60 protein-coding genes and 1 riboswitch (2 of these 61 cut by a window edge) are annotated in these 54,481 nt (G+C 64.2%); of the genes, 36 read left to right on the top strand and 24 right to left on the bottom strand.

Translation table 11 applies throughout. The features are described 5' to 3' along the window. Positions 1–1,005, bottom strand: the 5' portion of a protein-coding gene (gene zapE, locus ASD45_RS18810) for a cell division protein ZapE (protein WP_056913207.1). The gene continues 168 nt to the left of window position 1, outside the view; 1,005 of the gene's 1,173 nt are visible here — the first part of the coding sequence; its start codon is at positions 1,003–1,005; its stop codon lies beyond the left edge, outside the window. A 326-nt stretch (positions 1,006–1,331) separates the two neighbouring features. Between zapE and ASD45_RS18805 the strand changes: the two genes are divergently transcribed. Then, positions 1,332–1,907, top strand: a complete 576-nt coding sequence (locus ASD45_RS18805) for a GNAT family N-acetyltransferase (RefSeq protein WP_162249466.1) — start codon at positions 1,332–1,334, stop codon at positions 1,905–1,907. Positions 1,908–1,914: 7 nt separating this feature from the next. Here the strand turns inward: ASD45_RS18805 and thpR are convergent, their stop codons facing one another. Together thpR and ASD45_RS18795 are read right to left on the bottom strand one after the other, a co-directional pair. Beyond that, positions 1,915–2,454, bottom strand: a complete 540-nt coding sequence (gene thpR, locus ASD45_RS18800; protein WP_056913205.1) for an RNA 2',3'-cyclic phosphodiesterase — start codon at positions 2,452–2,454, stop codon at positions 1,915–1,917. 116 nt (positions 2,455–2,570) lie between these two features. Continuing rightward, positions 2,571–3,164, bottom strand: a complete 594-nt coding sequence (locus ASD45_RS18795) for an arylesterase (protein ID WP_348271243.1) — start codon at positions 3,162–3,164, stop codon at positions 2,571–2,573. A 103-nt stretch (positions 3,165–3,267) separates the two neighbouring features. Here ASD45_RS18795 and ASD45_RS18790 point away from each other — a divergent pair, with 103 nt between their 5' ends. The 3 genes from ASD45_RS18790 to ASD45_RS18780 all read left to right on the top strand — a co-directional run bounded on the left by ASD45_RS18790 (position 3,268) and on the right by ASD45_RS18780 (position 7,536). Further along, complete coding sequence (locus tag ASD45_RS18790) at positions 3,268–3,960, top strand: ABC transporter ATP-binding protein (RefSeq protein ID WP_056913204.1); 693 nt, start codon at positions 3,268–3,270, stop codon at positions 3,958–3,960. After that, positions 3,957–6,503 carry an ABC transporter permease gene (locus tag ASD45_RS18785; protein ID WP_056913203.1) on the top strand — a complete coding sequence of 849 codons (2,547 nt, stop codon included), beginning with the start codon at positions 3,957–3,959 and terminating at the stop codon, positions 6,501–6,503. Before ASD45_RS18790 ends, ASD45_RS18785 begins: the two co-directional genes overlap by 4 nt. Before the next feature lie 262 nt (positions 6,504–6,765). After that, the gene (locus ASD45_RS18780) at positions 6,766–7,536 is read left to right on the top strand and encodes a Bax inhibitor-1/YccA family protein (RefSeq protein WP_056913202.1); all 771 of its coding nucleotides are present in this window, start codon (positions 6,766–6,768) and stop codon (positions 7,534–7,536) included. Between the two features lie 55 nt (positions 7,537–7,591). Here ASD45_RS18780 and ASD45_RS18775 read toward each other — a convergent pair whose 3' ends face one another. Next, positions 7,592–8,215: a glutathione S-transferase N-terminal domain-containing protein gene (locus ASD45_RS18775; RefSeq protein ID WP_056913201.1), complete on the bottom strand. Its 624-nt coding sequence runs from the start codon at positions 8,213–8,215 to the stop codon at positions 7,592–7,594. Between the two features lie 122 nt (positions 8,216–8,337). Between ASD45_RS18775 and ASD45_RS18770 the strand changes: the two genes are divergently transcribed. Then, a complete protein-coding gene (locus tag ASD45_RS18770; protein ID WP_056913200.1) occupies positions 8,338–8,859 on the top strand; it encodes a GNAT family N-acetyltransferase in 522 nt (173 codons plus the stop codon). A 14-nt stretch (positions 8,860–8,873) separates the two neighbouring features. On the opposite strand, the gene ASD45_RS18765 is transcribed toward ASD45_RS18770, so the two are convergent. The 3 genes from ASD45_RS18765 to acnA form a co-directional block, all read right to left on the bottom strand. Further along, positions 8,874–9,257 (bottom strand): DUF2794 domain-containing protein, encoded by a 384-nt coding sequence (locus tag ASD45_RS18765; protein WP_056913199.1) that lies wholly within the window; start codon positions 9,255–9,257, stop codon positions 8,874–8,876. 421 nt (positions 9,258–9,678) lie between these two features. Beyond that, positions 9,679–10,452: a DUF1223 domain-containing protein gene (locus ASD45_RS18760; protein ID WP_056913198.1), complete on the bottom strand. Its 774-nt coding sequence runs from the start codon at positions 10,450–10,452 to the stop codon at positions 9,679–9,681. 209 nt (positions 10,453–10,661) lie between these two features. Continuing rightward, complete coding sequence (acnA, locus tag ASD45_RS18755) at positions 10,662–13,367, bottom strand: aconitate hydratase AcnA (RefSeq protein WP_056913197.1); 2,706 nt, start codon at positions 13,365–13,367, stop codon at positions 10,662–10,664. A 268-nt stretch (positions 13,368–13,635) separates the two neighbouring features. Here acnA and ccmA point away from each other — a divergent pair, with 268 nt between their 5' ends. From ccmA to ASD45_RS18725, 6 genes are all read left to right on the top strand, one after another. Then, positions 13,636–14,259 carry a heme ABC exporter ATP-binding protein CcmA gene (ccmA, locus tag ASD45_RS18750; RefSeq protein ID WP_056913196.1) on the top strand — a complete coding sequence of 208 codons (624 nt, stop codon included), beginning with the start codon at positions 13,636–13,638 and terminating at the stop codon, positions 14,257–14,259. Continuing rightward, entirely contained in the window at positions 14,256–14,924 is a 669-nt protein-coding gene (gene ccmB, locus ASD45_RS18745) for a heme exporter protein CcmB (protein WP_056913195.1), read from the top strand. Before ccmA ends, ccmB begins: the two co-directional genes overlap by 4 nt. A 57-nt stretch (positions 14,925–14,981) precedes the next feature. Next, the gene (locus ASD45_RS18740; RefSeq protein WP_056913194.1) at positions 14,982–15,707 is read left to right on the top strand and encodes a heme ABC transporter permease; all 726 of its coding nucleotides are present in this window, start codon (positions 14,982–14,984) and stop codon (positions 15,705–15,707) included. Continuing rightward, entirely contained in the window at positions 15,704–15,883 is a 180-nt protein-coding gene (ccmD, locus tag ASD45_RS18735; RefSeq protein WP_056913193.1) for a heme exporter protein CcmD, read from the top strand. Before ASD45_RS18740 ends, ccmD begins: the two co-directional genes overlap by 4 nt. Next, on the top strand, positions 15,880–16,470 hold the full coding sequence (locus ASD45_RS18730) for a DsbE family thiol:disulfide interchange protein (protein ID WP_056913192.1): 591 nt from the start codon (positions 15,880–15,882) through the stop codon (positions 16,468–16,470). The genes ccmD and ASD45_RS18730 overlap by 4 nt, the downstream gene beginning before the upstream one ends. A gap of 150 nt (positions 16,471–16,620) precedes the next feature. Next, on the top strand, positions 16,621–17,613 hold the full coding sequence (locus tag ASD45_RS18725; RefSeq protein ID WP_056913191.1) for a phosphatase PAP2 family protein: 993 nt from the start codon (positions 16,621–16,623) through the stop codon (positions 17,611–17,613). Here the strand turns inward: ASD45_RS18725 and ASD45_RS18720 are convergent. Continuing rightward, on the bottom strand, positions 17,610–18,176 hold the full coding sequence (locus ASD45_RS18720; protein ID WP_056913190.1) for a septation protein A: 567 nt from the start codon (positions 18,174–18,176) through the stop codon (positions 17,610–17,612). The two genes, ASD45_RS18725 and ASD45_RS18720, sit on opposite strands and share 4 nt — an antisense overlap. Continuing rightward, entirely contained in the window at positions 18,177–19,109 is a 933-nt protein-coding gene (ftsY, locus tag ASD45_RS18715) for a signal recognition particle-docking protein FtsY (RefSeq protein WP_056913189.1), read from the bottom strand. It lies immediately after the preceding gene. Between the two features lie 64 nt (positions 19,110–19,173). Here ftsY and ASD45_RS18710 point away from each other — a divergent pair, with 64 nt between their 5' ends. Continuing rightward, positions 19,174–19,905 carry an RNA pseudouridine synthase gene (locus ASD45_RS18710; RefSeq protein ID WP_056913188.1) on the top strand — a complete coding sequence of 244 codons (732 nt, stop codon included), beginning with the start codon at positions 19,174–19,176 and terminating at the stop codon, positions 19,903–19,905. Here ASD45_RS18710 and ASD45_RS18705 read toward each other — a convergent pair. From ASD45_RS18705 to dapF, 3 genes are read right to left on the bottom strand one after another with little or no spacing between them, the layout of a single operon-like run. Next, entirely contained in the window at positions 19,887–20,273 is a 387-nt protein-coding gene (locus ASD45_RS18705; protein WP_056913187.1) for a hypothetical protein, read from the bottom strand. The genes ASD45_RS18710 and ASD45_RS18705 overlap by 19 nt on opposite strands. Positions 20,274–20,275: 2 nt before the next feature. Beyond that, positions 20,276–21,496 (bottom strand): tRNA (N(6)-L-threonylcarbamoyladenosine(37)-C(2))-methylthiotransferase MtaB, encoded by a 1,221-nt coding sequence (gene mtaB / locus ASD45_RS18700; protein WP_082541025.1) that lies wholly within the window; start codon positions 21,494–21,496, stop codon positions 20,276–20,278. Further along, positions 21,493–22,374, bottom strand: a complete 882-nt coding sequence (dapF, locus tag ASD45_RS18695) for a diaminopimelate epimerase (RefSeq protein WP_056913186.1) — start codon at positions 22,372–22,374, stop codon at positions 21,493–21,495. The genes mtaB and dapF overlap by 4 nt, the downstream gene beginning before the upstream one ends. A gap of 147 nt (positions 22,375–22,521) precedes the next feature. Between dapF and ASD45_RS18690 the strand changes: the two genes are divergently transcribed. The 8 genes from ASD45_RS18690 (at position 22,522) to leuC (ending at position 29,672) form a co-directional block, all read left to right on the top strand. Beyond that, positions 22,522–23,148 carry a GyrI-like domain-containing protein gene (locus ASD45_RS18690; protein ID WP_244485530.1) on the top strand — a complete coding sequence of 209 codons (627 nt, stop codon included), beginning with the start codon at positions 22,522–22,524 and terminating at the stop codon, positions 23,146–23,148. 2 nt (positions 23,149–23,150) lie between these two features. Beyond that, complete coding sequence (locus ASD45_RS18685; protein ID WP_162249464.1) at positions 23,151–23,852, top strand: SIMPL domain-containing protein; 702 nt, start codon at positions 23,151–23,153, stop codon at positions 23,850–23,852. A 252-nt stretch (positions 23,853–24,104) separates the two neighbouring features. Then, positions 24,105–25,652, top strand: a complete 1,548-nt coding sequence (gene ffh / locus ASD45_RS18680) for a signal recognition particle protein (protein WP_056913184.1) — start codon at positions 24,105–24,107, stop codon at positions 25,650–25,652. A 51-nt stretch (positions 25,653–25,703) separates the two neighbouring features. Then, positions 25,704–26,042, top strand: a complete 339-nt coding sequence (gene rpsP / locus ASD45_RS18675) for a 30S ribosomal protein S16 (RefSeq protein WP_056913183.1) — start codon at positions 25,704–25,706, stop codon at positions 26,040–26,042. A 12-nt stretch (positions 26,043–26,054) separates the two neighbouring features. After that, complete coding sequence (gene rimM / locus ASD45_RS18670; RefSeq protein ID WP_056913182.1) at positions 26,055–26,597, top strand: ribosome maturation factor RimM; 543 nt, start codon at positions 26,055–26,057, stop codon at positions 26,595–26,597. Beyond that, a complete protein-coding gene (trmD, locus tag ASD45_RS18665) occupies positions 26,597–27,298 on the top strand; it encodes a tRNA (guanosine(37)-N1)-methyltransferase TrmD (protein WP_056913181.1) in 702 nt (233 codons plus the stop codon). Before rimM ends, trmD begins: the two co-directional genes overlap by 1 nt. Positions 27,299–27,532: 234 nt before the next feature. Continuing rightward, positions 27,533–27,919: a 50S ribosomal protein L19 gene (rplS, locus tag ASD45_RS18660; protein ID WP_056913180.1), complete on the top strand. Its 387-nt coding sequence runs from the start codon at positions 27,533–27,535 to the stop codon at positions 27,917–27,919. 349 nt (positions 27,920–28,268) lie between these two features. Next, positions 28,269–29,672, top strand: a complete 1,404-nt coding sequence (gene leuC / locus ASD45_RS18655) for a 3-isopropylmalate dehydratase large subunit (RefSeq protein ID WP_056913179.1) — start codon at positions 28,269–28,271, stop codon at positions 29,670–29,672. 114 nt (positions 29,673–29,786) lie between these two features. On the opposite strand, the gene ASD45_RS18650 is transcribed toward leuC, so the two are convergent. From ASD45_RS18650 to ASD45_RS18640, 3 genes are all read right to left on the bottom strand, one after another. Beyond that, positions 29,787–30,071: a hypothetical protein gene (locus ASD45_RS18650; protein ID WP_056913178.1), complete on the bottom strand. Its 285-nt coding sequence runs from the start codon at positions 30,069–30,071 to the stop codon at positions 29,787–29,789. 61 nt (positions 30,072–30,132) lie between these two features. Further along, positions 30,133–30,384, bottom strand: coding sequence for a hypothetical protein (locus tag ASD45_RS18645; RefSeq protein WP_056913177.1), 252 nt, complete (start codon positions 30,382–30,384; stop codon positions 30,133–30,135). Further along, the gene (locus tag ASD45_RS18640; RefSeq protein WP_056913176.1) at positions 30,385–30,720 is read right to left on the bottom strand and encodes a hypothetical protein; all 336 of its coding nucleotides are present in this window, start codon (positions 30,718–30,720) and stop codon (positions 30,385–30,387) included. A gap of 121 nt (positions 30,721–30,841) precedes the next feature. Here ASD45_RS18640 and ASD45_RS18635 point away from each other — a divergent pair, with 121 nt between their 5' ends. Both ASD45_RS18635 and leuD read left to right on the top strand, forming a co-directional pair. Beyond that, positions 30,842–31,213, top strand: coding sequence for a metallopeptidase family protein (locus ASD45_RS18635; RefSeq protein WP_244485528.1), 372 nt, complete (start codon positions 30,842–30,844; stop codon positions 31,211–31,213). A 68-nt stretch (positions 31,214–31,281) separates the two neighbouring features. Beyond that, complete coding sequence (gene leuD / locus ASD45_RS18630; RefSeq protein WP_056913174.1) at positions 31,282–31,887, top strand: 3-isopropylmalate dehydratase small subunit; 606 nt, start codon at positions 31,282–31,284, stop codon at positions 31,885–31,887. An 80-nt stretch (positions 31,888–31,967) separates the two neighbouring features. Here the strand turns inward: leuD and ASD45_RS24100 are convergent, their stop codons facing one another. Continuing rightward, complete coding sequence (locus tag ASD45_RS24100) at positions 31,968–33,704, bottom strand: methyl-accepting chemotaxis protein (protein WP_056913173.1); 1,737 nt, start codon at positions 33,702–33,704, stop codon at positions 31,968–31,970. A 175-nt stretch (positions 33,705–33,879) separates the two neighbouring features. Further along, on the bottom strand, positions 33,880–34,083 hold the full coding sequence (locus tag ASD45_RS18620) for a DUF6494 family protein (protein WP_056913172.1): 204 nt from the start codon (positions 34,081–34,083) through the stop codon (positions 33,880–33,882). Between the two features lie 269 nt (positions 34,084–34,352). Here ASD45_RS18620 and ASD45_RS18615 point away from each other — a divergent pair, with 269 nt between their 5' ends. Continuing rightward, positions 34,353–34,904: a polymer-forming cytoskeletal protein gene (locus tag ASD45_RS18615; protein ID WP_162249463.1), complete on the top strand. Its 552-nt coding sequence runs from the start codon at positions 34,353–34,355 to the stop codon at positions 34,902–34,904. 74 nt (positions 34,905–34,978) lie between these two features. Here the strand turns inward: ASD45_RS18615 and ASD45_RS18610 are convergent, their stop codons facing one another. Next, the gene (locus tag ASD45_RS18610; RefSeq protein ID WP_056913170.1) at positions 34,979–35,869 is read right to left on the bottom strand and encodes a CoA ester lyase; all 891 of its coding nucleotides are present in this window, start codon (positions 35,867–35,869) and stop codon (positions 34,979–34,981) included. 97 nt (positions 35,870–35,966) lie between these two features. Here ASD45_RS18610 and ASD45_RS18605 point away from each other — a divergent pair, with 97 nt between their 5' ends. Continuing rightward, positions 35,967–36,749 carry a DUF429 domain-containing protein gene (locus ASD45_RS18605; RefSeq protein WP_082541084.1) on the top strand — a complete coding sequence of 261 codons (783 nt, stop codon included), beginning with the start codon at positions 35,967–35,969 and terminating at the stop codon, positions 36,747–36,749. Here ASD45_RS18605 and ASD45_RS18600 read toward each other — a convergent pair. After that, complete coding sequence (locus ASD45_RS18600; protein WP_056913168.1) at positions 36,746–38,380, bottom strand: hypothetical protein; 1,635 nt, start codon at positions 38,378–38,380, stop codon at positions 36,746–36,748. The genes ASD45_RS18605 and ASD45_RS18600 overlap by 4 nt on opposite strands. A gap of 199 nt (positions 38,381–38,579) precedes the next feature. On the opposite strand from ASD45_RS18600, the gene ASD45_RS18595 reads away from it, so the two are divergent. Next, positions 38,580–39,242 (top strand): carbonic anhydrase, encoded by a 663-nt coding sequence (locus ASD45_RS18595; protein ID WP_056913167.1) that lies wholly within the window; start codon positions 38,580–38,582, stop codon positions 39,240–39,242. A 62-nt stretch (positions 39,243–39,304) separates the two neighbouring features. Here ASD45_RS18595 and ASD45_RS18590 read toward each other — a convergent pair whose 3' ends face one another. Next, on the bottom strand, positions 39,305–40,339 hold the full coding sequence (locus tag ASD45_RS18590) for an aspartate-semialdehyde dehydrogenase (RefSeq protein ID WP_056913166.1): 1,035 nt from the start codon (positions 40,337–40,339) through the stop codon (positions 39,305–39,307). Between the two features lie 137 nt (positions 40,340–40,476). On the opposite strand from ASD45_RS18590, the gene ASD45_RS18585 reads away from it, so the two are divergent. The 6 genes from ASD45_RS18585 to ASD45_RS18560 all read left to right on the top strand — a co-directional run bounded on the left by ASD45_RS18585 (position 40,477) and on the right by ASD45_RS18560 (position 44,732). Beyond that, complete coding sequence (locus tag ASD45_RS18585; protein WP_056913165.1) at positions 40,477–41,256, top strand: hypothetical protein; 780 nt, start codon at positions 40,477–40,479, stop codon at positions 41,254–41,256. 80 nt (positions 41,257–41,336) lie between these two features. Beyond that, positions 41,337–41,840: an RNA polymerase sigma factor gene (locus ASD45_RS18580; RefSeq protein ID WP_056913164.1), complete on the top strand. Its 504-nt coding sequence runs from the start codon at positions 41,337–41,339 to the stop codon at positions 41,838–41,840. 15 nt (positions 41,841–41,855) lie between these two features. Beyond that, positions 41,856–42,572, top strand: coding sequence for a hypothetical protein (locus ASD45_RS18575; RefSeq protein ID WP_056913163.1), 717 nt, complete (start codon positions 41,856–41,858; stop codon positions 42,570–42,572). 117 nt (positions 42,573–42,689) lie between these two features. Continuing rightward, positions 42,690–43,919 carry a molybdopterin-dependent oxidoreductase gene (locus ASD45_RS18570; protein ID WP_056913162.1) on the top strand — a complete coding sequence of 410 codons (1,230 nt, stop codon included), beginning with the start codon at positions 42,690–42,692 and terminating at the stop codon, positions 43,917–43,919. Between the two features lie 14 nt (positions 43,920–43,933). Next, a complete protein-coding gene (locus ASD45_RS18565) occupies positions 43,934–44,215 on the top strand; it encodes a hypothetical protein (protein WP_056913161.1) in 282 nt (93 codons plus the stop codon). A gap of 163 nt (positions 44,216–44,378) precedes the next feature. After that, positions 44,379–44,732, top strand: coding sequence for a hypothetical protein (locus ASD45_RS18560; protein WP_056913160.1), 354 nt, complete (start codon positions 44,379–44,381; stop codon positions 44,730–44,732). 72 nt (positions 44,733–44,804) lie between these two features. Here the strand turns inward: ASD45_RS18560 and ASD45_RS18555 are convergent, their stop codons facing one another. The 3 genes from ASD45_RS18555 to leuB all read right to left on the bottom strand — a co-directional run bounded on the left by ASD45_RS18555 (position 44,805) and on the right by leuB (position 49,348). Further along, complete coding sequence (locus tag ASD45_RS18555) at positions 44,805–45,887, bottom strand: ribonucleotide-diphosphate reductase subunit beta (RefSeq protein ID WP_056913159.1); 1,083 nt, start codon at positions 45,885–45,887, stop codon at positions 44,805–44,807. Further along, the gene (locus ASD45_RS18550) at positions 45,878–47,830 is read right to left on the bottom strand and encodes a ribonucleoside-diphosphate reductase subunit alpha (protein WP_056913158.1); all 1,953 of its coding nucleotides are present in this window, start codon (positions 47,828–47,830) and stop codon (positions 45,878–45,880) included. Before ASD45_RS18550 ends, ASD45_RS18555 begins: the two co-directional genes overlap by 10 nt. Before the next feature lie 100 nt (positions 47,831–47,930). Continuing rightward, positions 47,931–48,165: riboswitch (cobalamin riboswitch) on the bottom strand. 70 nt (positions 48,166–48,235) lie between these two features. After that, positions 48,236–49,348 carry a 3-isopropylmalate dehydrogenase gene (leuB, locus tag ASD45_RS18545; RefSeq protein WP_056913157.1) on the bottom strand — a complete coding sequence of 371 codons (1,113 nt, stop codon included), beginning with the start codon at positions 49,346–49,348 and terminating at the stop codon, positions 48,236–48,238. A 150-nt stretch (positions 49,349–49,498) separates the two neighbouring features. Here leuB and ASD45_RS18540 point away from each other — a divergent pair, with 150 nt between their 5' ends. Beyond that, positions 49,499–50,761 carry an NAD(P)/FAD-dependent oxidoreductase gene (locus tag ASD45_RS18540; protein WP_056913156.1) on the top strand — a complete coding sequence of 421 codons (1,263 nt, stop codon included), beginning with the start codon at positions 49,499–49,501 and terminating at the stop codon, positions 50,759–50,761. 95 nt (positions 50,762–50,856) lie between these two features. Further along, positions 50,857–51,909, top strand: coding sequence for a MaoC family dehydratase (locus ASD45_RS18535; protein WP_056913155.1), 1,053 nt, complete (start codon positions 50,857–50,859; stop codon positions 51,907–51,909). A 112-nt stretch (positions 51,910–52,021) separates the two neighbouring features. On the opposite strand, the gene ASD45_RS18530 is transcribed toward ASD45_RS18535, so the two are convergent. Continuing rightward, positions 52,022–52,921 carry a LysR family transcriptional regulator gene (locus ASD45_RS18530; protein ID WP_056913154.1) on the bottom strand — a complete coding sequence of 300 codons (900 nt, stop codon included), beginning with the start codon at positions 52,919–52,921 and terminating at the stop codon, positions 52,022–52,024. A gap of 228 nt (positions 52,922–53,149) precedes the next feature. On the opposite strand from ASD45_RS18530, the gene sdhC reads away from it, so the two are divergent. The 3 genes in view from sdhC to sdhA are tightly spaced (at most 2 nt apart) and all read left to right on the top strand, a layout consistent with a single transcriptional unit that may run on beyond the window. Continuing rightward, entirely contained in the window at positions 53,150–53,575 is a 426-nt protein-coding gene (gene sdhC / locus ASD45_RS18525; protein ID WP_056913153.1) for a succinate dehydrogenase, cytochrome b556 subunit, read from the top strand. After that, on the top strand, positions 53,572–53,964 hold the full coding sequence (gene sdhD / locus ASD45_RS18520; RefSeq protein ID WP_056913152.1) for a succinate dehydrogenase, hydrophobic membrane anchor protein: 393 nt from the start codon (positions 53,572–53,574) through the stop codon (positions 53,962–53,964). The genes sdhC and sdhD overlap by 4 nt, the downstream gene beginning before the upstream one ends. 2 nt (positions 53,965–53,966) lie before the next feature. Continuing rightward, a protein-coding gene (gene sdhA, locus ASD45_RS18515) for a succinate dehydrogenase flavoprotein subunit (RefSeq protein ID WP_056913151.1) crosses the window boundary here: on the top strand, positions 53,967–54,481 show its start. 1,327 nt of this gene lie beyond the right edge of the window; only the first 515 of its 1,842 coding nucleotides appear in the window; its start codon is at positions 53,967–53,969; the stop codon falls past the right edge of the window.

Here is a 54,481-nt window from a genome sequence, read left to right as displayed (position 1 = left end):
TGCGGAGGCCAGCAGCTTGACGGCATGGTCGTACATCGTGTCGACCAGGATGATGAAGCGTTTGGCTTCGTTGCGGCGCGACTGGTCCATCACCGGAATGCGGTCGATGATCAGGGTGTGGAATTCGAGCGCGATCTTGATGAAGTCCGATGCCCCGAGCGGCTGCTCGCACAAATCGGCGAAATCGAAGCGCGCGACGCCCATGGCCGCCTTCGGCACCTTGACGATACGGCCCTTGACGATGAGCTCGTGCGGCGCGCCTTCGGCATGGCCGACCAGATTGTGCCATGCCTTGTCGAGCGCTGCTTCGGCCTTGGCGTCCGGCGGCACATACCAGGCGGTGACGCCGGTGAGCTTCTCCAGCCGGAAATCGGTGCGCGCCTCGAGCCGCACCACTTCGCATTGCTGCTCGAGCAGCTTCAGGAACGGCACGAACAGAGCGCGGTTCAGTCCGTCTTTGTAGAGGTCGCGCGGCGCCAGATTCGAGGTCGCCACCATGACGATGCCGCGCTCGAACAATTTGGTGAACAAGCGGCCGAGGATCATCGCGTCGGCGATATCGGTGACATGGAATTCGTCGAAACACAGAAGCTGCGTCTCGTCGGCGATCTCGTCGGCGGCGTGCAGAATCGGATCCTGATCCGGCACCTTGCCGTCCTTGATCGCTTGGCGAAAATGATGAACGCGCTCGTGCACCTCGGCCATGAATTCATGAAAGTGGGCGCGCTTCTTCTTTTCGACCGCGCTCGATTCGCAGAACAGGTCCATCAGCATGGTCTTGCCGCGGCCGACCTCGCCATGAACGTAGAGGCCCTTCACGGTGCCGACATTGGCCTTCTTGCCGAAAAGCCAGCCGAGCGAAGACGACTTGCGCGCGAGCCGCCGTTCTTCCAGCCGCCCCTCGAGCGCGGCGAAATGCCGGGCGAGTTCCGCCTGCGCCGGGTCGGCCTCGATTTTTCCGGAGGCAACCAGCGCCGCGTAACGGCGGGAAAAGGTCTCAGGCATTCTTGGGCATGTTGGATGGGCGCCAGATGCGGGCCGAAGGGCTGTCAGGCGCACTGCTAAGGCCAACGGCCGTCACTGTAAATGGCCGTTCGGCGCGCCATGATACCGGCCCTGCCGGTATCATGGGAGGGCTCTCGGCCGGTTTTGATGTTGCAGTGCGAGTTCCGCGCAATTCATTGTTAGTTATTCGTTTTTTGCAATCGTGCTCTCCGCAGCCGACGGTGGGTAGTGGTTGTTTTGTTGCAGTGCACCAATATATGTATGCCAACAAATGCGTCGGCAGGCGAGGTGGGGCCAACCGGCGATTTGACTAAAGGATGATGACGATGAACGACCCCCTCCCCGGCGGCGGCCTGCTGCGCAAATTATGGCCGACCGAGACCGAGGCGTACCGTGACCACCTGCTGCGGCTCGATGCCGAGAGCCGCAACACCCGGTTTTCCGGCGCGGTCGCCGACGAATTCATCGCCAAGCATGCCGAAAGCATCCGCGACTTCGGCGTCATCGTGCACGGCTTCTTCGTCGATGGCGTGCTGCGCGGGGCCTGCGAATTGCGTCCGCTCGGGCCGCTGTTCGGCCATGAAGCCGAGGCTGCTTTCTCGATCGAAAAGGACTGGCAGAGCCACGGTGTGGGCACCGCGCTGCTTGAGCGCACCCTGCTGTCGGCGCGCAACCGCGGCATCCGCCTGCTGCGCATGGACTGCCTCGCGGCCAACCGCCGCATGCAGCAATTGGCGCGCAAGTTTGAAGCGGACTTCACTTTCGATTTCGGCTGCGTCGTCGGCGAAGTGAAGGCGCCGCGTTCGACGCCGCTGTCCATCGCCCGTGAGGTGATGGCCGACGCCCAGGACATGACCTCTGCCATGTTCGACGCGCAACTCCGCTTATTCCACGCGGCCTGATCGGCGATCACGCGCCGATCAACGGATACTCTTCTTCCACCACATAAGGCCCGCCGCCGGTCGAGGCGCGCGACGAGAACAGCACGAAGCGCGTGACCGGGAACGGCGCGGTGCGGAAGAAGCCGCGCGCGGCAAGATAGTCCGCGACATCGAGGCTCGACGTGGCGCGCAGGCGCGCCAGCGTCACATGCGGCGTGAATTTGCGTGTCTCCGGCGCGAGACCGATGCGGCGCATCAGCCGTTCGTGCTCCAACTGCAATTCCGCCAAGGCCGGCTCCGCCGCGACCGCGGCAAACACCGCGCGCGGCCTTCGGCCGCCGAAAGCATCCAACCCTTCGAAATGCAGGTCGAACGCGGGCTTGCGCACCTCCGCCAGAATCGAGGCGGCGTCATTGGCCGTGCGATCATCGATATCGCCGAGGAAACGCAAAGTGACGTGATAGTTCTCGGCATCGATCCAGCGTGCGCCGTGCAGGCCGCCGCGCAGCGTCGACAGCGCTTGCGCGATGCCTGCGGGGATTTCGATGCCGGTGAAGAGCCGGGGCATGATTGTCTTTTTAGCACTCTCGCATTTCTCGTCATGGCCGGGCTTGTCCGGCCATCCTCACCTAGACCCGATTAAAGGAAGACGTGGATGCCCGCACAAGGCCAGGCACGACAGACTTATTTCGTCTTCGCCTTGGCAATCAACTCTTCCACCTTCGGCAAGATGTTCTTCACGATCACATCGACGCCCTGCGGGTTAGGGTGCATGCCGTCGCGCTGATTGAGCTTGTCGTCGGCGGCGACGCCATCGAGGAAGAACGGATAGAAGATGCTGCCATGCGCCTTGGCCAAATCCGGAAAGATGGCGTCGAATTTTGCGACATAGTCCGGTCCCATGTTCGGCGGTGACTTCATGCCGGCAAGCAGAACCGGGATCTTGCGGGTGTCGACTTTGGTCAGGATCTGATCCAGCGCCGACCGGGTGACATCGGGACTGACGCCGCGCAACGCGTCATTGGCGCCAAGTTCGAGAATCACCGCATCGGCATCGGGCGGCACTGACCAGTCGAACCGTTCGAGGCCGCCGGTCGCGGTGTCGCCGGAGACGCCGGCATTGATCATCGTGGTCGCGTAACCCTTGGCTTTCAGTGCCGCCTGCAGCTTGCTCGGAAAGGCATCCTGCACCTCGAGGCCGTAGCCGGCGCTGAGCGAATCGCCGAGCACCACGATTTTCACGGCGTTGTCGACCGCAGCGGCCGGGACGGGTGCCAAAACACTCCAGATTGTCAATAAAATCGCCGGCAAGATTGCCGCAGCCCGCTGGACGGGGCCGAATATTTCCCCATATGAGGATGATCGAATTCGGTGGAAAATCATGAAAGCACCTTCTGAGCCGACGCCGGCCATCGCGCTGTCCGGCGTCAATCTCTCGCTTGGGCAAGGAGCTGCCCGCGTTCATATCCTCAAGGACATCGCCCTCAATATAGGCAGAGGCGAGGCAATTGGCCTCGTCGGTCCGTCCGGCTCCGGCAAATCGACGCTGCTGATGGTGATGGCCGGGCTCGAACGCGCCGACACCGGCACTGTCACGGTTGCCGGCGAGTCCCTTGGCGCGCTCAGCGAGGATGAACTGGCGCGCTTCCGCGGCCGCAATGTCGGCATCGTATTCCAGTCCTTTCACCTCATTCCAACCATGACGGCGCTCGAGAATGTCGCCGTGCCGCTGGAGCTTGCCGGCGTCGATGACGCGCTGGACCGCGCCAGGGCCGAACTCGACCTGGTCGGTCTCGGCCATCGTCTGCAGCATTATCCGGCGCAATTGTCGGGTGGCGAGCAGCAGCGCGTCGCGGTCGCCCGTGCGCTGGCGCCCGATCCGTCGATTCTGGTCGCCGACGAACCGACCGGCAATCTCGATGAGGACACCGGCAAACAGATCGTCGAGCTTCTCTTCACCGGCTACGAGAAACACGGCGCGACGCTTGTGCTCGTCACACACGATCCGGCGCTGGCGCAGAAATGCGGCCGCGTCGTGCGCCTGCGCTCGGGGCACGTCGAGACCTCGGCATGACAGCCTCACGCTGGCTCCCGCTCCGCTACGCACTGCGCGAAATGCGTGGCGGCCTCAGCGGTTTTTACATCTTCATCGCCTGCATCGCGCTCGGCGCCATGTCGATCGCCGGTGTCGGCTCGCTGGCGGCCAGCCTGTCGGACGGCCTTGCCCGCGAAGGCCGCGTCATTCTCGGCGGCGACCTGTCATTCAATCTGATTCAGCGCGAAGCCAAGCCGGAGGAGACGGCATTTCTCAAAAGCCACGGCGAAGTCTCGACCACGGCCAGTCTGCGCGCCATGTCACGCACCGAAAGCGGCGATGCGACCCTGGTCGAGCTCAAAGCCGTCGACAAAGCCTACCCGTTGTTCGGCGCGGTGACGCTCGATCCCGCCGGCTCGCTTGATGACGCCTTGGCCAAGCGCGACGGCGTTTACGGCGCAGTCGCCGACCCGACGCTGCTGGCACGGCTGGCCATCGCGCCCGGCGCACGTATCACTGTCGGCAATACCGAGTTCATCATTCGCGCCGCGCTCGCCAACGAGCCGGACAAACTCGCCGTCGGCATCGGCTTCGGCCCGCGGCTACTGGTCAGCGATGAAGCGCTGCGGGCCACCGGGCTGTTGCAACCAGGCAGTCTGGTTCGCTGGCGCTATCAATTGAAGCTGCCGGGCGACGGAAACGACCAGACTGTCAAAGCCGTCACCGCCGAGGCTCGCGCCAAACTTCCTGAAGCCGGCTGGGAAATCCGCAACCGGACCAATGCCTCGCCGCAGTTCGAACGCAATGTCGAGCGCTTCACCCAATTCCTCACGATCGTCGGCCTCACCGCGCTGCTGGTCGGCGGCGTCGGCGTCGGCAATGCCGTGAAAAGCCACCTCGATCGCAAGCGAGCGACCATCGCCACGCTCAAGGCATTGGGCGCCAGCGGCCGCCGCGTCTTCGCCATCTACCTGACACAGGTCGTCATTCTGGCGCTGATCGGCGGCGTCATCGGCGCCGTGCTCGGCGCCATCCTGCCTTTCGCGGTGGTCTGGACATTCGGCGCCATCATTCCGTTGCCGATCGTGCCGGCGGTGCATGCGCCCGAACTCGTGCTGTCGCTGGTCTATGGCCTGCTCACCGCATTGGCTTTCGCGCTGTGGCCGCTTGGCCGGGCCCATGACGTGCCGGTCGGCGCGCTGTTCCGCGATGTCGTCGCCGCACAACCGGCCTGGCCGCGCCGCGTCTACGTTGCGTTGACCGCGCTCGCGGTGCTTGCGCTCGGCACGCTCGCCGTGCTGCTCGCCTATGATCGGCGTGTCGCGCTCATCTATGTCGGCGTCGCGGCGGTCGTGTTCCTGCTGCTACGCCTCGTCGGCTCCCTGGTAATGACGATCGCGCGCCACGCGCCGCGCGCCCGCTCGACCGGCCTGCGCATGGCGATCGCCAACATTCATCGTCCGGGCGCGCTGACGCCCACCATCGTGCTGTCGCTCGGCCTCGGCATCGCGCTGCTCGTTACCGTGATCGAAATCGACGGCAATCTGCGCAACCAGTTCGCCAACGAATTGCCAGCCAAGGCGCCGGCGTTCTACTTCCTCGATATTCCGTCGGACAAGGCGCCGGCTTTCGACGCCTTCGTCGCCAAACAGGCGCCCGACGCCAAGCTCGAAGAAGTGCCGATGCTGCGTGGCCGCATAGTCTCGGCAAAAAAAGTCGAAGCGCAGAACCTCAAACCTACCGAGGAGGCTGCCTGGGTGCTGCAGAGCGACCGCGGCATCACCTACTCAACCGTGGTGCCGAACGGCTCCCGGCTGGTCGAAGGCCAATGGTGGGCGCCGGATTATAACGGACCGCCACTGGTCTCGTTCGAGAAGAAGATCGCCGACGGCCTCGGCCTCAAGATCGGCGACAGCATCACCGTCAACGTGCTCGGCCGCAACATTACCGCGACCATCGCCAATCTGCGCACCGTGGACTGGCAGAGCCTGAGCATCAACTTCGTCCTGGTGTACTCACCGCATGTATTCGACGGCGCGCCGCACACACGGCTCGCAACGCTGACCTTCCCGGACGGCAAAGCATCCACGGCCCAGGAGAACGGCATCATCCGCGCGCTCGCGCAGGATTTCCCGATGGTGACCACCGTGCGCGTCAAGGACGCACTCGACGCCATCGGCGAGCTGGTCGGCAATCTTGTGCTGGCGATCCGCGGCGCGTCGGCCTTGACGCTGCTGGTCGCGGCGCTCGTGCTCGGCGGCGCGCTCGCCGCCGGCCATCATCATCGCGTCTATGACGCCGTCATTCTCAAAACGCTCGGCGCTACACGGCTGCGCCTCGTCGGTGCCTACACCATCGAGTATCTCCTGATCGCGGCGGCGACGGCCCTGTTCGGCGTGTTGAGCGGCACCGTAGCGGGCTGGCTGATCGTCACCGAGCTGATGCACCTGCCCTTCGTCTGGCAACCGGCGTCCGCGCTTGGCGCCACGCTGGTCGCGGTGCTGGTCACGGTGGCGCTCGGGCTGGCCGGCACATTCTCGGCGCTTGGCCAGAAACCGGCTCCAGTGCTTCGCAATCTGTAAGGCTAACACCTTGGTCCGGCAGCGACATTCAGCCGCGCCGGGGGCGCCGCGGGCATTCAAGCCTTGTTTTTGCGCGAGAATCCGGCCGCCAGTGATAGGTTAATATTCGGCAATGTGAGGCGGTCATTGTCGGGCCATATCTGGCGCGGATCGTCGCCAGCGATTACATTCACGACACGAGCGCAGCGGTCAAAGCCGATGCGCCAGACGTGAGCCGGCACCGTCACCTGACAATCGCCGGCGCATAGAGAGGGAAACTTCGATGTCGGATTTCGACCGTAACGTAGCCGCCCGCGGCTTCGGCGCCGCCGGACAAGCGGCCGCGATCGATGCAGGCCTGCGGGCCTACATGCTTCGCGTCTACAACTACATGGCCGCCGGCGTCGCTCTAACCGGCGTCGTCGCCTACTTCGCCTATCAGATGGCCGGTGGTGACGCGATCCGCCTGACCGCGGGTGGCGTCGTTGGCGCAACAGCGTTCGGCCAGGCGCTGCTCGGCGGCTTCACGCCGATCATCCTGATGCTCGTGACGCTGGGCATCGTGTTCTTTCTGAGCTTCCGCGTGCACACGCTGCAGCCTTCGACGGCGTTCGGCCTGTTCATGCTGTACGCCGGCCTGCTCGGCCTCGCGCTGATGTCGATCCTCGTGATCTACACCGGCTCGTCGGTGGCCCGTACGTTCTTCATCTCGGCCGCCTCGTTCGGCGCGCTGAGCCTGTACGGCTACACCACGCAGCGTGACCTGTCGCCGATCGGCTCGTTCCTGATCATGGGCCTGTTCGGCATCATCCTGGCCTCGCTGGTCAACATCTTCCTCGGCAGCCAGGGCCTCGCCTTCGTGATCTCGATCGTGGGCGTCCTGATCTTCGCCGGCCTGACCGCCTGGGATACCCAGAAGATCAAGGAGATGTACTCGGCCAATGATGACGGCACCGTTGCCGGCCGCAAGGCAGTGATGGGCGCGCTGACGCTCTACCTCGACTTCATCAACCTGTTCCTGTTCATGCTGCGCTTCCTCGGCGATCGCCGCTAAGCCTCCAACGAACAGCTACAAGATCGAACGCCCCGGCCGAAAGCCGGGGCGTTTTTTACGCCTTGAGCGCGAACTCTTCCGCGATCGCGGCCGCCACGTTCGGCCGCGCCGCCATCCGGGCGCGGTGATCGATCACCTTGGGATAGCGCGCCGGATCGACGCCGTCCCCCTCGAGCCACTGCGCAACCGTGAACAGGTAGGCGTCGGCGATCGAATAGGCCTCGCCCATGACCCACGGGCCGGCGATCTGGGTCTCGACGTAGTCGTAACAGGCCCCGACCGACTGCGGCACCTTGCGCTTCATCGCCTCGATGGCTTCAGGCTCATCGGCCCAGCGCGAGCCGCGCATGCGGTGAGCATGCGCCACATGCAGCGTCGAGCACAGATAGCTGTTGAACTCCTGCACCTTGGCGAAGCGGAACGGGTCGGTGGGCGCCAGCCGGGCCTGCGGATAGGCCTGCGCCACGTAAGCAAGGATCGCCGGCGTCTCGGTGAGGATCCCCTCGGGCGTCACCAGAGCCGGCACGCGGCCCTTGGGATTGAGGGCCAGATAGGCGGCCGAACGCTGCTGGGTCGTGGCAAAATCGATGCGGTGGAGGCGATAATCGGCGCCGGCGTCCTTGAGCGCGATGTGCGAGGCCAGCGCGCAGGTGTCCGTGGCGTAGTAGAAGGTGAGCATGCGTTGTCTCCCCGGAGCGTCTATTGGATGCGACTGGACGCCGCTTGATCCAACGATATTCTTTGATCGCTGCTATCGTTTCCCATGATCCCGCCGAATCCGTAAGTGCCGTGAGCAATGGAATGACCCTGTCGATCCGACCGACCACGCCCGCCGATATCCCGGCCATCGCCCGCATCTACGCCCACGCCGTCCGCACCGGCACGGCGACCTTCGAGCTCGAGCCGCCGGACGAGGCCGAAATGCTGCGCCGCTATGAGAAACTGCGCGCCGGGCCATTCCCCTACATCGTCGCCGAGATCGACGGCGCGGTCGCCGGCTACGCCTATGCCGGACCGTTCCGCGAGCGGCCCGCCTATCGCTTCACCGTCGAGGATTCGATCTACATCGCGCCCGAGATGCAGAAGCGCGGTGTCGGCAAGGCGCTGATGGAGGAACTGATAAAACGCGCCGAACAGGCCGGCTTCCGGCAAATGATGGCGGTGATCGGCGACTCGAACCAGGCCGGCTCGATCGCGTTGCACAGGTCGTGTGGCTTTCGCGACGCCGGCGTGTTCAAGGCGGTCGGCTACAAGTTCGGTCGCTGGCTCGACACCGTGCAGATGCAACTGCCGCTCGGCAAAGGCGACACCGCGGCGCCTTGAGATCAGGCGTGGCCTCAACGCGCGTAAGCGAGTTGCGGCTTGTCGAGCACGCGCAGCACGCGGTCGAGTTCGGGACCGCGGCGCAGAATCAAGCCGGTCGCCGAGATGACGCTGTAGGCGCCCTGCTTTTGCGCCAGCTTCGGATTCTTCTCGATGCGATAGAGCGGCACTTCCGATGCGCGGCGGAACACCGAGAACACCGCGCGGTCTCTCAGGAAGTCGATGGCGTAGTCGCGCCATTCGCCGGCGGCGACCATGCGGCCATAGAGATCGAGAATGCGGTAGAGCTCGCGGCGGTTGAAGGTCACCTGATTGAGCAAATTCGCGGGGGCGGCCGGGTTGCGGTTGCCGCTCCCCGACGATGCGCTGGGATCGGTATCGCCGGAAACGAAGGTCATGCGGCCTCCCTGTGCTGGGCTTTGATGATTGCGCCGCAGTGCGACGACGGCAAGCCCCTGATTTCACGGGGCTGATCGGCAAACATACTGCTGAAAACGGCCGAAAAGACCGCGCATGCCATCACGAACTCGTCAATTCCTCCCACAATAAGGCCCTATTTCGGTCAAGTGCCGGTCATGAGCCCTTGGGATAAATCAACCGTTGCCTCAAGGCCCGGTCCGGTTCGATCTCCGGATTCCTCAGCCCCCCAGCCCCCCGGGGATCTTCGGACCGGGCCGATTGAGTTCAAGTTGAGTAGCGTTCGATTCAATCCCCTATGCCTTCGGGCCGGCTAACGCCGGCCCGATTTTTTTTGTGGCGCAGCAAACGCGCAAAGACGCGCGCGGACAATCCGCACGCGTCAGCCAAGTTCGAAAGAGATCAGAGAGCGGGCGCGTCCTTCAACGCGACGGAGGCGGCGCCGACCATGAGGCCCGGCTTGTCCGCGCTGCCGTCCTGCAGGAGCACGACCAGACGATCGATGTCCTCGAGCGGCAGGTTGGCATTCGGCAGTTGGTTCAGCGCGATGCTGAAACTTTCCGCCTTGCCGCTCCAGGTGCCGAGCTTAACCCAGCGTCGCACCACGTTGTAATAGGTCAGCGCCTTGCCGCTGTTCTCACCGCGACCGACCGCGACTTGAATCTTGCCGGTGACCGGACACAGCCAGACTTCGGCGCCGGCACCATCGACCGCGCCGGCCGGCACTTCGACGACGACCTTGCCGCCCTGAATTTTCATCGACACTGGCACTGAGAGCGGCTTGCCGCTCGAGCGGCTGTCGGCGATGGCCTTCTCGATCGCGATCTTGTCGCTGCCGAGGGCATGGACGACGCCGTTGACCACGGCTTGCGGCGTGTAAACGGCGCGATCGCCGCGCGCCACCGAATAGGCCCGCTGGCGGTTGGCGTGACCATGCAGGGCCAGCGTGTCCTTCCAGCCGAGATAATCCCAGTAATCGACCGGCAGGCTCAGCGCGATGACCGAAGGATCGTGCGCCAGCGAGCCGAGCAGCTTGTCGGCCGGCGGGCAAGACGAGCAACCCTGGCTGGTGAACAGCTCGACCACCGCCTTGGGTTCGGCAGCGGCGAGCGGACTGGTGACGACCAGCGACACGCAGACAGCGACGAGGGCGAGGCTCAGGCGGCGCAATTCCATAGCGGCACGATCCACAATCCAGGCTCGACCCAACCCGCGGCCGACGAGGCATCGCGGCGAACTTGCCGCTTCAATGCAACCGGCTGGTCTCGAATCGAGCGCTCCACCCCCCGGCTGGGCCCGTGGCCATTATATGGGTGAAAAGTAAATCACCCGCCACTCACTTCGCAGTGAGGGGCGGGTGATTTGAAGCTGCAGCGCGTACGGTTTTACGCGGCGAGGTGGCGCAGCACGTATTGCAGAATGCCGCCGCTACGGAAGTACTCCAGTTCGTCGAGCGTATCGATGCGGCAGACCAGCGGCACCTTCTTGACGCTGCCGTCGGCGAACGTGATTTCGGCGGTCAGTTTCTGCCGCGGCTTGAGGTCGCCCTCGAGGCCGCGGATCGAGACCTTCTCGTCGCCCTTGAGCCCGAGCGACTGCCACGAGGTTCCTTCCTCGAAGTTGAGCGGTACGACGCCCATGCCGACCAGATTCGAGCGGTGGATGCGCTCGAAGGACTGGGTGATCACGGCGCGGATGCCGAGCAGCACCGAGCCCTTGGCCGCCCAGTCGCGCGACGAACCGGTGCCGTATTCCTTGCCGGCGAAGACGACGAGCGGAACCTTCTCGGCCTTGTACTTCATGGCCGCGTCGTAGATCGTCATCTTTTCCTTGTCGGGATAGTGCAGCGTGAAGCCGCCTTCGACGCCGGGCACCATCTGGTTCTTGATACGGATGTTGCCGAAGGTGCCGCGCATCATGACCTGGTGATTGCCGCGACGCGTGCCGTACTGATTGAAGTCCTTCGGCCGCACCTGATGATCGCGCAGGTATTCGCCCGCCGGGCTCGATTCCTTGATCGAACCGGCCGGCGAAATGTGGTCGGTGGTGATCGAGTCGAGGAACAGGCCGAGCACGCGCGCATCGACGATGTCGTTGATCGGCACTTCCTTGCGCTGCATGCCTTCGAAGTAGGGCGGGTTCTGCACGTAGGTCGAACGGTCGTCCCAGGCGTAAGTGAGACCGCCCTTGACCGCGATCTTGCGCCAGTTGGCGTCGCCCTTGAAAACGTCGGCGTACTTCTTGGCGAAGATCTTCTTCGTCACGTTCTTGGCGACGAAAGACGCGATCTCCTTGTTGGTCGGCCAGATGTCCTTGAGATAGACCGGCTTGCCCTTCTGGTCGGTACCGAGGGGATCCTTGGCCAGATCGACATACATCGAGCCGGCCAGCGCATAGGCGACGACCAGCGGCGGCGACGCCAGATAGTTGGCGCGCACGTCGGCGTTGACGCGGCCTTCGAAGTTACGGTTACCGGACAGCACCGCCGCCGAGACCAGATCGTTCTTGTTGATCGCCTCGGAGATTTCTTCCGGCAGCGGACCGGAGTTGCCGATGCAGGTGGTGCAGCCGAAGCCGACCAGGTTGAAGCCGACCTTGTCGAGATCCTTTTGCAGACCGGCCTTTTCGAGATATTCGGCGACGACCTGCGAGCCGGGCGCCAGCGACGTCTTGACCCACGGCTTGGCCTTCAGGCCCTTGGCCGCCGCCTTGCGGGCGAGCAAACCGGCGCCGATCATCACGCTCGGGTTCGAGGTGTTGGTGCAGGAGGTGATGGCGGCGATGACAACGTCGCCATTGCCGAGGTCGTGCTTGCGGCCTTCGACCGGAACGCGCTTATGCAGCTCGTTCGCCTTGTTGTATTCCTTCTCCATCGCCTTGGTGAAACCGGCGGGCACTTCGCCGAGCGTGATCCGATCCTGCGGACGCTTCGGGCCCGACAGCGACGGCTGCACGGTGGCGAGGTCGAGCGTGAGGATGTCGGTGAACACGGGGTCCGGGGTACGCGCGGTGCGGTACATGCCCTGCGCTTTGGCATAGGCGGCGGCCAGCTTGACCACGTCGTTCGGACGACCGGTGTCCTTCAGATACTGGATGGCGTCGTCATCGACCGGCGAGAAGCCGCAGGTCGCGCCGTATTCCGGCGCCATGTTGGCGAGCGTCGCGCGATCGGCGACCGACAGATGCGTCAGGCCGGGACCGAAGAACTCGACAAACTTGCCGACCACGCCGCGGGCGCGCAGCATCTGCGTCACCGTGAGCACGAGGTCGGTCGCGGTCAGGCCTTCCTTGAGCTTGCCGTTGAGCTTGAAGCCGATGACTTCGGGCAGCGTCATCGACAGCGGCTGGCCGAGCATCGCGGCCTCCGCCTCGATGCCGCCAACGCCCCAGCCGAGCACGGCGACGCCGTTGACCATCGTGGTGTGCGAGTCGGTGCCGACCAGCGTGTCCGGATAGGCGACGGTCATTTCGGCGGTCTTCTTGCCGATCGTGACCTTGTCCTCCTTGGTCCAGACGACGCGCGACAGATATTCGAGGTTGACCTGGTGGCAGATGCCGGTGCCGGGCGGCACGACGCGGAAATTGTCGAACGAGCGCTGCGCCCATTTCAGGAAGGTGTAGCGCTCCTGGTTCTGCCGGTACTCTTCGTCGACGTTCATCTTGAACGCCTTGTTGTTACCGAAGAAGTTGACGTTGACCGAGTGGTCGATGACCAGATCGACCGGGATCAGCGGATTGATCTTCTTCGGATCGCCGCCGAAGTTCACCATGGCGTCGCGCATCGCGGCGAGATCGACCACCGCCGGCACGCCGGTGAAGTCCTGCATCAGCACGCGCGCCGGACGGAAGGCGAATTCATGCGTGGAGGTCTTCGACTTCATCCACTCGGCGACGGCCTTGATGTCTTCCTTGGTGACCGTCTGGCCGTCTTCGTTGCGCAGCAGGTTCTCGAGCAGAATCTTCATCGAGAACGGCAGGCGCGAGATGCCTTTCAGGCCGTTCTTTTCGGCGGTCGGCAGGCTGTAATAGGCGTAAGTCTTGCTGCCGACCTTGAGGGTCTTGGCGCATTTGAAGCTGTCGAGAGAGGTCATGATTGTGTTTCCATTCCCGGCGGGGGACGACGATTCTGGCTGGGCGCCCTTAGTGCTAAGCCATTGGCATGAAAGAGATATTCATCCAGCTTCGGCTCGGCAGCGCATTTTGCGATAGCGCAGCGCCGCATCGGCTGGCTTATAAGGTCTTTTCACGTCAGATGCCATAATGACTGGGATCATTCCAGAGTAAGAAGGCCGCGATTTTGATCGAGCAGTTGTTCCGAATCGTCACAAACGCCCGCGCGCGCGAGCGAAGGCCCTTTCGATGAAAAGCGATTCGGCGCAGCTCATCTGCGAGAGCCTCGCCTGTGAGCGCGGCGGGCGGCAGGTTTTCTCCGACGTCAGTTTCGCGGTACCGGCCGGCGAGGCCCTGATCGTCACCGGGCGCAACGGCTCCGGAAAATCGACCTTGCTGCGGGTCATCGCCGGGCTGCTGCGCGCCGCGGCCGGCCGGATCGAACTGTCCAGCGGCGTCGACGAGGCCAGCGTCGCCGAACAGGCGCACTATCTCGGTCATCTCGATGCCGCAAAACCGTCACTGACGGTCGCTGAAAACCTTCAGTTCTGGGCGCGCTTCCTTGGCGCCCCGGCGGCGGCATCGCTCGAACCCGCGCTCGAAGCGGTCGAACTGGCAACGCTCGCCGACCTGCCGGCCGCATATCTTTCGGCCGGGCAGAGGCGACGGCTGTCGATCGCGCGGCTTCTCGCGGTGAAACGTCCGGTGTGGCTGCTCGATGAGCCGACCTCGGCGCTCGACGCGCAATCGCAGGGTCGCCTCGCCGCCTTCATGCGCGACCATCTCGCCGGCGGCGGCATCATTGTCGCCGCGACCCATGGACCGATCGGGCTCGATCACCCGCGCGAATTGAAGATGGGGATCGGGAGATGACCGCCTTCACCAGCCTCCTGCTCCGCGACATGCGGTTGGCGACGCGCGTCGGCGGCGGCGCGCTGATGGGCGCATTGTTCTATTTCGTCGTCGTCTCGATGATCCCCTTCGCCATCGGTCCCGACCTCAACCTGCTGGCGCGGATCGGCCCAGCGGTGTTGTGGATCGGCGCGCTGCTGGCGAGCCTGCTCGCGCTCGACCGGCTATTCGCCAGCGACCATGACGACGGCTCGCTCGATCTGCTCACGATGGGCGCGTTACCGCTGGAGCTCACGGTGGCCGCCAAGGCCATCGCGCACTGGCTCACCACGGCACTGCCGCTGATCGTCATTACGCCGGTGCTCGGGCTGATGCTCAACGTCGACATGAACGCGATGGGCTATGTGGCGCTGACGCTGCTGGCCGGCACGCCGGCGCTGACCTTCATCGGGCTGATCGGCGCCGCACTGTCGGTCACCCTGCGCCGCGGCGGGCTGCTGATGGCGATCCTGGTGCTGCCGCTCACCGTCCCGGTGCTGATCTTCGGCGTCGCCGCGGCCAATGCGGCCATCGTCGGCCCCGCGCCGTTCGGCCCACCTTTCACCATTCTTTGCGCGCTTTCTCTGGCGAGCTTCGTACTCGGCCCCTTTGCCGCGGCTGCGGCCTTGCGGCAGGGTCAGGAGTGACCGAAGTTTGACCGACATCATTGCCCGCGCCCCGGCCGCTGATTAGAAGTCCGCCCCATGGCCATTATCGATCTTGCCAACCCGACGCGATTTCTGGCGCTCACCAACCGCGTGCTGCCGTGGCTCGCCGCGCTCACGGTGATCGTTTTCGCCTACGCGCTTTATCGCGTCGCCTACGCGCCGGACGACTATCAGCAGGGCGCCACGGTCAAGATCATGTTCCTGCACGTGCCGGCGGCCTGGCTCGCGATGATGGGCTGGGGCCTGATGACGGTCGCCGCCTTCGGCACTTTGGTGTGGCGGCATCCGCTCGCCGACGTCACGGCCAAGGCGGCCGCGCCGATCGGCGCCGCCTTCACGTTCATTTGTCTGGTCACCGGTTCGCTATGGGGCCGGCCGATGTGGGGCACCTACTGGGTGTGGGACGCGCGGCTGACCTCCGTCCTGGTGCTGTTCCTGCTCTATCTCGGCATGCTGGCGCTGTACTGGACCGCCGACGATCCGAACCGCTCGGCCAGAGCCGCGGCGATCCTGGCGCTGGTCGGCGCCATCAACATCCCGATCATCAAGTTCTCGGTCGACTGGTGGAATACGCTGCACCAGCCGGCCTCGGTGCTGCGCATGGGCGGCTCGGCGATCGATGCGTCGATCCTGGTGCCGCTCCTGGTCATGGCGCTGGCCTTTACGCTGCTGTTTCTGTTGCTGCTGCTGCTGGCGATGCGCAACGAAATTTTGCGCCGCCGCGTCCGCTCCATGCGCATGATGCAGGCAGCCTCCATATGAGTCTCGGACCGCATGCCAGCTTCATCGTCGCGGCTTACATCGTCACGGTCGTCGTGGTGATCGGACTGATTGCCTGGATCCTGCGCGACTACGCGGCGCAGCGGCGCATTCTCGGCGATCTCGAGCAGCGCGGCATCAAGCGCCGCTCGCAAACGCCACGTGGTGACGAAGCATGAGCTCCACCGCCGAAACACCGCGCAAGCGCTCGCGCAACTTCATCGTCCTGCTGCCGCTCGTCATCTTCATCGGCATCGCGGCGCTGTTCTATTTCGGCCTCGGCGCCGGCGATCCGTCGAAGCTGCCGTCGGCGCTGATCGGCAAGCCGGTGCCGGCGACCGATCTGCCGCCGATCAAGGATCTCGCGGTCAACGGCAAGCCGGTGCCCGGGCTGACGACCGACGCGCTCAAGGGCAACGTCACGCTGGTCAATGTGTGGGCGTCGTGGTGCGTGCCATGCCGCGACGAAGCGCCGTTGCTCGAGCAACTCGCCAAGGATACGCGCTTCAAGATGGTCGGCATCAACTACAAGGATGCGACCGATGACGCGCGGCGCTTCCTCAATCGCTTCGGCAATCCGTTCAGCGCCGTCGGCGCCGACGAGAAGGGCCGCACCTCGATCGACTGGGGCGTCTATGGCGTGCCGGAAACCTTCCTGATCGATCGCGACGGCAAGATCGCCTACAAACTGGTGGGGCCGATCACCGCGCAGAATATCGACGCGGTGCTCAAGCCGCAGCTCGAGAAAACGCTGGCGCAGAAGTAGCGGCGCCTCGCATCCAGCGGGGACGGCCATTTGAAGCGAATTTCTCAGAGTATTTAGCGAGCCATTCTAAACGTATTTTAATACCTTTGACGCAGTATTGGGTGTGGCGGGCTCGCATATCGGGACCGACCCGTCCCCGGGAATTGCCGAATGCGTCTCAATCGTTTTGACGGTGGATGGTCCGACTTCCTGGTGCGTTCACGCATCAGCCCGGTGTCGCGGCCGGCAATCCTGATCATGTCGGCGCTGGCCATCGCCGGATTATTGGCCGCCTCCGCCACGCACTTCACGCTGACAACGCTGCCCAATGCCTGGCCGGTGATCGCCGGCGTGGCCGCGCTCGACGCCGTGACGCTGGCCTTTCCGCAGACGCGCATCGTCCAGGCGGTGCAGGTCTTCCTGTATGGCTTCCTTTATCTGGTGACGATCTGCCTGTTCGGCGTCCTCGCCGCCTATGCCATGCAGCGCATGGCCTTTCCGTTGCAGGATCATCTGCTCAACGGCATGGACATGGCGCTCGGTTTCGACTGGCCGGCCTTTGCGCGCTGGGTCGACAGCCACGAGCAGGTCCAGAAGGTCTTCTATTTCGCCTACCACACGATCTCGCTTCAGATCGCATTCCCGCTGATCGTGCTGGCAGTCGCGCAACGCGCGACTGAACTCCGGATTTATCTGCTGGCCTTCACCATCGCCTTTGTCGCCACCATCATGATCTCGGCGATGATGCCGGCAGCCGGACCGATCGTATTCGTCGACACTAAGGATTTCGTCCTGCTGCATTTCACCGGCGCGACACCGGTGCAGCAGTTGATGCAGCTGCGTCAGCCGGGCCCCTTCGTGATGACCGAAGCGCCCGGCGGCATTGCCACCTTCCCGTCGTTCCACGCTACCATCGCCGTGCTGACGCCGCTGACGTTGCGACGCTTCCCGCGCATCCTCACCGGGCTTCTGGTGCTGGATGCCGCGATGCTCGGCGCCACGCTGACGGAGGGCGCGCACTATTTCGTTGATGTTCTCGCCGGCGGCACCATGGCGATCGTGGCGCACGCTCTCGCCGCCCGCATCATCGCCATGGAAGACCGGCCGCGCACGGCGCCGGCCATCGAGGGCGGCGCGCCGCAAAACGCGGCCAGCGGCGCCTAGTCTTCCTTCTCCGGCGCGGCGTATTTCATCAGCAGCGGATACTGCAACGCGCCGAACAGCAGCGTCAGCGGAATGACGCCGAACAGTTTGAAGCTGACCCAGAAATCCGTGGTCTGCGTGCGCCACACCACTTCATTGAGGACGGCGAGAAACACGAAGAACAGCGCCCAGCGCCAGGTCAGCTTGCGCCAACCCTCTTCGGTGAGATGAAACACCGAATCGAACACGGCGCCGAGCAGCGGCTTGTCGAACATGATGCCGAAGAACAATGCGCCGGCGAACAACAGATAAATGATGGTCGGCTTGAGCTTGATGAACAGGTCATCGTGCAGGACCAGCGTCAGTCCGCCGAACACCAGCACGACCACCGCGGTCACCACCGGCATCACCGCGACGTGCCTCGTCAGCGCATAGGACACGGCCAGCGCCGCCAGCACCGCCACCATGAAGCTGCCGGTGGCATAATAGATGCCGAGCTTGGCGTTCATGACGAAGAACAGGATCAGCGGTCCGATATCGAGCGCCATCTTCAGCAAGGGATTGAGTTGCTTCTTTTCAGCCATTTAATCCTCAACCCCCACCACCGCCCGGGCGAAATCGCGCGCGGTGAATTCGCTCAGATCGTCGACGCCTTCACCGACGCCGATGAAATGCACCGGCAGTTTGAATTTCTCGGCAATCGCCACGAGGATGCCGCCGCGCGCGGTACCGTCGAGCTTGGTCATCACCAGGCCGGTGACGCCGGCGATCTTGCCGAAGATTTCGACCTGGCTCAGCGCGTTCTGCCCGACCGTGGCGTCCAGCACCAGCAGCACGGCGTGCGGCGCCGTTGGCTCCACCTTGCGGATGACGCGCACGATCTTTTCCAGTTCGCTCATCAATTCGGCACGGTTCTGCAAACGGCCGGCAGTGTCGATAAGCACGACCTCGGTGCCGTCGGTCTTGGCCCGCGTCACCGCGTCGAAAGCAAGACTCGCCGGATCGGAGCCGGGGTTGCGCGCCATGACGCTGGCGCCGGTGCGTTCGGCCCAGATCTTGAGTTGGTCGATAGCGGCGGCGCGGAACGTGTCGGCGGCCACCAGCATCACTTTCTTGCCCTGGGCGCGAAACCGCGCCGACATCTTGCCGATGGTCGTGGTCTTGCCGGAGCCGTTGACGCCGGACACGAGGATGATGAAAGGCTGCGCCGTGACCTCGAGGGGCTTCGCCACCGGCGTCATCACCTTTTCGATTTCGCCGGCGAGCAGCGCGCGCAGTTCCTCCGGCGCGATGCCCTTCTCGTAGCGGCCGCCGCCGAGCGCCGAGGCGATCCGGGCAGCGAAGCCGACGCCGAGATCGGCACGGATCAGTTCATTCTCCAGATCGTCAAGCGTGGCGGCATCGAGCTTGCGCTTGGTGACGAGATCGCTGATCGCGGTTCCGAGCGAGGCCGAAGTGCGCTTGAGCCCCCCGCTCAGGCGCTTCCACCAGCTCTGCTTTTCGGTGCTGTCGTTCATGGTGGGGCCGTGATAGCGGTTTCGGCATGCGACTGAAAGTGACGATTGGCTGGTCGGTGCGATCATGACCCCCGACGAGATGCTCGCCCGCCTCCTGTACCGCGACGGCATGATGTTGGTGGTCGACAAGCCCGCCGGGCTTTCCGTGCATCGCGGACCGAAGGGCGGCAACAGCCTCGAGGACTATTTCGGCGTGCTGCGCTTCGGCCTGCCGCGCGATCCGGCGCTGGCACACCGGCTCGACAAGGACACCTCCGGCTGCCTGGTGCTCGGCCGCCACCGCAAGGCGCTGGCCCTGCTCGGCAAGCTGTTCAAGCAGGGCAAGGTCGGCAAGACCTATTGGGCCATCGTCGAAGGCGGACCGGCCGAGGACGAAGGTCGCATCGACATGCCGCTCGCCGAACTCGACAAGAACCGCGGCTGGTGGATGAAGCCCGATCCCCATGGCAAGCCGGCGTCATCGACGTGGAAGGTGATGGGGCGTGGGCAAGGCAAAGATGGCGTCGGCATCACCTGGCTCGCGCTGGAGCCGCTTACCGGCCGCACCCATCAGCTGCGCGTGCATTGCGCCGAAATGGGCTGGCCCATCGTCGGCGATCCGATCTACGGCAGCGCGCCGCGAACCGGCGGCACGCCGCTGCATCTGCATTCACGGTCGATCACGGTGCCGATCTCGAAGAACAAAGATGCGGTGACCGTCGAAGCGCCGGTGCCGGAGCATATGCGTGAGTTGCTGACGCTGTGCGGATGGAAGGGCGAAACGGCCGTAGCGCAGGTTCAATCCGAACAGCGCTGATAACTCAGCGTGTCCCAGCTCAGGGCGTCGATGTGCAACAGCAGCTCCGGCCGCTGCTCGGTCTTTTCCAGCACAATCAGGATGACTTCGCGCGCCGATTTGGCGCCTTCGCCTTCACAGGCAACCTTGACGCGGTGCGCGGCATCGCCGGACGTCGATAACCGGCGCGACGACACGATACGGCAGGCGCTGGCATAATAATCGAGCCGCTTCGCCGTGAAGGTGACCTTGAGATCGTCGTTGCGGCCATCCTGACAGGCATCGGGCCCTTCGACGGCCCATCGGCCGGCGAACGGCGGCGCGGATTGCGCCACCGCGCCCGAAGCGGCGGCGGCCACGATCACGACCGCGAGCGACGCCGCTTTCATGATCACGCCGCCAGCAGTTGCCGGCCGTCATGGCTGGCCATGGTGAGATCGAGGAACAGGCCGGGCGCGAGCGGTGAATTGAGCCGCACCGGAGTGAACTGCTCGGTGCGCGCGATGCCGCCGCGCTCGGTGAGCACACGATGCGTGGCGCCGACCTGGGCGTCGAGATGGCCGCGTAACGCCGCCTCGCCTCTGTCACGCAGGCGCTGTGCGCGCTCCTTGATAACGGCCCGGTCGAGTTGCGGCATCCGCGAAGCCGGCGTGCCGGGACGCGGCGAAAACGGAAAGACGTGAAGCTGCGTCAAGCCGCAATCATCGACCAGGTCGAGCGAGCGTTGAAACATCGCCTCGGTCTCGGTCGGGAAGCCGGCAATGATATCGGCGCCGAACACGACATCGGGCCGCAGCCGTCGAACCTCATTGCAGAAGGCAATGGCCTCGGCGCGCGAATGCCGCCGCTTCATGCGTTTGAGGATCATGTCGTCGCCGGCCTGCAGCGACAGGTGCAGATGCGGCATCAGCCGCGGTTCGTTGGCGAGCGCATCGAGCAGATCGGCATCCGCTTCGACGGAGTCGATCGACGACAGGCGCAAGCGCGCAATCTCAGGCACGGCACGCAGCAGGCGCTTGACCAGCGCGCCGAGTTTCAAATCGCCGTCACGATAGCTGGTGATATCGACGCCGGTGAGCACGATCTCGCGATAGCCGTTGACGGTGAGCCGCCGCGCCTGCGCAACCACGTCGTCAATCGACAGCGAGCGCGAATTGCCGCGGCCGAACGGAATGATGCAGAAGGTGCAGCGATGGTCGCATCCGTTCTGCACCTGGACGAATGCGCGGGTGTGCCCGTCGATATGATCGACCCCATGCGCCTTGATATGCGTTGAAGCCATGATGTCGCCGACGGCGACACGCTCCTCCCCACGCCACGCAGCAGCGCTCAGCTTCTCTTCATTGCCAAGCACGCGATTCACCTCCGGCATCGCCGCGAAGGGCGCGCTGTCGGCCTGCGCCGCGCAGCCGGTGACGATGATCGTCGTATCGGGCTTCTCGCGCCGGGTGCGGCGAATGCTCTGCCGCGCCTGCTTCACGGCTTCCGCCGTCACGGCGCAGGTGTTGAACACCACGGCGTCAGTGATGCCGGCCGCTTGCGCCTCGCGCTTGATGACTTCGGATTCGGCGATGTTGAGCCGGCAGCCGAAAGTCCGGACATCGACGGTCACGGCGCCGCCTTCTCGAACAACTTCGGATCGAACGTGCCGTTGAACTCGAATTCCACCGGTCCGGTCATCAGCACATGATCGTCGCTGGCGCGCCACTCGATGACGAGTTCGCCGCCGGGCAACGTCATATGCACCTTGCGTTCCGTGCGCTTGAGCCGCGCCGCCGCCACCGCCGTGGCGCAGGCCGCCGAACCACAGGCGCGCGTCAGCCCCGCGCCACGCTCCCAGGTGCGCATGACGATGTGTTCGCGGTCGACGATATGCGCCAGCGTGATGTTGGCCCGATCGGGAAAGATCGGATGGTTCTCGAGTAGCGGGCCGAACTTTTCGAGGTCGTAGGCGTAAGGGTCATCGACCCAGAAGATGGCGTGCGGGTTGCCCATGTTGACGACCGACGGCGAGTGCAGCACCGGCGCATCGATCGGCCCGATCTGCAGTTCGATCATCCGGGTGTCGCGGAATTCCTCGGCCAGTGGAATTTCGTTCCAGGCAAAGCGCGGCTTGCCCATGTCGATGGTGAACTGGCCGTTGTCGTTCTTCCACGCATTGAGGATGCCGGCATTGGTCTCGAAGGTCAGCGCCTTCTTGCCATTGGCATCCGAGACGATGGTGGCGACGCAGCGCATGCCGTTACCGCAAGCGCCGGCTTCCGACCCGTCATTGTTGTAGATACGAATGAAAGCGTCGGTGCCGGGCGTCCGCGGCGGATAGAGCGCCATTAATTGGTCATAAGGCGCACCGGCAGGGGACGCCGCGGCGCGCGCCTCGTCGGCGGCGATCGCGCCAGCGCGCGGCGTGTCGGCGCGCAGATCGACGACGACGATCTCGTTGCCGATGCCGTTCATCTTGACGAAAGACTTGTTGGAAAGCGCGCCCATTGTCCGCCAGCCACCTTGGCCAACCGGGTCCTGCCCGGTTTCCGCCCGGTTTATATGGCCAAAGATCACCCAATTAGCTAGGCCCATGATAGATTGGGCACGCCGGCGCGAATCGTAGCGCAAGACGGAGAACTGGAAATGCCAGGAGTGCGCCCTCGTTTGCTCGTCGCCGCGAGCGCCGTCCTCATGGCCGGCTGGATCGCGCTCGGCAGCACCGCACCGGCGCTGGCGCAAGCGCCGTCCGGCGAGCCGAAGCAGGCTCCACCCATGCCGGCCCCCAAGAGCAGCCAGCCGGCCATGCCGCAGCCGGGCGATGCGTTCGGCGAGGAGGTCACACTGCCGGACCGCACCATCGTCTATCTCAAGGGTCACACCAATTGGGACACGGCGTTCGACACGCTGCTCGACGCCTTCAAGTCGCTCAACGATTTTCTCGCCAAGCAGAATGTCAAACCTGCGGGGCCCTTCCTGACGATCTACACCGAGACCGACGATACCGGTTTCTCGTTCCAGGCGGCGGCGACCATTGCGCAACCGCTCGCCAACCCGCCGAAGGGCGACATCGCCATGGACAAGGGACCGAGCGGCAAGGCGCTGAAATTCGTGCACCGCGGCTCGTACGATTCGATGGATGCCACTTACGAAGCGATCACCAATTTCCTCGATGACCGGCAGCTCGAAGCCAAGGATCTGTTCATCGAGGAATATGCTTCAGATCCGGTGAAGAGCGATCCGAACAATCTCGTCGTCAACATCTATGTGCCGGTGAAATGATGATGAAATTATCCCGCCGTTCCCTCAGCCTCGTTATCGTCGCCTGCGCGCTGGCGGCGCCGCTCATCGCGCCGGGCGCCGCGCATGCCATTGATCGGCAGATCACGGTGACCGGCGACGCCACCATTTCCGTGGCGCCCGACACCGCCATGATCCGTCTCGGCGTCACCAGCCAGAGCAAGACCGCGCGCGAAGCCAGCGACGCCAACGCCAAGCAGATGACGACGGTGCTCGCCGCCATCAAGGATGCCGGCATCGCCGGGCGCGACGTGCAGACCTCGCGGCTGTCGTTGCAACCGCAATACGACCAGAGCAAACCCGGCGCCGCGCGGCTGCTCGGCTTCCAGGTCACCAATCAGGTCACCGTGCGCATCCGCGAGATCGACAAGCTGCCGTCGATCCTCGACCACGCCATCGCCGCCGGCGCCAACGAGATGTCGGGCATCGAGTTCATCGTTTCCGAACAGTCGAAGCTGCTCGATCAGGCCCGCGACGACGCCGTCGCCGACGCCCGCCGCAAGGCCGAACTCTACGCCAAGGCCGCCGGGGTGAAGCTCGGCAATGTGGTCTCGATCATCGAGGAAGGCTCCGCGCCGCCGCCGCGCCCGGTCATGCAGGCGATGCGGGCGGGCGCCGTGCCGGTCGCGCCGGGCGAGCAGATGCTGCGGGCGGGGGTGACGGTCAGCTTCGAATTGACCCCTTGAGTGCGATTTATCTTGTCTTTTCAATAGTTTGATTAAAATGCGGCGGCCGCCACGGCCCCCGCCTGGGCTGACCGGCTTGCCTTGACTTGGCCCCCTCCGGTCCCTAGTTTCCGCGCGTTCTCGCAAGAGACTGACTTTCCGACCCGCCGCCCGGTCCCTGAGGCCGGAGGCCAACGCCCGACAGCGCGATGCGCCCTCGGGCGTCGTTGTGTTTTGTCAGCCTTCCCGTGACGGGAACGAAAAGGAATTTGAATGTTCGACAATCTGTCGGAAAAACTTGGCGGCATTCTCGACAAGCTCACCCGGCGCGGTGCGCTGCGCGAGGCCGACGTCGACGAAGCGATGCGCGAAGTGCGCCGCGCGCTGCTCGAGGCCGACGTCGCGCTCGATGTGGCGCGCGAATTCGTCGACAACGTCAGGAAGCAGGCGGTCGGCGTCGAAGTTCTCAAGTCGGTCACGCCCGGCCAGATGGTCGTCAAGATCGTGCACGACCAGTTGGTCGCCACGCTCGGCGCCGAAGCGCAGGCCATCGATCTGCATGCCGCGCCGCCGGTCGCGATCATGATGGTCGGCCTGCAGGGCTCCGGCAAAACCACCACCACCGCCAAGCTCGCCAAGCGCCTCACCGAACGCCAGAAGAAGAAGGTTCTGATGGCCTCGCTCGACGTGCGCCGTCCGGCCGCGATGGAGCAATTGGCCGTGCTCGGCCGCGAGACCGGCATCGACACGCTGCCGGTCGTGCAGGGCCAGTTGCCGCCGCAGATCGCCAAGCGCGCGCTGGAAGCCGGCCGTCTCGGCGGCTACGACGTCGTGCTGCTCGACACCGCCGGCCGCACCACGCTCGACGACGAGATGATGAACGAAGCGGCCGAGGTCAAGCGTTCGGCCAATCCGCACGAAGTGCTGCTCGTCGCCGACTCGCTGACCGGTCAGGACGCCGTCAATCTCGCGCGCTCGTTCAACGAACGCGTCGGCCTCACCGGCATCGTGCTGACCCGCGTCGACGGCGACGGCCGCGGCGGCGCCGCACTGTCGATGCGCGCCGTGACGCAGAAGCCGATCAAGCTGATCGGCACCGGCGAAAAGATGGATGCGCTGGAGGAGTTCGATCCCTCGCGCATCGCCGGCCGCATCCTCGGCATGGGCGACATCGTCGCGCTGGTCGAGAAGGCCGCGGCCAATATCGACGCCGAAAAGGCGATGCGCACCGCGGAGAAGATGCGCAAGGGTCAGTTCGACCTCAACGACATGCGCGAACAGCTCACGCAGATGATGTCGATGGGCGGCATCGGCGGCCTGATGGGCATGATGCCCGGCGTCGCCAAGATGAAGAACCAGATCGCCAATGCCGGGCTCGACGACAAGATTCTCAAGCGCCAGGTCGCGATCATCGATTCCATGACGCCGCAGGAGCGGCGCAATCCCGACCTCCTCAAGAACAGCCGCAAGAAGCGCATTGCGGCCGGCTCCGGCACCTCGCCGGAAGCGATCAACAAGCTGCTGAAAATGCATCGCGGCATGGCCGACATGATGAAGGCCATGGGCAAAGGCGGGAAACGCGGCCCGCTCGCCGGCCTCGGCCAGATCATGGGCTTCGGCGGCGGCGGTACGCCGAGCCCCGAGCAGATGGCCGAGATGGCCAAGAACATGCCGGGCGGCCAGTTGCCACCGGGCTTTCCGGGCGGCGGCGCGCTGCCGCCGACGATGCCGAAATTGCCGCCGAACATGCCGGGACTTCCCGGTCTCGGCGGGAAATTCCAGGGCCCGCAAGGATTGCCGGGCTTCGGGAAAAAGAAATAGCCGACTTCAACCAACAAACATCAATCAGAGATCTCGAAAGGAAAACTCACAATGCTCGTTATCCGCATGGCCCGCGCCGGCACCAAGAAGCGCCCGTTCTATCACATCGTCCTCGCCGACTCGCGCTCGCCGCGCGACGGCCGCTTCATCGAACGTCTCGGCTACTACAATCCGCTGCTGCCGAAGGACAAGGAAGAGCGTCTCAAGCTCGACATGGACAAGGTCAAGGAGTGGATGACGAAGGGCGCGCAGCCGTCCGATCGCGTGATGCGCTTCCTCGACAAGGCCGGCGTTGCCAAGCGCAAGCCGCGCAACAATCCGGAAAAGGCCGTGCCGCGCAAGGAACGCAAGGCGAAGGCGGAAGAAGCCGCCAAGGCCCCGGCGGCCTGATCGCGTTAAGTCGTGGCGCGCAGCGACAGCAAGCCACTTAACTCCGCGGACAAGAGCCGCGTATGCGTCGCGCGTATTGGCGCGGCGCATGGCGTGCGCGGCGAGATCAAGCTGTGGTCCTTTACCGAGGACCCGGCCGCGGTCGCCGATTACGGCCCGCTCGAAACCCAGGACGGCAAGCGGCAATTCGAGATCGAGAGCATGCGCGCGGCGAAAGATCATGTCGTCGTGCGCCTGTCCGGCGTCGAGGATCGCACCGCCGCCGAGAAGCTCACCAACACCGACCTCTACGTGCCGCGCGACCGGCTGCCGCCGATCGACGAGGACGACACCTATTATCACTCGGATATCATCGGCCTGGCGGCGGTGACGCCCGACGGCGTTGCGCTCGGCAAGGTCACCGCGCTTTATAATTTCGGCGCCGGCGACCTGATCGAGATCGCCACCGCGCAGGGCGGCGAGCCGCTGCTCTTGCCGTTCAGCAATGCCGTCGTGCCCGTGGTCGATGTGCCGGGCGGCAAGCTGACCGTCGTCGTGCCGTCGGTCATTGAGTGATGGCCGTGTTCCGCGCCACCATTCTCACGCTCTATCCGGAGATGTTCCCCGGCCCGCTCGGCATCAGCCTGGCCGGCAAGGCGCTGGTCAACGGCCTGTGGTCGCTCGAGGCAAAGAACATCCGCGATCACGCCACCGACAAGCACGGCACCGTCGATGACACCCCGGCCGGCGGCGGACCGGGCATGGTGATGAAGGCCGATGTGCTCGCCCTCGCGCTGGACGCGGTTCCGCTCGACGGCCGCCCGCGCCTGATCATGAGCGCGCGCGGCAAGCCGCTGACCCAAGCCCGCGTCCGCGAACTGGCGGCCGGCCCCGGCGCGGTGATCCTCTGCGGCCGCTTCGAAGGCGTCGACGAGCGGCTGATCGAGGCGAGAGGCCTCGAGGAGGTCTGCCTCGGCGATTTCGTCCTGTCCGGCGGCGAGATGGCGGCCCTGACCCTGCTCGACGCCTGCGTCCGGCTGATCCCGGGCGTCATGGGCAAGGAAGCCTCCGGGGTCGAGGAAAGCTTCTCCGACGGTCTGCTCGAGTACCCCCAGTACACCCGCCCGGCGGTATTCGAGGGCCGGCCGATCCCGGAAATCCTGACCTCGGGCGACCATGCCAAGGTTGCCGCCTGGCGCCGCGCCGAGGCCGAAAGGCTGACCCGCGAGCGCCGCCCGGACCTCTGGGAGGCCTGGCTGGCAAGGAAAAGGCCCTGAATTCCCTCGCCCCGTTCAGGGGCAGAGGGTGGCGAGCCAAGCGAGCCGGGTGACGGGCAATTGACGTTTCATTCGCGGCCGATGCCCTCACCCCGACCCTTTCCCCGCCCGGCGGGCAGAGGGAGAAGAGGGGTGACAAGCAGGCTTTCTTGCTCTAAAAGCCCGGCCAACCCATTCAGTTAAAGCCTGAGAACCGCGCGCCGGTTGCTGGCGCTGCCGACGGAGATTTGAGCCATGAACATCATCCAACAGCTCGAGAAGGAACAGCGCGAGAAGCTCGCCGCTGTGCGCACCATTCCGGAATTCGCGCCGGGCGACACCGTGATCGTCAACGTCAAGGTGACCGAAGGCGACAAGACCCGCGTGCAGGCCTATGAAGGCGTCTGCATCGCGCGTTCGGGCGCCGGCCTCAACGAGAGCTTCACCGTTCGCAAGATCTCGTATGGCGAAGGCGTCGAGCGCGTGTTCCCGCTCTACGCGCCGGCCATCGACTCGCTCAAGGTTGTGCGCCGCGGCAAAGTGCGCCGCGCCAAGCTGTATTATCTGCGCGCGCTGCGCGGCAAGAAGGCCCGCATCGTCGAAGCGACCGGCACGACCGGCGCGGAAGCTGCCGCCTCCTAAGTTACGGCTGTTCGGGGGAACGCCGGAAAAGGGCCGCGCTTGCGCGGCTCTTTTCTTTTGCGGCCGTCGATTTCGTGCCGGACCGAAGCCGGGCCTGACAAGAAATCGGCATGGCTCTCAGGCTTCCGAGGTGCGTTGTCGCCGCTCCTTGAAATGGCTATATAGCTTTTCATGGTTCTAAAGGCCCAGCGCATCATTCTTGCCGACCATACCCGCCTGCCCTGGCGGTTCTTCGGCCGGCTGACCGCCGCCGTCCAAGCCGGCCTTTGATCGGCGCGGCGCGCTTCCGCGCGCGCATTTGCTGCCATCAAGCCGAAGAACCAATCCTTTTCAGAAAAGGTACCAAGCCATGCAACCGCGCACCCTGTACGACAAGATCTGGGATGACCATGTCGTCGACGTTCAAGAAGACGGCACCGCGCTGCTCTATATCGACCGTCATCTGGTCCACGAAGTGACCAGCCCGCAGGCCTTCGAAGGCCTGCGCACCGCCGGCCGTCCGGTGCACGCGCCGGAGAAGACGCTCGCCGTCGTCGATCACAACGTGCCGACCTCGGATCGCTCCAAGCCCAATCCCGATCCGGAAAGCGCCGAGCAGATCGCCGCCCTGGCGCAGAACGCCAAGGACTTCGGCATCACTTATTTCAACGAGTTCGATAAGCGTCAGGGCGTGGTGCACATCATCGGCCCCGAGCAGGGCTTCACTTTGCCCGGCACCACCATCGTGTGCGGCGACAGCCACACTGCGACACATGGCGCCTTCGGCGCGCTGGCTTACGGCATCGGCACGTCCGAGGTCGAACACGTGCTGGCGACGCAGACGCTGATCCAGAAGAAGTCGAAGAACATGCGCGCCATCGTCGACGGCAAGCTGCCGCCCGGCGTCACCGCCAAGGACATTATCCTCGCCATCATCGGCGAGATCGGCACCGCCGGCGGCACCGGCTATGCGCTGGAATATGCCGGCGAAGCCATCGACGACATCTCGATCGAAGGCCGCATGACCATCTGCAACATGTCGGTCGAGGGCGGCGCCAAGGCCGGCTTCATCGCGCCGGACGCCAAGGTGTTCGAGTATCTCAAGGGTCGCCCGATGGCGCCGAAGGGCGAGGCCTGGGATCAGGCCATGCGCTACTGGGAAACCCTGCGCTCGGATGACGGCGCGCATTTCGATTGGGAGATCAAGCTCGACGCCTCCAAGCTGCCGCCGATCGTGACCTGGGGCACCAGCCCCGAGCAGGTCGTCTCGATCGCCGGCCGCGTTCCGGTGCCGGCGGAAATCGCCGACGAGAAGAAGCGCGTCGCTGCCGAGCGTTCGCTCGGCTACATGGGCCTGAGCGGCGGCGAGAAAATCACCGACATCAAGCTCGACCGCGTTTTCATCGGCTCCTGCACCAATGGCCGCATCGAGGATCTGCGCGACGTCGCACGGATCGCGCAGGGTAAGAAGGTCAACGCCAATGTCTCGGCGATGATCGTGCCGGGCTCGGGACTGGTGAAGCTGCAGGCAGAAGCCGAAGGCCTCGACAAGATCTTCAAGGAAGCGGGCTTCGACTGGCGCGAGCCGGGCTGCTCGATGTGCCTTGCCATGAACCCCGACAAGCTGGCGCCGGGCGAACGCTGCGCCTCGACCTCGAACCGTAACTTCGAAGGCCGTCAGGGCTACAAGGGCCGTACACATCTGGTGTCGCCGGCCATGGCCGCCGCCGCGGCGATCGCCGGTCACTTCGTCGACGTGCGCGACTGGCACTAAGACCGCTACGAAGCTTAAAAAATAAACGCCGCCCGAAAAACCGGGCGGCGTTTTTTGTTTTAGTGCGGGCCGGATGATGCGCAGGGCAATCCGGCAGTGGCGTTCACGTCGCGGCTAGTAGCAGCGGCGCACGCTGCGCCAGTGCCAGCGGCCGTGACGCCAGAAGCGCACGCGCTCCCACCGGCAGGCCGGACCGTAATATGCCGGACCGCCGTAGTAGTAAGGCCGCGGCGCGTAGGCATAAGGCGCACCGAAACCGAAATAGAAGCCGCCGCCGTGGTGGCGATAGCCGTGATGGCCCCAGCCGTGATGACCATGCCACTGCGCTGCCGCCGGCGTCGCGATCATCGCGGTCGCGGCGATAGCCAGAGCTGCAGTGAGAACCTTGATACCGGACATGGCGAAACTCCCCATCAGATGAACGTCGCCAATGACATAACGTCGCACTGTGGCGGAAGTTTCACTGCCACCAGCAATTCATCACCGGCACGATCACGGTGCCGCTCGGGCGATATTGCTCGACGAGGTGCGCTTCGCATTCCCGCTTGGCGTTGGGGCCGGGTTCGCGCCGCGGTCTGATGATGATGCGGGGACGCGGGGTTTCCTGCGCGACCTCGGTGCCACGTTGCTGGGTTTGCGCGACAGCCGGCATCGCCGCTGCCGCCGCGATCAACCCTGTCAGAACGAGAACGGCGGCGCCGCGCATGGGCATCTACCAGCGCTCGTTGGAGGGACGCGAGAACGGCGCGAACAGGCCGGCGCTCCGGGTCCGGCGCGACGAATACTCGTGGCTCGTGTGGCTCGTGGAATAGCGGGCGAACGCCTGTCGCGACGAGGAGGACGAATAGGTCACCTTGGTGTGCGGGTCCTTGCAGCCGAAGAACTCGGCCGCGGCGGGCGTCACCATGGCGGCGCACAGCGCGCCGGCGAGGATGCCCAGTCCGATGGTTTTCAACGACATGACCGATACCTTGAACCACGCGTGGCGGGTCGCTGCCGCCGCGCTGCCATAATAGTTAACGGAATCCCGATCGGCAAGCACCGCCAAGGGCTTGCGGCGATCCTGGGCTTTCCGCCTTGGTTCGGGTCGGCCGCTGGCCTAGAAGGGGGCGATGGCAGGCCCAATCGACGATCCACAGGCTCTCCGGGGGGCGCTGGCGCCGTCCCTCATGGAGGTCGAGGCGCTGGCCCAGGAAGCCTATGCCCGGCTCCCCGAGACCTTCCAGGCCCTCTGCGAGGGGCTGGTGATCCGGGTCGAGGACTTCCCGACCGAGGAGGTGCTCGACACCATGGGCGCCGAGAGCGAATTCGACCTGCTCGGCCTGTTCCAGGGTGTCGGCCTGCCGTTCATGACCGCAGGACAGGTGACCGGTCAGATGCCCAACATGGTCTGGCTCTACCGCCGCCCGATTCTCGACTACTGGGCCGAGCACGAGGAGACCCTGGGTGCCATCGTCACCCATGTTCTGGTGCACGAGATCGGGCACCATTTCGGCCTGTCCGACGATGACATGGCAGCCATCGAGCAGGCGGCGGACTGAATCCTTCCCTTGGGGCGGCCGTTCGGGCTAAATCGGAGCCGCTGAGAACAGTCGGGAAAATTGGGCCTATGGAAAAATTCGACCACCTCGAAGGCGTCGCCGCGCCGCTGCGGATCATCAATGTCGATACCGACATGATCATTCCGAAGCAGTACCTGAAGACGATCAAGCGCACCGGACTGGGCAAGGGCCTGTTCTCGGAGCAGCGCTATCTCGACGACGGCGCCGAGAACCCGGACTTCGTGCTCAACAAGCCGGCCTACCGCCATTCCAAGATCCTGGTCGCGGGCGACAACTTCGGCTGCGGCTCGAGCCGCGAGCACGCGCCGTGGGCGCTGATGGATTTCGGCATCCGCTGCGTGATCTCGACGTCGTTCGGCGACATTTTTTATAACAACTGCTTCAAGAACGGCGTGCTGCCGATCCGCGTGTCGCCGGAAGATCTCGAGAAGCTGTTCGACGACGCCGACCGCGGCTCCAACGCCACGCTATCGATCGATCTCGAGAAGCAGGAAATCCGCGGCCCGGATGGTGGCGTCGTCAAGTTCGACATCGACCCGTTCCGCAAACACTGCATGCTCAACGGCCTCGACGACATCGGCCTGACCAAGCAGAAGCAGAGCAAGATCGACAGCTACGAGCAGAAGGCGCAGGCCGCGCGCCCTTGGGCGTAAGCTTCAGCGACATCGCCAGACAAAAAAGCCGCGGCAGGCAAGTTCGGTCGCGGCTTTTTCATTAGCGCTCGTCGAAGACGCTAGAATTCCTTCCAGTCATCAGCATTCACCGCGTCGGCGAGATCGGCCTGCATCCGTCGCACCGGGCCGCCGCCGCTCGCGGACGTCTGCTTGAGCTGCCGCACCGGCTTCTGCGCAGGCGCCGCTGCGCGCGCTTTGGCCGGCGCTATCGTGCGCGCCACAGGAGCTTGCCGGCCTTCTGCCGTCTCGCTGCCACGCAGGCGGAACGCCGCGACGCGCTCGTCCATCGCCTTGGCCTGATGTTCGAGGGTCTTGGCGGTCGCGGCATTCTCCTCGACCAGCGCCGAGTTTTGCTGTGTCACTTCGTCCATCTGCGCCAGCGCGCGGTTGACCTGTTCAATGCCGGCCGCCTGTTCCTCGCTGGCATGCGCGATCTGGGCGACGATATCGGTCACCTTCCTGATCGACGACACGATCTCCCCGAGTGCCGCGCCGGCCTTGTTCACCAGATCGACGCCATCTTTCACCTGGGCATTCGAATTGGTGATCAGGCCCTTGATGTCCTTGGCGGCCTGTGACGAGCGCTGGGCCAGGCTGCGCACTTCCGCGGCAACCACGGCGAAGCCGCGTCCGGCCTCGCCGGCACGAGCGGCTTCCACGGCCGCGTTGAGCGCCAGCAGGTTGGTCTGGCGCGCGATCTCGTCGATGACGCCGATGATGTCCGAAATCTTGCCCGACGATTCCTCGATCCGCGCCATCGCATCGACCGCGTTGCCGACGACCTCGCCACCGCGCGCCGCGACCGTGTCGGTCTCGCTGACGAAGGCATTGGCCTGCCGGGCGTTCTCGGCGTTCTTCTTGACCGTGGACGCGATCTCTTCCATCGAGGCCGAGGTCTGTTCGAGGCTTGCGGCCTGTTCCTCGGTGCGCTGCGACAGATCCGTTGTGCTGGTCGATATCTCGGCCGACGCGCTGGTCACATCCGCCGCCGCCAATTTGATGTTGCCGATGGTGGCGCCGACCTTGTCGGCGACGACATCGACCGCCGCGGCGATTTCGCCGACTTCATCCTTGCGGCCGAGCCAGGGCAGTTCGATGTTGAAGTCTCCGGCGGCGAGCTTGCGCATCTGCGCCACCAGCCCGGCGATCGGCCGCGCGATGCCGATCTGCACAATGGCGAAGGCCAGCGCCAGCACGGCGGCCAAGGTCAGCGCGACCGCCAGCCCGGTCATGCGCACGGTTTGCGTGACCTCCGCGGCAGCGGCAGCCGACTTTTCCTTCATGGTCTTGTCGAGGCCGTTGTTGACCTCGGCGAGACTCTTGCGCATCTCGCTTTGCCGCGAGATCAAACGCTTGCCGTAGCGGGCGGCCTCTTCGCTGTTGTTTTCCAGCGCCGCCTTTTCAACGATCGGATAGTCGTTGAAGACGCTCTTGGCCAAGCTATCGACGTGGTCGAACTCTTTTTCATAGGCTGGCGCCAGCTTGCGCGCATCGGCGAGGTCGGCGAGCATCCTCTGCCGCACATCCTGAGCTTCCTTGGCGATCTTTTTCAGCTCGATCAGATCATCTTCGGAAATCATCAGCCACATCAATCGCGCCTGATCCGAGACGCCGCGCATGGCGCGCTGCGTCCTGATCACCGCCTCGACGTCGTTGGCTATGATCTTCGAATAAACCTCGCTGCTATGCTCCATCCTGCCGGCGGCAAACCAGATGGCGCCGCCGATGACCGCGCCGAGCAACAGGAAGCAGCACGCAACCTTGGTGATGATTCTCAGGTCGGAGAATTTGGGCATGGCGCGTTCCTGTCGGAATTGTTCTACAGAATCGCCGCGTGTGATGCCTCGGCGAATGCGGCGCGTCTGTCACGCCGGCGCCAACCAAATTAGGCCGCAAATATTAATCTGTTATTGAAATAAGAAGTGACGCACTTTGCGGTTGCGGGTCGCGCGACCCCGGCGGACGGGCACTTTATAAATCGATCTTGCCGTAGACCGTGACGTTGAGGCCGATCTTGTCGCAGGTCAGCGCGATCGCTGCTTCGGCGCTGCCCTGGCTGAGCTTGCCGCGGGCCATCGCGTCGCGCAGCGCCTGCGCGATTTCCGCCTCGGCCTGCGACCGCATCGCGCCGAGATAACGGTCGACCGAGGCTCGCAATTCCTTGTCGCCAATCATGGTCCGCCTCGCGCCGTCACGGAGCCGCCCGCGCGGCGCTCCAGCCCGAGTTATTTTATCGCTCGCCGCGCGATAAAACAGCCGCGCAAAAGTTAATCCGGCGGCCTAGTTAATAGCGGCGGGGCGACCTTCGCCGCGGCGTTATCGATAAAATCAGGTTGTTCTATCGCCTGTCACATTGCTCGCTAGAATAAACCATCGCTCGACATCGGGGCGCCCGCCGCCTTTGCGTCGCGTGACATCGGCCATGGACGATAGGAGTTTCCCCCGTGAGCTACTTTTCTCCGACCAGAGGCGACCGCCCTGCCAAGCCGGCGGAAGCGTTGGCGCCTCAGCCCAAACCCGCCGCTGCCGCGGCGGCGGTGAACCTGGGCGACCGCGAAATCATCTCCACTTTCGGCGCCGGGCTGCTGATCACCGGTAATGTCGTCTCGACCGGCGGCGTGCAGGTGTTCGGCCGCGTCGACGGCGATATCCACGCCGCGCATCTGGTGGTCGGCAAAGGCGCCAATATCAACGGCAATGCCCGCGCCCAGGATGTCGTCATCGACGGCACCTTCAAGGGCACCATCCACGGCAACAACGTGAAGCTCCAGGCGACCGCGGCGGTGGAAGGCGAAATCTACAATCGCTCGCTGGCCATCGACCAGAACGCGCAGTTTGAAGGCGTGGCGCGCCGGCTGACGCAGCCGGTCGAGCCGCCGACGCAGGACCAGATTCAGGGTCGGACGCTGCAACCGGCCCTCGTGCCCGAGCAGCCGGCCACGCACGGCTATGCCGCGAACAACAATGGCGGCTTCCAGCCGGTGACGACCTACTGATGTCCGGCGGCCGATAGCGGCATCGTCCAGGGCGCGGGATCGCATCCCGCGCCTTTTAATTGGTCGCGCCGGGCTCAGCCCCGCGCGGCGATGGCCTCGGCGATGGCCTCGGCGATGGCGACGGTCCGTCGTGCCATGTCGGCATGCAGGCGCTCGACCATGCGGCCGTCGATCGACACCACACCCTTGGATTTGTTCTCCGGCAGATCGAACGCCACGATCATCTTGCGCGCCCAGGCGACCTCGGCTTCGGTCGGCGAGAACGCCTTGTTGCACGGTTCGATCTGGCTGGGATGGATCAGCGTCTTGCCGTCCATGCCGAGTTCGACGCCCTGCTGACATTCGGCGGCAAAGCCCTCCGCGTTGCCGAGATCGTTATAGACGCCGTCGAGCACCTCGACGCCGTGAATACGGGCCGCGGCGATAACGGTGGTGAGCCACGGCAGCATCGGCGCCCGGCCCGGCACCAGACGCGCTCGCGTGTCCTTGGCAAGATCGTTGGTGCCGAGCACGAAGCACGACAGCCGCACTTCCGAATCTCGCGCCTCCGCCGCGATCGAGAGGATGTTGAAGATCGCGAGCGGGGTTTCGATCATGGCCCAGACCCGCGTCTTCACCGGCGTGTGCATGTCCATCAGCCGGCGGCCGATCATCTCCAGCGTTTCGGCCGATTGTACTTTGGGAATCAGGATTGCGTCCGCCCCCGCGTGCGCCGCGGCGGCGAGATCTTCGGCATGCCAGGGCGTGTCCACGGCATTGGTACGGATGATGACCTCGCGCGCGCCGAAACCGCCGGCCTTGACGGCATCGACCACCTGTTGCCGAGCCGTCGCCTTCGCATCCGGCGCCACCGAGTCCTCGAGGTCGAGGATCACGCCGTCGGCCGGCAGCGTCTTCGCCTTCTCCAGCGCGCGGGCATTCGACCCGGGCATATAGAGAACACTGCGGCGCGGACGGATGGTCATGACATTTCCCCGATGTATGGTGACTTAGACAGTAGGGAGCCGATCTTAACCGAAATTCCGGCCGCACCAGCCTGATTGATCGGCGCATGGAATGGCGATGACCAAGACAACGCATACCGGGGACGAAGTCTGGCTGGCTGGCGTAGACGGCTGCCCGGCCGGCTGGCTGGTTGCTTTCGGTCGTCCGGCCGGCGAAGTGCTTGCGCCCCGCGTCTTCGCACGCTTCACCGACATCGTCCTTGCCGACGAGCGTCCGGCGATCATCGCCATCGACGTGCCGATCGGACTGCCGGCGCAAAGTCCGACGGGCGGACGCCGCGCCGAACGCGAGGTGCGGGCGTTGCTCGGCGACCGCAAATCGAGCGTGTTCCGCATTCCGTCACGCCGCGCCGTCGAGGCCAGTATCGCGACAGAGCCGGCCGATGCGCGCGAGCGCTTCTTCACCGCCTGCGCCATCGCGCGCGACACTTCCGACGACCGCAAGGCTTTCGCCAAACAGGGCTTCTACATCCTCGACAAGGTGGCCGAAGTGGACGCCGTCCTGCGTGCGAACAAGGACCATCTCGGACGGGTGTTCGAGACCCATCCAGAACTTGCCTTCGTCATGATGAACGGCGGCGCGCCGCTATCTCTGGCGAAGAAGGTGAAGAGCGGCAACCACACGCCCGGTCTCGACCTGCGGCGCAATCTGTTGCGCGGCAACGGCCTGCCTGACGACATCCTGCAGATGAAAGCCCCCAGGGGCGCGGGCGACGACGACCTGATCGATGCGCTGGCCTGCCTGGTCACGGCGCGGCGCATTCATGCGCGTCAGGCGCAATCGTTTCCAGCCGATCCGCCGCGCGACGAGCACGGGCTGCCGATGGCGATCTGGGCCTAGCGCTGCCCCACCGTAAACCGCCCGGGATATTGCGGCCGGGTATCGCTGGTCTCGCCGGGCTTGATGATCTTGTAGAGCTGGAAGCGATCGCCGTCGGCCACCAGCTTGAGGTGCGACGGATAGGGATTGGGCGCATCGTCCTCGGTGAACAGGACGTAGAGATAGTCGAACTTCGTCCAGTTCAGCCAGAACGCCGGCGTGCCCGGCTGCGGCTGCTCGGCGGCGACGATGAGCTGCGCCACCGACGGCGGCGTACCGTCGTGGGTGTCGGCAAAGTCTTCGTACTGCGGCTTCACGTGCAGGATCTGCTTGCCCGGCACCGTGAACAAGGTGGTGACCAGCGCCGAGCGCTCGATGGTGGCGATACAGGCAGCATGAACGAGGCCGAGATCGCGCACGTCGTCGCCCATCGAGCGATCGGAGTAGGCGACGAACACCTTCGAGCCGGGCGCGATGCGCTTGACCGACGAACGGAACTGGCTGGTCGAGTCGGACAATTGCGACCAGTTGTAGTCGATCTCGATCAGGCGGCCGGCAATGAGGACGATGAGAACGACCATGAAGCCGCGGCGCACCAGACGTCGCCGCAGTTCGAGATCGCCGCAGGCGAGAACCATGAAGGCAATGCCGATCGGCACGCGCTGGTCGGTCATGTAGGTGTCGAACATCACGCGCGGCAGCGCCAGATAGATCACGCCGCCGACGATGAGCAGCACCGCCACCAGCGGGTGGAAGCGCAGCACGCGATGGCGCACCGCCCAGATGATGGCGCCGCCGAGCACGGTGACGATCAGGAAAGCGGTGATGTCGGAATAATCGGCGATGACATACATCAGGCCGTCGATCTTGCCGCGCTGCTCCCAGTAGACACTCGAAGCAAGACCCATGGTCGGCGACAGCGCGAGCAGCGGCGTCACCGCCAGGAACGGCAGGCCGCCGCAGACGAATTCGATGACGCGCGCCGGCCACGGCTCGCGGCGCCGCTCCCACAGCCGCAGCATTTCGTACGACAGGATGCCGACGCCGTAGATGCCAAGCGCCGAGAGATGGCAGAAGAACAGCACCAGTGCGCAAGCCGCCGACAGCAGGTAACGCCACGGCCAGGCACGCTCGCGCAACGCCACCCAGCCGGCCATCGCCCACAAGGCGATGCCGATGCCGAACAGATAATTCATTAGTCCGACGAGGAAGACGAAATTATAGAGCAGCGGGTAGCCGAACAGCGGCGTCGTCGACCAGCGGCCGATCAGCGCCCGGTTGAGCGCCAGCGCGCCCGACATGATGAGCGCGAACATCGTCACCATGTAGATCTGGCCGGCGACGTAGATATTGACGCCCATCCGCGCCAGCCACGGCACCATGATGTCCATGGTCAGGTTGGGAATGACCTGCCAGTTGATGGTATAATATTCGGCCAGTCTGGGATTTTGATCCAGCGTGGCCAGCACCTTCATGCGGGCCAGATGGTTGACGTAATCCGACAGCGGCGGGAGCGGGTGCGTCCAGATCGGGATCGAAATCAGCAGCGTGAATGCCGCGAACAAGATCGCGATCTGCCCGCCGGAAAAGCCATGCGAGCGATGGCGCACGGCGATCGGTTCCGCATAGACCGGTTTGGCGGGTGACAGCATAAGCTCGGGGACCTGATGGTCGGCTATCAGTCGGCTATTCGACCTGAACGCGGGATGAATGGACGGATTTAGCGCGCCAAGGTTAAGAAGAGGCTCAGGTTTTCGCGGCGCCGCCGCTGCCGGCGCCCGGACTCGGCGGACGCTTGCGAGCGCCGCCTCCGTATGAAAAGCAGGCTTTCGTGACTCAGGAGCTAGGCCAATGAACTTTCCTCAGCGACTCATCGACGGTTATGGCGCCTTCGCCAGCGGCCGGCTCAAGGCCGAGCAGGACCGCTATCGCGAGCTCTCCGAGAGCGGTCAGGCCCCGGAAATCATGGTGATCGGCTGCTGCGACTCGCGGGTGGCGCCGGAGGCGATTTTCGACGCCGGGCCGGGCGAATTGTTCGTGGCGCGGAACATCGCCAATCTGGTGCCTCCCTACACGCCGGACGGCGCGCAACGCGCGATGTCGGCGGCGCTGGAATTCGCCGTGCAGGCGCTCAAGGTCAGGCACATCGTCGTGCTCGCCCATGCCCAGTGCGGCGGCATCCGCGCCTTCGCCGAGGAGGCCGCGCCGCTGTCGCCGGGCGACTTCATCGGTCGCTGGATCGAATTGCTCGGCCCGGCCGCGAAGGTCGTCGGCCCGCGCGGCGATCGCAGCATGACCGAATATCTCACGGCGCTGGAGCAGCAGGCAGCGGTGTCGACCCTCGACAACCTGATGACGTTCCCGTGCATCAAGATCCTGGTCGAGCGCGGCAGGCTCAACTTGCACGCCGCCTATTTCGGCGTCGCCACCGGCGATCTGTGGGTGCACGACAAGACGCAGAACAAATTCGTGCGCGTGACCCCGGCCAAGGCATTCGCGAACCCGGCTTTTTGAAGCGCAAAACAAAACGGCCGGCGAGACGCCGGCCGTTTTGCATTTGCATTCGGTCGAAGGACCTACGCCGCCTTCTTCTTCGCCTGAAGAAGCTTGCGGTTGATCAGCGCTTCCGCGATCTGAATCGCATTGAGCGCCGCGCCCTTGCGCAGGTTGTCGGAAACCACCCACATTTCCAGGCCGTTATCGACGGTCGGATCGGTACGGATGCGGCTGATGTAGGTCGCATCCTCGCCGGCGCATTCATACGGCGTGGCATAGCCGCCCGGTTCGCGCTTGTCGATGACAAGGCAACCCGGCGCCGCACGCAGGATTTCGCGCGCCTCGACGTCCGAGATCGGGTTTTCAAACTCGATGTTGACGGCTTCCGAGTGCGACACGAACACCGGCACGCGCACGCAGGTGGCGGTGAGCTTGATTTTGGGATCAAGAATCTTCTTGGTCTCCATCACCATCTTCCACTCTTCCTTGGTGTAGCCGTCTTCCATGAAGACGTCGATCTGCGGAATGAGGTTGAAGGCGATGCGCTTCGGGAATTTCTTGTTCGTCACTTCGTCCAGCGTGAACACCGACTTGGTCTGCGAGAACAACTCGTCCATCGCTTCCTTGCCGGCGCCGGACACCGATTGATAGGTCGCGACGACGACGCGCTTGATCTTGGCGTGATCGTGCAACGGCTTCAGCGCGACGACGAGCTGCGCCGTCGAGCAGTTCGGATTGGCGATGATGTTCTTCTTGGTGAAGCCGTCGAGCGCATGGGCATTCACTTCCGGAACGATCAGCGGAACGTCCGGATCCATACGCCAGGTCGAGGAGTTGTCGATAACGACAGCCCCCTGCGCCGCGATCTTGGGCGACCATTCCTTCGACACGGCGCCGCCGGCCGACATCAGACAAATATCGACGTCGGAGAAATCGTAGTGATCGAGCGCTTTCACTTTCAGGGTTTTGTCGCCGTACGAGCATTCCTGCCCCATGCTCTTGCGCGAGGCGAGCGCGACGACTTCGTCGGCGGGAAATTTGCGCTCATCCAGAATGTTGAGCATCTCGCGCCCCACATTGCCGGTGGCGCCGACCACGGCGACCTTGTAACCCATTGTTTACTCTCCGAAAAAATTCCCCGGTCTGGTTTGATTTGAAACAACCGGATGGCAGGGCTTCTAAGCGAGAATGACGCTTCTGACAACGGTACCAGAGGTTTTAAGCGCGATCCGAGACTCCGCGAGGCTCGACCATGCATCCGGCCCTGCATTCCTGGCGCGAGGAACTGCCCGCCAATATGGTGCGCCTGTTGGCTTATGTGGGTGGCCTTGTCGTCCTGTCCATAGCCGCGGCACAGGTCTTTCAATCGAAGCCTGTGAAGTCACCCATCGCGCCCATTGATCGGTCGGCCTGGACCACGATCGAGAAGCCGTTTCCGGCCTTCACCTTGGCGATCCCGGAGGCCGCCAGTCAGCCAGAGACCTATACAATCCGCCGCCATACCACCGGCAACGGCCGCCAGGACATCATGGGTCTCGGCGTGCCCGACGGCGTGACGCCTTACCTGCGGGTCGAGGTGTACCGGGCCGGCAGCGAGATCGACCGCTTTGCCTCGACCGCCGATACCATCGCCGCGGAGGCGATGACCCTCGGCCCGGTCAACATCACCCCGGTGGCTGAACCGGTCGCGAGCAAGTTCGGGCCGCTCTCGCTCGTCACCTTCGAGACGTCGCAAGGCGCGCACCGTTACTGCCTGGGCTTCTCTCGCAGCTTTGACGAACCGATGCTGCAGCTATCCGGCTGGTTCTGCCAAGGCGACAGCTTCGTGCATGACTCAACACTGGCCTGCGCGCTCGACCGGCTGACCCTGCTTTACGCCGGCAGCGACCCGAAGGTCGGTACGCTGTTCGCTCAGGCCGACCTCAACCGCAGCTACTGTGGCCAGCGCGATCCGCTGCTCGCGGCGACACCGAAATATCACGTGCTCTGGAAGGCTCTGGAAGGGCAGCCGGCGCGGCGCGCCCCGCGGTGACCCTTACAACGCCATTGCATGCGTATCGGCCGCGTCCGATAGTTGCCGCCTGCTTTTCGATCGGCGGCACAGATTTCCGCATGGCGCACGACCCGCATAACGGCCTGATGGCTCTGCTGCCGCGGCTTTATGCATTCGCGCGCACCATGCTGGCGGACCCCGATGCCGCGCGCGATCTGGTGCAGGAAGCCGTCACCCGCGCACTCGCGGCGCGACGCGTGCCGGACGACGCGCCGGCCTATCGCGCCTGGATGTTCCGTATCGTCCGCAATGCCGCGCTCGACGAAATCCGCCGCCTGAAACGGCCGGCACTAGATGTCACCAACAGCGCCGACATCTGGAGCTATGACGATGCCAGCATCGCCAAGATCACGGTCGAGCAGGGCTTGGCGACGCTGCCGCCGGCGCATCGCGAGATTATCTCCTTGATCGATATTGCCGGATTCAGTTACGGCGAAGCCGCCGAATTGCTTCAGGTGCCGGTCGGCACCGTGATGAGCCGCATCGCCCGGGCGCGCGAGGCTCTGCTGGCGGCGATTGAAGCCAGCAGCGTAAGGCCGCTCAAGGTGAACCAGGGCATCTGATAACGGGACCGGACTTTGGCACGCGATCCGCAGCAGCAGGATTTGGAAAAGCTCAGCGCCCTCGTCGATGGCGAATTGCCGGCCGGTGAACGCGCGGCCTTGGCCGGACGGCTGGCGAGCGAGCGCGATCTGGCGCGCGCCTACGCGACGCTGGCGCGGCTCAAGGCGACGATCGGCGAGGCTGCCGGCGCGGCGGCTGATTGTCCGGCCTTCGAATTGCCGCAGCGGGGCAAAGTGCGGCGGTGGCCGCCCATCGCCATCGGCGCCGCGCTTGCCGCCACGCTGGCGTTCGGCGTGTTCGTGACGATGCCGCGGCCGATTCAGACAGAGGCTCCGTTCGCCGAAGCGCCGACGGCGATTACCCTGGCCTCGCTGCCCGCCGGCACCACGGTGCCGCGGCTCGACACCGCGGGCCTCAAGCTCACCGGGCTGGCGATCGATCCGGGCCAGGTGCCGCTGGTGTCGGCGACCTATCGCGGCCCGCATGGCTGCCGGCTCGATCTGCGCGCCTGGCCGGTCGGCGCGACGCCACCGCAGACGGCCGGCACCGACCATCACCGCTGGACCGCGGGCAACCTGGTCTACGAGCTGACCGCGCATGGCATGCCGAAGGCACGCTTTGCCCTGATTGCCGGCGCGGCCGAGGGCCAGACCGCCGCCAATGCCGATTCCGACCGCATTGGTCGCCAACTCCGCGAAGCCGGTCACGGCCCCCCGCCCTGCACCGGATGATTTCTTCTCCGGTAATGGAATAATTCGGCGGAAGCGCCCGTTTCTTCCCTGTTCCCGAATGCGTGACGTGGGTCACGCAGATCGAGGGCCGCCGCGAGCGGCAACAAGGAGGAAACGATGCTAGCCATCAGTCGCCGGGGATTCCTCGGCACGGCCGCCGCTGCCGGCGCGGCCCTCATCGGAGGATTTGGCCGGTTCACCGAAGCGCAGGCGGCGTCCGCCGCGGCGCAATTGAGCCCCGGCGTGCCGGATGGCATCGCCAGCTACGTACAGATGGGCACGTTGCCGGGCAAACAGCCGCTCATCCAGCTTGCCGACCGGCCGCCGAATTATGAATCGCCGCTGGAATATCTGCAGACGCCGATCACGCCGAACGACAAGTTCTTCGTGCGCTATCACCTCGCCGACATTCCCGAGATCAAAGCTGCAGACTACAAGATCAAGATTGATGGCGACGGCGCGACGACTCCGATGGAGCTCACGCTCGACGACTTGAAGAAGATGCCGGCAGTCGAAATCGTCGCCGTCAATCAATGCTCGGGCAATCGTCGAGGCCTGTCGAACCCGCACGTGCCCGGCGTCGAATGGGGCTACGGCGCCATGGGCTGCGCCAAATGGAAGGGTGCGCGGCTCAAGGACATTCTCGCCAAGGCCGGCATCAAGAAGGAAGCGATCGAGGTCGCTTTCAATGGCGCCGATGGGCCGGTGGTCGACAAGACACCGGACTTCATCAAAAGCATCCCGGCCTGGAAGGCGATGGATGAGAACACCATCATTGCCTACGAAATGAACGGCCAGCCGCTGCCGCATTTCAATGGCTTCCCGGCGCGGCTCGTTGTGCCAGGCTGGACTGGCACCTATTGGATGAAGCACCTCATCCACGTCGAAGCGAGGACGACGCCGCAAGGCGGCTTCTGGATGAAGCCCGCCTATCGCGTGCCGGTCGGCCTGTTTCCGCTGCGCGACCGCTTCGTGACGCAGGAAGACGCCACTTCGACGCCGATTACCGAGATGGTGGTGAACTCTCTGATCACCAGCCACCGCGACGGCGCCAAGGTTAAGGCCGGCAAGGTGACTGTCGCCGGGCTCGCCTGGGACGGCGGCTACGGCATTGGCAAGGTCGAGGTCTCGACCGACGGCGGCAAGACGTGGTCCTCCGCCAAGCTCGGCGAGGATCTCGGCAAGTTCGCCTTCCGGCCGTGGAGCTTCGACGTGCAGGTCAAGGGCAAGGCCACGGTGATGGTCAATGCCACCAACGCCATCGGCCAGACGCAGGTCACCAAGCTGCTGTTCAATGGCGCCGGCTACCACAACAACGTGATGCAGAGCATCACGCTGACCGCCTGAAGGAGGCACCGCACATGCGCACCATCATCGCTGCCACCGCGGCCGTCCTCCTCGCCGGCACGGCTTTCGCCGACGAGCAGGTCATCAAACTCAAGCAGGCGCCTGGGGTCGACAAGGTCGAGAACAATTGTCAGGCCTGCCACACACTGGCTTACATCCCGATGAACTCGGTCTACCTCAACGCCGCCGGCTGGGACGCCGAGGTGACCAAGATGATCAACGCCTACGGCGCGCCTGTGGACGCCGACGATGCCAAGGCGATCGCCGAATACCTCAAGAAAAACTACGGCAGCTAATACCGCCACTTAGGCCGCAAGAGATCGGACCGGTCGCGCCCCTTCACCGGAGCGTGATTGGTCCTTTTTGCAACTCAGGCTGTGGCTTTTTCGCCCTATCAAGCCGAACCGAACGCGGCTAGAATGCGTTTCGCTAAGGGAATCGGTCGAGGACTTGAAGAAAATGCGCCTGAAATTTGTTGCAGCGACGTGTGCCGCCCTTGGCGTGGTGGCCGTTTTGGCCGCCCCGGCCGATGCCCAGACGACGAAAAAACGAATTTACGCCAACCGCGATCAGACAGTAGTCGTGATGCGCGGCGAAGACGGCAAGACCCGGACGCGCGTCATCATCCAGAAGCGGTCTTACCTGGACCCCGGTCCTGAAGTGCTGCCGGGCAGCCGCCACGACCTGGATTATGCGCAGTCGCCGAACCACCGCGCCACCGGGATCCTGAACAACACGGTTGGCGGCACCAATCAGCTCCCTCTGCCCGGCCCGTTCGAACTGGGGCCGCGTGGCCCCTGGCTGCAGTACTGAGAGCCACGCCTTTATAGAGATAGAAAACGCGGCCTCACCAGGCCGCGTTTTTATTTTGCCGATCGAGCAGCGTCAGCTTTGCGCGCTGTCGAATTGCGACCAGACGCCTTCGGCTCCATCCCAGCTACCGCGGCTCGCACCCTTGGAATATTCCGTGGCGCGCTGCTCGAAGAAGTTGGCGTGCTCGACGCCGTTGAGGATCTCGACCAGCCACGGCAGTGGGTGCGGCTTGAGCTGGTTATAACCGCCCTCCGTCTGCTCGAAATAGCCGAAGGTCGTCGGCAGCCTCAGTTGGGTGAGCCGCCAATCGGCGACGTAGCGCACATAGGCATGAATATCCTGCGGGGTCATGCCTTCGATGCCGCCAAGGCCAAACGCCAAATCGACGAAGCGCTCTTCCAACCCGACCATGGTCTTGGCGACATCGACAATATCGTCGCCCACCGACTTGGTGAGCGCGCCGGTTTCGTGATTCCACTCATGAAACAGCTTGATGATACCCTCGCAATGCAGACTTTCGTCACGCACCGACCAACTCACGATCTGCCCCATGCCGTTCATTTTATTATGGCGGGGAAAATTGAGCAGCATGGCGAAGCTCGCGAACAGCGCCATCCCCTCGGTGAAGGCGCCGAACATGGCGAGCGTGCGCGAGACATCGGCCACGGTGTCGACGCCGAATTCGTGCATATAGTCGGCCTTGGCGCGCATCTCGGCATAGTCGCGAAAGGCCTCGAACTCGGTTTTCGGCATGCCCAGCGTCTTCAGCAGCAGCGCGTAGGCGTCGATATGCACCGTCTCCATGTTGGTGAACGCGGCCATCATCATCTGCACCGCGAGCGGCTGAAAGATCGGAATATAGCGCTTGAGATAGTTGTCACCGACCTCGATGTCCGACTGGGTGAAGAAGCGGAATATCTGTGTCAGCAGAGCCCGCTCGTTCGGCGTCACCCGGTCCGACGCCCAGTCCTTGAGATCGCCGCCGAGCGGCACCTCCTCACCCATCCAGTGCGTCTGCTGCTGTCGCTTCCAGAACTCGTAGGCCCAGGCATAGCGATCGACGTCGTAAGTGCCCGTCGATTCCAGCAGACCTACTTTACCGGTGCCGATCAGCGCACGCGGGTCGAATTTGCCGAACAGATCGCTCACTGACATGCGAGGCACTCCTCGTAGTCGGCGCGAACTGGCGTGGTGAGCGCATCGGCCACTGCGGCCTTCTCGCCCTGCTGGCCGACGAAGGCGGCGCGCGAGATAGACTTGGAGCGGCAGTAATAGAGGCTCTTCAGCCCCTTCTTCCATGCCGTCCAATGCAGCATGTGCAGGTCCCATTTATCGATGTCGGCCGGCAGATAGACGTTGATCGACTGGCTCTGGCAGATGAACGGCGTGCGATCGGCGGCAAGCTCGATCACCCAGCGCTGATCGATCTCAAAGGCGGTGCGGAACACCAGCTTCTCCTGCTCGCTGAGCATGGTCAGATGCGCCACCGAACCTTCATGCTCGATGATCGACTGCCACACCTCCGGCGTATCGGCGTCCTTGGCGCGCAGCAGTCTTGCCAGATGCGGATTGCGAACCGAGATCGCGCCGGACAGGGTCTTGTGCGTGTAGATGTTGGCGGGGATCGGCTCGACGCAGGCGCTGGTACCGCCGCAGATGATGCTGATCGAGGCGGTCGGCGCGATCGCCAGCTTGTGCGAGAAGCGCGCCATCACGCCGCGCTCCAGCGCATCGGGACAGGGCCCGCGTTCCTTCGCCAGCGCTACTGAGGCGGCGTCGGCGTCGCGGCGAATTTTGCGAAACATCTTGAAGTTCCACGACTTCGCCATCGCGCTTTCGAACGGCACGCCCTTCGATTGCAAAAAGGAGTGGAAGCCCATGATGCCGAGGCCAACCGAGCGCTCTCGCAAAGCCGCATAACGCGCCCGCTTCATGCCGTCCGGCGCGACATTGATGAAGTGCGTCAGCACATTGTCCAGGAAGCGCAGCACGTCCTCGATGAAAGACGGTTCGTCGCACCACTGATCCCAGGTTTCGACGTTGAGCGATGACAGACAGCACACCGCAGTGCGTTCCTCGTCGCGATGATCGACGCCGGTCGGTAGCGTGATTTCGCTGCACAGGTTGGAGGTCGAGACCTTGAGGCCCAGTTCGCGCTGATGCTTGGGCAATGCGCGATTAACGGCATCGATGAACAAGAGATACGGTTCGCCGGTCTGCAGCCGCGTTTCCAGAATGCGCTGCCAAAGCTGGCGGGCATTGATTTCGCGCACCATGTCGCCCGACTTCGGGCTGCGCAGCGCGAACATGGCATTGTCCTTCACCGCCTGCATGAAGGCGTCAGTGATGTTGATGCCGTGATGCAGGTTGAGCCCCTTGCGGTTGAAGTCGCCGGAGGCTTTGCGGATCTCGAGAAATTCCTCGATCTCGGGGTGATGGATATCGAGATAGACCGCCGCCGAGCCGCGGCGCAGCGAGCCCTGGCTGATGGCGAGAGTCAGGCCATCCATGACATGGATGAAAGGGATGATGCCGGACGTGACGCCGCCTTTGACCGTCTCGCCGATCGAACGCACTTTGCCCCAATAAGTGCCGATGCCGCCGCCATTGGAGGCGAGCCAAACGTTTTCATTCCAGGTGGTGACGATGCCGTCGAGCGAATCCGGCACCGCATTGAGGAAGCATGAGATCGGCAGGCCGCGCGTCGTACCGCCATTGGACAACACCGGCGTCGCCGGCATGAACCACAGCCGCGACATCGCATCGTAGAGTCGCTGCGCGTGCGCGATGTCATCGGCGAAAGCGCAGGAAACGCGGGCGAACATGTCCTGATAGCTCTCGCCGGCGAGCAGATAGCGGTCATTGAGCGTGAGTTTGCCGAACGCGGTCAGGAGTTCGTCGCGCGAACGATCGAGCTTGAGATCGGACGGCTTCGGCGCCGGCGCGAGCGGCTGCGGCAGCGGCGCAGGGTGTGGCGCCTCGACGAGCGCGAGTTCGGGTGCGCGTTCCGCGTCCGGCGGGCGCGGCGCAATTTTGGCGACGTTTGTCTTTGGCGAAACAAGCTGACCGTTGCGGTCGAAGTCGTAGGCGAAGGCCATCAGCAACCCCGTGATGTGGGGGCAGGAGACCGATGGATGCTTGTGAGACGCGCGTCCGGGCGGACGTGCACAAGCGACCCGCCGGGGCACCCCGCCCGTGGACGATTTCAGCGGTCACGGCAGGTCTCCTGGCTCGCGGGTCGCTGCGATCGACATGCCTTCCCGAGGCGCGAAGGCCTCAGTGGCTTCATGACCGAAGGTCATGTGTCAAGCGCTCGCCGCTTACAGTTGCGGGGGCAGCCCCGGCTTAATCCCTAAGGACGCACCGGATTCCCTCTTAGCCCTTCATCGCTACAACATGTAGAAACGAAAAGACCGTGACGCCCATATATGGCGTCACGGTCTCACGATTCGTCAAGCTGCAATTCGGTATGCCGCGCCCCGCCGCGAACAGCGGGGACAAAGTCAGGCCGACAGCGCTTCCATCTCGCCAAGAATGGCCGAGCCCATCTCCGACGTGCTCACGCTCTTCTGCCCGGGCGAGGCGATGTCCGCGGTGCGGATGCCCTTGTCCAGCGTCGCGGCGATCGCCTTGTCGATCATGTCGGCTTCCTTGCCCATATCGAACGAGTAGCGCAGCGCCATGCCGAATGACGCGATCATCGCGATCGGATTGGCCAGGCCCTTGCCGGCAATATCAGGCGCCGAACCGTGCACCGGCTCGTAGAGCGCCTTGCGCTTCTGCGTCTTGGCATCGATCTCGCCGAGCGATGCCGAGGCCAGCATGCCGAGCGACCCGGTCAGCATTGCCGCGATATCGGACAGCATGTCGCCGAACAGATTGTCGCAGACAATGACGTCGAACTGCTTCGGATTGCGCACGAGCTGCATGCCGCCGGAATCGGCGAGCTGGTGCTCGAGCTGCACGTCCTTGAATTCGCGGTCGTGCGTCTGCTGCACAACTTCCTTCCAGAGCACGCCGCTCTTCATAACGTTGTTCTTCTCCATCGACGTCACCTTGTTCTTGCGCTTGCGCGCCAGTTCGAAGGCGACACGCGAGATGCGCTCGATCTCGTAGGTGTCGTAAACCTGGGTATCGATGGCGCGCTTCTGGCCGTTGCCGAGATCGGTGATGGTCTTCGGCTCGCCGAAATAAACACCGCCGGTGAGCTCGCGCAGGATCATGATGTCGAGGCCTTCGACCAGTTCGCGCTTCAGCGACGAGGCGTCGGCCAGCGCCGGATAGGTCACCGCCGGGCGCAGGTTGGCATAGAGGTCGAGGTCCTTACGCAGCCGCAAAAGACCGGCTTCGGGGCGCGCTTCGTACGGTACGTCAGCCCATTTCGGGCCGCCCACGGCGCCGAAAATCACGGCGTCGGCAGCCTTGGCCTTGGCCATGGTAGCGTCCGAGATTGACGTCTTGTCGGCGTCATAGGATGCGCCGCCGACCAGCCCTTCCTCATAGGCGAACTTGTTCGGGCCCTTCTTGTTGAAGAACTCGATGAGCCGCTTCACCTCGGCCATCACCTCGGGGCCGATGCCGTCGCCGGGCAGCAAGAGCAGATTGTGGGTCGCCATGAACGCCTCTTTTCTACGTGTCGCGCGTTTCCTCAGCCTGCGGGCGAGCCCGCGCGGCAAAAGCTGGCGGATTGCTAAAGCCTCCCCCGCCCCTTGGCAACCGCACAGCGGCGGTCCAGCCTTTCTCCGGGCGCAGGGCCGGAGTTCGGAATGAGCGTGCAAATCCCAAGGATTATCGTCGTCGGCGCCGGCTTCGGCGGGCTGGAAACCGTGCGCGCACTGCGCCGTGTGGCGGCCGACATCACCGTCATCGACCGGAAGAACCACCACTGCTTCCAGCCGCTGCTTTATCAGGTCGCCACCGCGGCGTTGTCGCCGGCCGAGATCGCCTGGCCGATCCGACACATTCTGCGGGCGCAGCGGAACACCACGGTGCTGATGGAGGAAGTGCTCGGGGTCGATCCAGCACGCAAGGTGCTGATCACCAATTTCGGCGAGACGGGGTTCGACTATCTTGTGTTAGCCACCGGCGCCCAACACTCGTACTTCGGTCATGAAGACTGGGAGCCCTTCGCGCCCGGCCTGAAGCGCATCGACGACGCCACCCGCATCCGCCGCAAAATTCTCGTCGCCTTCGAAAAGGCCGAAATCGCGACCGACACCGAGACCCAGCGGCGGCTGCTCACTTTCGTCATCGTCGGCGGCGGCGCCACCGGCGTGGAACTGGCCGGCGCCATCGCGGAAATTGCCCGGCAGACGCTGGCGATGGACTTCCGCCGCATCGATCCGCGCAACGCCCGCATCGTCCTGGTCGAAGCCGGGCCGCGCTTGCTGCCGGCCTTTGCGCCGGAGCAGTCGGACTATGTGCGCCAGGTGCTGACCAAAGTCGGCGTCACCGTGATGACCGACACGATGGTGACGAAATGCGATATCGGCGGCGTCGATCTCGGCTCCCAGCGGCTGCCCGCCGCGACCATCGTCTGGGCCGCAGGCGTGATGGCGTCGCCCGCGGCGAAATGGCTCGGCGCCGTGGCCGATCGCGCCGGCCGCGCCAAGGTCAATCCCGATCTGTCGGTGCCGGGCCATCCCGAAATCTTCGTCATCGGCGACGCGGCATCGGTGATGGACAGCAAGGGCAAGCCCGTGCCCGGCATCGCGCCCGCCGCCAAGCAGATGGGTCACTATGTCGGCAACCTGATCGCCGCGCGCATCGCCGGCCGCGCAACCGGCAAACCGTTCCGCTACATGCACCTTGGCGACCTTGCCACCATCGGCCGCCGCGCTGCCGTGGTTCAGCTCGGCCGCTTCCGCTTGCGCGGTTATCTCGGCTGGTGGTTCTGGGGCATCGCCCACATCTATTTCCTGATCGGCATCCGCAACCGCTTCATCGTCGCGTTCAGTTGGCTGTGGAGCTATCTGACCTTCCAGCGTGGCGCGCGCCTCATCACCCATGCTCACGACGATACCCCGTGAAGCCGCGCTCCAACGAACCGTCATACGCCTTTGCGACAATGGGCAGGCCCCGAGATCGCTGCTAGGATCTTCGAGGGGCAGGTCAGGAGTTTTTCGTGAGCGATAAAACGAATTTCGGTAATTTCTTCGAAGATTTCAAACTCGGGCAACAGATCCGCCACGCCACACCGCGTACCGTAACGACCGGCGACGTAGCGCTTTATAACGGGCTGTTCGGGGCCCGCTTCGCCGTGCAGTCGGCCGACGCTTTCGCATCGAGGATTGGTTATCCCCGCTCGCCGATCGACGACTTCCTCGTCTTCCACATGGTCTTTGGCAAGACCGTGCCGGATATCTCGCTCAACGCCGTCGCCAATCTGGGTTATGCCGACTGTCGTTTTCTCAAGCCGGTATTTCCGGGCGCGACGTTGAGCGCCACGTCGGAAGTCATCGGCCTCAAGGAGAATTCCAACAAGAAGACGGGCATCGTCTATGTGCGTTCACGCGGCATCGATCAGGATGGCGCAACGGTGCTCGAATATGTACGCTGGGTCATGGTGCGCAAACGCGACGAGAATGCGCCGGCACCGGACGAAGTCGTGCCCGAACTGCCGTCCTGCGTCGATGTCGGAGCGCTCGGCAACGGTTGCCCGATTATCCAGAACAACCTCTACGACGCCGAATTGGCCGGCAGTTCGCATCGCTACGGCGACTACGCCAAGGGTGAAAAAATCGACCACGTTGTCGGCATTACCGTCGAAGACGCCGAGCACATGATCGCGACGCGGCTTTATCAGAACACGGCGCGCATTCACTTCGATAACTTCACCGAAAGCAAAGGCCGCTTCGGCAAAAGGCTGATTTACGGCGGCCACGCGATTTCTCTGGCGCGGGCATTGTCCTTCAACGGTCTCGGCAACGCCTTTCACGTCACCGCCGTCAATGGCGGCCGTCACGTGTCGCCGTTATTTGCCGGGCTCACCGTCTTTGCCTGGACCGAAGTGCTCGACAAGGCCGAGCTGCTCGGCCGTGACGATGTCGGCGCGCTGCGCTTGCGCACGGTCGCGACCAAGGACAAGCCGTGCGACGACTTCCCCTACAAGATCGGCAATGAATACGATCCCGCGGTCATCCTCGACCTCGATTACTGGGTGCTGATGCCAAGGTGAGCCGCCGATGTCGTTCCCCGCGAAAGCGAGGACCCATACTCCGTGAGCCATCGAGGGCAAACGGAGTATGGGTCTCAGGTCTCGCTATCGCTCGCCCGGGACGACGTGTTGCCTACGTGCTCTCCCGCCTCGCCTCTCGAAGATGATCGACAAGCTGCCGGGCATAAGGGGGCAGCGCCTTGTAATCGCGCAGGCAGATCGACAGATTGCGCAGCGCCCACGGATCGGTGAGCTCGACGACCTGGATGGCCATTGTCTTGGCCGCCCAGCGCGCCGTGGTCTGCGGCACCACGCCGACGCCGACGTGGTTTTCGACCATGCGGCACACCGCATCGAACGAACGTAGCTGCACGCGCAGGCGCAGGGTGCGGCCGGACTGGCTGGCCTTGCTGGCGAGGAAGCGCTGGATGGCGCTGGCGCGGTCGATGCCGACGAAATTGTAGTCGAGCGTCTCCGCAAAACTGATCTTGCTGCGCTTGGCCAGGTCATGGCCGCGCGCCACGACCAGCACAAAGCGGTCGCTGCGGAACGGATAGGTCGTCAGGGAGCCGGCATCGACGGTCCCCGCGACGATACCGATATCGCCAACGCCCTCGGCGATCAGACCTACGATCTCATCGGACAGCCGTTCCTCGATATCGACGCTGATATTGGGATGCGCGGCGAGGAAGCTTCCGAGGGCCTCGGGCAGGAACTCGGTCAGCGAATTGGTGTTCGACAGCACCCGGACCTGTCCGGCATGGCCGCCGGCGTAGACCCCGAGGTCTTCCTGCAACCGCTCGGACTGCTCGAGGATGGTGCGGGCATGCTGCAGCAGGGTCCGCCCTGCCTGGGTCGGCGCCACACCCTGGCGACCGCGCACCAGCAGTTCCGCGCCGAACCCCTCCTCCAGCTTGCGGATGCGGGTCGAGGCCGCCGCCAAGGCGAGATTCATGCGCTCGGCACCGTGGGTAATGCTGCCGGCTTCGACGATGTGCCGGAACAAACTGAGGTCAGTGAGGTCGTAGCGCATGGGAGGGTGGCCTCGGAGAGCCTTCTTATTATACGAAGGCAGACTACGCAAAACACATATTGATCCGGGCAATTTACCCGGTTTAGTTTCGCGTTTGAAGAAGTTTAACTTGGTCAAACTCCAAACTGCAAAAGGCCGGACGCCGAGCTGCGTTGCGGTATTTTTGTGGTTTGGCTACCAACCGTCCGCGACTGCCGACAGGGCTACGGTGGTGCGAGGAGACTGACAATGTCCGACGTTAAGGCGGATGCCGCGGCAGCGCGGCGGCAACGACCGCTTTCCCCCCATCTGCAGATCTACCGCCCGATGCTGACGATGACGATGTCCATCGTCCACCGCATCACTGGCGGCGCGCTCTATGTCGGCACGCTGCTGCTCGCGTGGTGGCTTATTTCGGCCGCTTCCGGGCCCAACGCCTACGCGACGTTCGAAGCCTTCATCGGTTCGCTGCTCGGCCGCGTCATCCTGTTCGGCTACACTTGGGCGCTGCTGCATCACATGCTGGGCGGCATCCGTCATTTGATCTGGGACACGCTTCACGGCTTCCAACCGGCCGAGCGCGAATGGCTGACGGTGGCCTCCCTGGTCGGCTCGATCGCCTTGACCCTGGTGGTCTGGGTGGTCGGCTATATCGCCCTGGGAGGTCCGCGATGAAGGCTCAGCACGACATGCGCACGCCGGCCCGCCGCGTGCGCGGTTTGGGTCCGGCGCGCTCCGGCACCACGGATTTCTGGCATCAGCGACTGACCGGATTTGCCAGCATCTTCCTGTCGATCGCGCTGATCGTCATCATCATCTCGATGCTTGGCCGCAGCCACGCCGCCGCGGTGCAGATCCTCGGCTCGCCGATCGTCGCCGTCATCATGCTGCTGTTCATTCTGGCCGGCGTCTATCACATGTGGATCGGCATGCAGGAGATCATCCTGGATTACGTCCACGACGACAAATACAAGTTCCTGAGTCTCATGTTGAACACCTTCTTCTGCGTGGCCGTCGGTCTCGCCTCCGCGTTCGCCATCCTCAAACTGTCCTTCGGAGTCTGACGATGGCCGATGCTAACGGAAACATGAACGGCAAGAGCGCCCCCGGCATCAACGGCCGCGCCTACCCGATCGAAGACCACAAATACGACGTTGTCGTTGTCGGCGCCGGCGGCGCCGGCCTGCGCGCGGTCGTCGGCTGCTCGGAAGCCGGGCTGCGCACCGCCTGTATCTCCAAGGTGTTTCCGACGCGTTCGCACACCGTGGCGGCGCAGGGCGGCATCGCCGCCTCGCTCGGCAACATGAGCGAGGACGACTGGCGCTGGCACATGTACGACACGGTGAAGGGCGCCGACTGGCTCGGTGACCAGGACACCATCGAATACATGTGCAAGAACGCGCCGGCCGCGGTCTACGAGCTCGAGCACTGGGGCATGCCGTTCTCGCGCCGCGAGGAAGACGGCAAGATCTACCAGCGTCCGTTCGGCGGCATGACCACGCATTTCGGCAAGGGCACCGCGCAGCGCACCTGCGCAGCGGCGGACCGCACCGGCCACGCCATGCTGCACACGATGTACGG

The sequence above is a fragment of the Pseudolabrys sp. Root1462 genome, assembly GCF_001426945.1.
Taxonomy (GTDB): Bacteria; Pseudomonadota; Alphaproteobacteria; order Rhizobiales; family Xanthobacteraceae; genus Pseudolabrys.
Note: the sequence above shows the minus strand (reverse complement) of the source record. Positions and strands in the feature narration are given on the sequence as shown.

What these genes read in the sequence shown, in the direction of transcription:
- ASD45_RS18805 (WP_162249466.1), top strand. Translation starts at nt 1,332, where the DNA reads ATGAACGACCCCCTCCCCGGCGGCGGCCTGCTGCGCAAATTATGGCCG.
- thpR (WP_056913205.1), bottom strand. Translation starts at nt 2,454, where the DNA reads ATGCCCCGGCTCTTCACCGGCATCGAAATCCCCGCAGGCATCGCGCAA.
- ASD45_RS18790 (WP_056913204.1), top strand. Translation starts at nt 3,268, where the DNA reads ATGAAAGCACCTTCTGAGCCGACGCCGGCCATCGCGCTGTCCGGCGTC.
- ASD45_RS18785 (WP_056913203.1), top strand. Translation starts at nt 3,957, where the DNA reads ATGACAGCCTCACGCTGGCTCCCGCTCCGCTACGCACTGCGCGAAATG.
- ASD45_RS18780 (WP_056913202.1), top strand. Translation starts at nt 6,766, where the DNA reads ATGTCGGATTTCGACCGTAACGTAGCCGCCCGCGGCTTCGGCGCCGCC.
- ASD45_RS18775 (WP_056913201.1), bottom strand. Translation starts at nt 8,215, where the DNA reads ATGCTCACCTTCTACTACGCCACGGACACCTGCGCGCTGGCCTCGCAC.
- ASD45_RS18770 (WP_056913200.1), top strand. Translation starts at nt 8,338, where the DNA reads ATGACCCTGTCGATCCGACCGACCACGCCCGCCGATATCCCGGCCATC.
- ASD45_RS18765 (WP_056913199.1), bottom strand. Translation starts at nt 9,257, where the DNA reads ATGACCTTCGTTTCCGGCGATACCGATCCCAGCGCATCGTCGGGGAGC.
- ASD45_RS18760 (WP_056913198.1), bottom strand. Translation starts at nt 10,452, where the DNA reads ATGGAATTGCGCCGCCTGAGCCTCGCCCTCGTCGCTGTCTGCGTGTCG.
- acnA (WP_056913197.1), bottom strand. Translation starts at nt 13,367, where the DNA reads ATGACCTCTCTCGACAGCTTCAAATGCGCCAAGACCCTCAAGGTCGGC.
- ccmA (WP_056913196.1), top strand. Translation starts at nt 13,636, where the DNA reads ATGAAAAGCGATTCGGCGCAGCTCATCTGCGAGAGCCTCGCCTGTGAG.
- ccmB (WP_056913195.1), top strand. Translation starts at nt 14,256, where the DNA reads ATGACCGCCTTCACCAGCCTCCTGCTCCGCGACATGCGGTTGGCGACG.
- ASD45_RS18740 (WP_056913194.1), top strand. Translation starts at nt 14,982, where the DNA reads ATGGCCATTATCGATCTTGCCAACCCGACGCGATTTCTGGCGCTCACC.
- ccmD (WP_056913193.1), top strand. Translation starts at nt 15,704, where the DNA reads ATGAGTCTCGGACCGCATGCCAGCTTCATCGTCGCGGCTTACATCGTC.
- ASD45_RS18730 (WP_056913192.1), top strand. Translation starts at nt 15,880, where the DNA reads ATGAGCTCCACCGCCGAAACACCGCGCAAGCGCTCGCGCAACTTCATC.
- ASD45_RS18725 (WP_056913191.1), top strand. Translation starts at nt 16,621, where the DNA reads ATGCGTCTCAATCGTTTTGACGGTGGATGGTCCGACTTCCTGGTGCGT.
- ASD45_RS18720 (WP_056913190.1), bottom strand. Translation starts at nt 18,176, where the DNA reads ATGGCTGAAAAGAAGCAACTCAATCCCTTGCTGAAGATGGCGCTCGAT.
- ftsY (WP_056913189.1), bottom strand. Translation starts at nt 19,109, where the DNA reads ATGAACGACAGCACCGAAAAGCAGAGCTGGTGGAAGCGCCTGAGCGGG.
- ASD45_RS18710 (WP_056913188.1), top strand. Translation starts at nt 19,174, where the DNA reads ATGACCCCCGACGAGATGCTCGCCCGCCTCCTGTACCGCGACGGCATG.
- ASD45_RS18705 (WP_056913187.1), bottom strand. Translation starts at nt 20,273, where the DNA reads ATGAAAGCGGCGTCGCTCGCGGTCGTGATCGTGGCCGCCGCCGCTTCG.
- dapF (WP_056913186.1), bottom strand. Translation starts at nt 22,374, where the DNA reads ATGGGCGCGCTTTCCAACAAGTCTTTCGTCAAGATGAACGGCATCGGC.
- ASD45_RS18685 (WP_162249464.1), top strand. Translation starts at nt 23,151, where the DNA reads ATGAAATTATCCCGCCGTTCCCTCAGCCTCGTTATCGTCGCCTGCGCG.
- ffh (WP_056913184.1), top strand. Translation starts at nt 24,105, where the DNA reads ATGTTCGACAATCTGTCGGAAAAACTTGGCGGCATTCTCGACAAGCTC.
- rpsP (WP_056913183.1), top strand. Translation starts at nt 25,704, where the DNA reads ATGCTCGTTATCCGCATGGCCCGCGCCGGCACCAAGAAGCGCCCGTTC.
- trmD (WP_056913181.1), top strand. Translation starts at nt 26,597, where the DNA reads ATGGCCGTGTTCCGCGCCACCATTCTCACGCTCTATCCGGAGATGTTC.
- rplS (WP_056913180.1), top strand. Translation starts at nt 27,533, where the DNA reads ATGAACATCATCCAACAGCTCGAGAAGGAACAGCGCGAGAAGCTCGCC.
- leuC (WP_056913179.1), top strand. Translation starts at nt 28,269, where the DNA reads ATGCAACCGCGCACCCTGTACGACAAGATCTGGGATGACCATGTCGTC.
- ASD45_RS18650 (WP_056913178.1), bottom strand. Translation starts at nt 30,071, where the DNA reads ATGTCCGGTATCAAGGTTCTCACTGCAGCTCTGGCTATCGCCGCGACC.
- ASD45_RS18645 (WP_056913177.1), bottom strand. Translation starts at nt 30,384, where the DNA reads ATGCCCATGCGCGGCGCCGCCGTTCTCGTTCTGACAGGGTTGATCGCG.
- ASD45_RS18635 (WP_244485528.1), top strand. Translation starts at nt 30,842, where the DNA reads ATGGAGGTCGAGGCGCTGGCCCAGGAAGCCTATGCCCGGCTCCCCGAG.
- leuD (WP_056913174.1), top strand. Translation starts at nt 31,282, where the DNA reads ATGGAAAAATTCGACCACCTCGAAGGCGTCGCCGCGCCGCTGCGGATC.
- ASD45_RS24100 (WP_056913173.1), bottom strand. Translation starts at nt 33,704, where the DNA reads ATGCCCAAATTCTCCGACCTGAGAATCATCACCAAGGTTGCGTGCTGC.
- ASD45_RS18620 (WP_056913172.1), bottom strand. Translation starts at nt 34,083, where the DNA reads ATGATTGGCGACAAGGAATTGCGAGCCTCGGTCGACCGTTATCTCGGC.
- ASD45_RS18610 (WP_056913170.1), bottom strand. Translation starts at nt 35,869, where the DNA reads ATGACCATCCGTCCGCGCCGCAGTGTTCTCTATATGCCCGGGTCGAAT.
- ASD45_RS18605 (WP_082541084.1), top strand. Translation starts at nt 35,967, where the DNA reads ATGACCAAGACAACGCATACCGGGGACGAAGTCTGGCTGGCTGGCGTA.
- ASD45_RS18600 (WP_056913168.1), bottom strand. Translation starts at nt 38,380, where the DNA reads ATGCTGTCACCCGCCAAACCGGTCTATGCGGAACCGATCGCCGTGCGC.
- ASD45_RS18595 (WP_056913167.1), top strand. Translation starts at nt 38,580, where the DNA reads ATGAACTTTCCTCAGCGACTCATCGACGGTTATGGCGCCTTCGCCAGC.
- ASD45_RS18590 (WP_056913166.1), bottom strand. Translation starts at nt 40,339, where the DNA reads ATGGGTTACAAGGTCGCCGTGGTCGGCGCCACCGGCAATGTGGGGCGC.
- ASD45_RS18585 (WP_056913165.1), top strand. Translation starts at nt 40,477, where the DNA reads ATGCATCCGGCCCTGCATTCCTGGCGCGAGGAACTGCCCGCCAATATG.
- ASD45_RS18580 (WP_056913164.1), top strand. Translation starts at nt 41,337, where the DNA reads ATGGCGCACGACCCGCATAACGGCCTGATGGCTCTGCTGCCGCGGCTT.
- ASD45_RS18570 (WP_056913162.1), top strand. Translation starts at nt 42,690, where the DNA reads ATGCTAGCCATCAGTCGCCGGGGATTCCTCGGCACGGCCGCCGCTGCC.
- ASD45_RS18565 (WP_056913161.1), top strand. Translation starts at nt 43,934, where the DNA reads ATGCGCACCATCATCGCTGCCACCGCGGCCGTCCTCCTCGCCGGCACG.
- ASD45_RS18560 (WP_056913160.1), top strand. Translation starts at nt 44,379, where the DNA reads ATGCGCCTGAAATTTGTTGCAGCGACGTGTGCCGCCCTTGGCGTGGTG.
- ASD45_RS18555 (WP_056913159.1), bottom strand. Translation starts at nt 45,887, where the DNA reads ATGTCAGTGAGCGATCTGTTCGGCAAATTCGACCCGCGTGCGCTGATC.
- ASD45_RS18550 (WP_056913158.1), bottom strand. Translation starts at nt 47,830, where the DNA reads ATGGCCTTCGCCTACGACTTCGACCGCAACGGTCAGCTTGTTTCGCCA.
- leuB (WP_056913157.1), bottom strand. Translation starts at nt 49,348, where the DNA reads ATGGCGACCCACAATCTGCTCTTGCTGCCCGGCGACGGCATCGGCCCC.
- ASD45_RS18540 (WP_056913156.1), top strand. Translation starts at nt 49,499, where the DNA reads ATGAGCGTGCAAATCCCAAGGATTATCGTCGTCGGCGCCGGCTTCGGC.
- ASD45_RS18530 (WP_056913154.1), bottom strand. Translation starts at nt 52,921, where the DNA reads ATGCGCTACGACCTCACTGACCTCAGTTTGTTCCGGCACATCGTCGAA.
- sdhC (WP_056913153.1), top strand. Translation starts at nt 53,150, where the DNA reads ATGTCCGACGTTAAGGCGGATGCCGCGGCAGCGCGGCGGCAACGACCG.
- sdhD (WP_056913152.1), top strand. Translation starts at nt 53,572, where the DNA reads ATGAAGGCTCAGCACGACATGCGCACGCCGGCCCGCCGCGTGCGCGGT.